The following is a 57,671-nucleotide window of genomic DNA, read 5'->3' on the forward strand; positions in this document are numbered from 1 at the left end:
TCCCGCCCATGGTATAAATGACGTTTTTGCTTTTTACACCAGATAGCTGAACAAGTCCCACGTTTTGAGAGTAGGTTGTGTATGGAAAAGCATTAAATAAAGCCCCGATTATACTCGCGAGACCTTCAGCACGGTAACCTCTTGATAAATCCTTTTCATTTATTCTTTTTCCTGTGATATCACTTAGAGCGAAATATACACCTGTTGATTCTACCATGCTCACAATTGCTACGAGAGTCATAGTTAGAATCGGGGTCCATTCAAAAGTAGGTGTACCAAAATAAAATGGCTTCACCATATGGAACCATGATGCATCAGCTACTGCTGAGAAATTTACTTTCCCCATAATAGAAGCCGCAAGAGTACCACCAATTAATCCTAATAGTATGGAAATGGAGCGAATAAAACCTTTCGTAAATCGATAGAGCAAGATGATAAATAGCAAAGTTCCGAATGCTAAACTGATATTTGATAGACTTCCAAAATCAGGGCTGCCTTGACCTCCGGCGATGTTATTCATTGCCACAGGGATAAGTGTAATCCCGATTATGGTTACAACCGAACCAGTCACAACAGGTGGGAAGAACTTAATTAATTTTCCAAAGAATTGAGAAATAATAATGACGATAAGTCCTGAGATAAGAATCGATCCATAAATAGCGGAAATACCATACTGTCCACCAATGGCAATCATTGGTCCAACTGCAGTAAACGTACAGCCAAGTACAATCGGTAAACCAATTCCGAAAAAGCGATTCTGCCAAACTTGTAATATTGTCGCAATTCCGCACATTAAGATATCGATCGATACCAAGTAGGTTAATTGTTCTCCGGTAAATTTAAGTGCTCCACCGACGATAAGTGGGACGATTACCGCTCCGGCGTACATGGCTAATACATGTTGAATTCCTAATGAGGCTATTTTAAACGGATGTTGTTTCATTTGATTAATTCCTCCACGTTCTCATTAATAAATGACACTTTTCCGTTTGAAAGCGAGGCAATCCGTGCTAAAGATTCAACCCTTAAACCAAGATCTTTTAATTTTTGAGCGCCATGTTGAAAGGACTTCTCGATGACAATGCCAATTCCAACAACTGTTGCACGGCTTTTTTGAACAATATCTACTAAACCAAGTGCAGCTTCCCCATTTGCAAGGAAGTCATCAATGATTAGGACTCTATCATTTTCATTTACATATTTCTTTGAAATGGAAATTTCGTTTGTTTCATTTTTAGTAAACGAATGAACTGAAGCAGTTAATAAATCATCGACTAGTGTCAAGGATTTTCTTTTCCTTGCGAAGATTACAGGAACATTCATATATAAACCAGCCATAACTGCAGGGGCAATTCCTGAAGATTCAATGGTTACGATCTTAGTAATACCTTCACCTGCAAAAATCCTTGCAAACTCTTTTCCTATTTCAAGCATTAATTGCGGGTCTATTTGGTGGTTCAAAAATGAATCAACCTTTAAAACATTTTCCGAAAGAACCTTTCCGTCGGTGTTGATTTTCTCCTCTAGTAATCTCATGTTAGATTCTCCTTATAAAATAATAAAAAGCCCAAAGGTCATTACCTCACATCAAAAAATTGAGTGAGATAATGATCTTTGGGCTCCATGTCCGAAAGAATATGGAATTAGTGCACTCAAATAGAAGAGCGACTTTCCCATTACTCACTCATAGTCGGATTGTTAATGGCAATCCGGTAGAAACTTGCGGGCCATATCCCCGCGATTATATGAGTGAAACCATATGAATTTATTCACATTATAAAGCACAGGAGAAGAGTAAATCAATCATTTTTCGCAAAAAACGAACATTTTATCAATTTAATTAAAAATCGTTCGTGGATGGTAAGCGTTTTAATAGGCAGAAATAAATGGTTCATGTAATGATTGAATACTCATTCATTTTCAGGTACTATGAAAGTGAATCATTTATTCTGAAAATTCTAAAATAAAGGGTGAGCAAAATGAAGAAATCTATTCCTGAATCATGGTGGAACCAATTAAAATTACCGGTCATTTCGGCCCCGATGTTTTTGGTGTCAGGCACCGAACTCGTGAAAAATTGTTGTTTGAATGGCGTGATAGGTTCTTTTCCTGCTCCTAATGCAAGACCAATTGAGGTTCTTGATCAGTGGATGGGGCAATTAAATGAAGAGATAGAAGAGGCTCGTGCGCTCGATCCTAGCCGAAAAATTGCTCCTTGGGCGATGAATATGGTCGTACATAGCTCTTACAGCCGCCTGCAGGAAGAACTTGCATTGCTTAAAAAGCATCAGCCGCAATTGGTAATTACCTCCTTAGGAAGTCCGAAACAAGTAGTCGATATTGTGCATGAATATGGCGGGCTCGTATTCTCTGATGTGAGTGATTTGAAGTTTGCTCAAAAAGCAGCTGAATCTGGTGTCGATGGACTTATTTTGGTGGCAAGCGGGGCGGGTGGTCACGCGGGTCAAATCAACAGCTTTGCCTTCGTGGATATGGTCCGTAATTTCTGGGATGGTATCATTGTCCTTGCTGGTTCCATTTCAACAGGGAAGGGAATTTTAGCTGCACAGGCAGCTGGCGCTGACCTTGCTTATATGGGAACCCGCTTTATTGTTGCGACAGAAAGTATGGCCAATGATGAATACAGGGAAATGCTGGTTGAAGCCACACAAGAGGATATCATTTTAACGGATGCTTTCTCCGGCATCATGTGCAATATGCTGGTACCTAGTATTAAAAAGGCAGGTTTGGACCCAGAAACACTTGTTAAAAAAGACAAGGTAAACTTTGATAATATGCAAAGGGAGACGAATGCGAAAGCATGGAAGGATATTTGGTCAGCAGGACATGGCGTCGGGGCAATAAATAAAATAGAATCGGCTTCTGAAATAATTAGTAGTTTAGAAAAAGAATACAAGGAGGCATTACAAAATATCAATCAAAATGTAGGGAAATTGAGTTCGGTGTCTGTAAAATAAGAAAAGCATTCGATTGAGAAAAGGGACTCTCACAGTGAAGCAAACAAATGTCCTTGACGAGGAAAATTAAATAGATGAAAAAAAACCGGGAATTCCCGGTTTTTCTTTTGGAGTAAAAGAACTTATCCCCGAATTTTGCTTATTTTTTGTTTTTCTCCTTTGATACCATATTGACTACTTTATAACCTGGTTTCATCTTAATCTTCTTAATACCGCTATTCATTGTGACTTGGTACATGGTAAATTTTCGAGGCTGATGTTCCAGTCTATCAATTTTTTTAATGGTTTCTTTTTGAAAATATTTATGTATTTTCTTCGTTTGCTTTTCGGGTTTTTCACCGTAAAGAAAATCGTAAGCAATAATAAATAGAAAAATAAATACCGCCCCAATAACTAGTGTGTATAAGGTTGAAAACAAAAATGACAAAGTTGACATCCTTTCTATGTAGTATAGCGTCGGAATGACTCAGTACGATTAAAAAACCATTATAACTTAAAACCATGCCATTATAAAATAATTCATTGATAGCAGTTTGGTTATCTTAAGAAATAACTTTATTTTTGATTGGGTACACTAAAAGAATATAAAAATATTTTTGTTTATTTGTCCGCTAGATATGCACAATTATAAAAATTTATGATAAAGTATAGCATAGGAATCCTTTAATACCAGTGTTTAACAAAGGTATGGATGTCCGCCTGAAACGGACGATTGTTTTTCCATAAACAACAAAGCACGTTCAAATGAATAAAGGGGGAATTGAATATGTCCAGTACTATTTTGGAGCAATTTTTAAACGAAAATCTTGATAATTTAAAGGGAAAAGGTTTGTACAATGTCATCGATCCGCTCGAAAGCCCAAATGGACCAGTTATAACAATTAATGGCAAAGAGCTAGTCAATCTATCTTCCAACAACTATTTAGGCTTAGCCACGGATGAGCGTTTGAAAAAAGCCGCTACTGAGGCGATTGAACAATACGGAGTAGGGGCAGGGGCCGTTCGAGCCATCAACGGAACGCTTAAACTCCATGTTGAACTGGAAGAAAAATTAGCTGAATTCAAACATACAGAAGCAGCGATTGCTTATCAATCTGGTTTTAATTGTAACATGGCGGCTATTTCCGCAGTAATGGATAAAAATGATGCGATTCTTTCGGATGAATTAAACCATGCGTCGATTATCGACGGCTGCAGGCTTTCCAAAGCAAAAATTATCCGTGTGAACCACTCCGATATGGAAGATTTACGTTCAAAAGCAAAAGCAGCAAAAGAGTCAGGCCTTTACAATAAAATTATGGTGATTACAGACGGCGTGTTCTCGATGGACGGAGATATTGCTTTACTACCTGAAATTGTCAAGATTGCTGAGGAATTTGATCTGATTACATATGTAGACGATGCTCATGGATCAGGTGTGCTTGGAGATGGGGCAGGGACCGTTAAGCATTTTGGTCTTTCTGATAAAATTGATTTTCAAATCGGAACATTATCTAAGGCAATAGGTGTGGTTGGCGGTTATGTCGCGGGTAAGAAAAATCTTATTGATTGGTTAAAAGTTCGAAGCCGTCCATTCCTATTTTCGACCTCATTAACTCCTGCTGATGTGGCAGCAAGTAAGAAGTCAATTGAAATCTTAATGGAGAGCACGGAACTGAACAAAAAGCTCTGGGGAAATGGAAATTATCTAAAAAAAGGCTTGAAAGAGTTAGGTTTTAATATCGGCAACAGCGAAACTCCGATCACTCCTTGTATTATCGGGGACGAAGCACTCACTCAACAATTCAGTAAACGTTTGAATGATGAAGGGGTTTATGCCAAGGCGATTGTGTTCCCTACCGTTCCACAAGGGACTGGAAGAGTGCGTAACATGCCAACAGCTGCACATACAAAAGAAATGCTCGATCAAGCGATTGCTATATATGAAAAAGTCGGCAAGGAAATGGGCGTTATTTAGGTATCACCCTAACTGATTGAGTAACGTAAAAATAAAGTAAATCACTATTTTTAGTAAGAGTGAAGAGGACGGAGAAACGACGATGAAGCGTATTTTAATCACAGGTGCTTTAGGGCAGATTGGATCAGAATTAACTTTAAAGCTAAGAGACATCTATGGTGCGGATAACGTCATTGCAACAGATATTAAAAAGAATGACAGCGAAGCCGCTCAAAGTGGTCCTTTTGAGACCGTCGATGTAACGAATTTAAACCAAATGGTGGAAGTAGCTAAAAAATACAACGTTGATACTGTTATGCATTTAGCCGCTCTTTTATCAGCTACAGCAGAAGCCAAGCCTGTGTTTGCTTGGAATTTAAATATGGGCGGGCTATTGAATGGTTTGGAAACTGCAAGAGAGTTAAAGGCGCAATTTTTCACACCAAGTTCGATTGGTGCTTTTGGTCCATCCACCCCTAAGGACAGCACCCCACAAGATACGATAATGCGTCCAACAACGATGTACGGTGTCAATAAAGTGGCAGGGGAGTTATTGTCTGATTACTATTTCCAAAAGTTTGGTGTAGATACCCGCGGCTTGCGTTTTCCAGGGTTAATTTCCTATGTTGCACTTCCTGGCGGAGGGACTACGGATTATGCCGTTGAAATCTATTATGAAGCGATCAAGAATGGCCAATATACTTCATACATTGATAAAGGTACCTATATGGACATGATGTATATGCCCGATGCCCTAAATGCAATTGTTGACTTAATGGAGGCAGATTCATCAAAATTAATCCACCGTAATGCTTTCAACGTGACAGCGATGAGCTTTGATCCTGAAGAAATTGCGGCTTCTATCGCTAAGTATGTACCTGGATTTGAAATTTCTTATAATGTTGATCCAGATCGTCAAAAAATTGCGGAAAGTTGGCCAAATTCAATTGATGCTAGTGCGGCAAAAGAGGAATGGGGCTTTAAATACGCGTTTGATTTGAATAAAATGACCAAGGATATGGTAGAGAAGCTACGTCAGAAAATATAATAATTATAATAATCCTGGACCAAAATGGTTCAGGGCTTTTTTTGCATAAAAGAAACAGCGAAGCAACTAAGGCTTCGCTGTTATCTTGTTACATAGATATATTTGTCATTTTTCTCGGTAACTCTCCCAATAATCGCAGCATATGCTAGACCATTAGAATGTAGCTTGTCGACATATTGAGCCGCTTCCTGTTCACTAAGTGAAACAAACAGACCCCCAGATGTAATCGCATCACATAGGATCAGCTGCTCCTCCTGAAGGATATCCTCATAAACAACATCATCAGCTATCCATTTATGATTCGACTTAGAACCACCAGGCACCACACCATTTTTCGCTAATTCAAGAGCACCTTCTAAAACAGGGACTTGTGAGAGTGAGAATTCAAAACTAACATTACTACCACGTGCCATTTCACTGCCATGTCCAAGTAATCCGAATCCAGTTACATCAGTTACAGCGTGAGGATGAAATTCTGTTAAAACTTCAGCTGCCACCTTATTTAGCGTAGCCATTGTCTCTGTCACAATCTGTTCCTGCAGAGGAGTTACGACACTTCTTTTTATACCGGTCGTGATAATACCCACACCAATCGGCTTAGTTAACACGAGAACATCACCAGGCTTAGCGCCGACATTTTTCCAAACTTTATCGGGATGGACTATACCTGTAACGGAAAGTCCAAATTTAGGTTCCTGATCATCAATTGAATGGCCGCCAACGGTAATCGCACCGGCTTCTTTTACTTTATCTGCTGCACCACGAAGAATGTCAGCTAGCATTTCGGCACCCAACTTTTTAATCGGAAAGCCGACAATATTCATAACTGTTTTAGGTTCGCCGCCCATGGCATAAACATCGCTTAATGCATTTGCAGCCGTGATCTGACCAAACATATATGGATCGTCGACGATTGGGGTAAAGTAGTCAACTGTCTGTATCAAAGCGATGGAGTCGGTTATTTGGTACACTCCAGCATCATCAGAAGTATCAAGTCCCACTAATAATTCAGGAACAGGTTCTTGTTTCGGTAATTGACGCAACACTTGCGCCAGGTCCTCAGGACCAATTTTGCAGCCTCAACCGGCTTTTGTTGACAAAGAAGTTAGGCGAATTTTATCTTGTTCACTCAACATGTCCACCTCCATTTATTTAGTATAACTCTTTCAAAAAAATTGCGCACGAATAGACAAAAAAATTGCTGAAGGAAAAGGAATAGGTTAAAATATTAACACTATCCTGATGTAGGAAACACTTTTTGGAGGGTATTTTTATGAAGAACTATCATGTTATTGTTGAATTTTGCATGCAATGAAATTACGCACCAAAAGCCGCGAGTTTCGCGGAAGAGCTATTTAATCATTTTTTTAGAGATATTCAAAAGTTAGAACTGATTCCAAGTTCAGGCGGCGCTTTCGAAGTGATCGTGAATGGAGAGAAGATCTATTCAAAACTCGAAACAGGTGTTTTCCCTGATACCGATGAAATGATAGAGATCATTACTAAAAAATAGGCTATGTTAAAGGTCATTATTGATTTTTATAGCTTACGTTGATTGGAGCGGAAGGCGCGAAGACTCCTGCGGGAGGACGGGGCAGGGGAGACCCCGCAGGCGCTAAGCGCCGAGGAGGCTCCCCGGACCGCCCGCGGAAAGCGAAGCGCCTGGAGCGGAAATCAACAGACCAGTTTAACAGTGCCAATAAAAAACACCCCTCAAATCCGGTTGGAAAAGAGGGGTATTTTTTTACAGATAAAATTATTATGTTAACTGAAGCATAAAAAATAATGCCACAAGTTTTCTTAAGGCAGGGTAATGAATCTATTTTTTCCTACTCCTCTATCTATTTTTGAAATAATTACCTCTAGAGTTCCATTTGTAAATGTAGCAAATACTTTCTGATTAATGACTAGAAACGGAAAATTAATGGAACGGACTCTTTTTTGTTTATTCATGAAAGGGGGGTATTTGGATGCAGTAATCATTAATTTATTTCTTTCTATATAAACCTTTATTTCCGAAGCCTCGAATTCGCTTAAAATGGCCTCAACAATCCATTCCTTTTCTGTTTCATAAAGATCGATTGGAAATTGTGTTTCATCATAATAAGAAGTAAGTGGATCTAGAAAATAGTTTTCCAGCCATTTCTCCACTAAGTCAAAATCAAAGGTTTGATTTTTAAGTTGTTTCTTTTTTGACATATCTAATCCCCCTTGCTCGTTTCATTTTATTCAATGTGACTTAAAACGTGAAACTGATGTGATATAATTGGGAAAGTTAAAGCGCCCGTTTGTGAATTCCACTCATTCATATAGGCTGAGACTAGTCAAATGTCAGAGAAAAAGAACATGTGATAAAGGAGTTTTTATGTTGAAAGAATGGCTACGCTCAATTCCACCGGTCCATGAACTTCAAAATCATGAGAGGTTTTTAACTCTCCTTCTAGAAAGTCAGCTTGATCATACGCATCTGACCAAACAGCTTAAAGAGGTCATTGACAACATTAGGGAGGCAATCCTAAATGATAATTGGCTAGGTGGCAGGCCAGGGACCAATCATTTTATTGAAGAACTATTTTTTATTCTCGAAACAAAAATACAGAAACAGTATTCTTATACCTTAGAAAAGGTCATCAATGCGACAGGAACTATTTTACATACAAACCTAGGAAGGGCTAGATTAAGCGAAAATGCAATCAACCATGTGATTGACACTGCAAGGAACTATTCAAATCTTGAATATAAGCTAACGGAAGGTGAAAGAGGTTCAAGACATAGTCATGTTGAAGCATTAATTAAAGATATCACCGGTGCAGAGGCGGCTATGGTGGTTAATAATAATGCTTCTGCTGTCTATCTGGTTTTAAGAGCTCTAGCCGCTAACAAAGAAGTCATTGTTTCAAGGGGACAGCTTGTTGAAATCGGTGGCTCTTTTCGAATCTCATCTATAATGGAAGAAAGTGGGGCAAAGCTTGTAGAAGTTGGCACCACTAATAAAACACATCTTTATGATTACGAAAAAGCTGTCAGTTCAGAAACTGCAATCGTCATGAAGGTACATACGAGCAACTTTAAGGTCATCGGATTTACCAAATCTGTTGATACCGAAGATCTTGTTGGGCTTACGAAACGATTAGATGGTGTCATTTTTTATGAAGATCTCGGAAGTGGTGCTCTATATGACTTTAGAAAGCACGGAATTGGTGAAGAACCGGTAGTAAAAGAGGTCATTGAATTAGGGGCAGATGTTGTAACCTTTAGTGGTGACAAGCTTCTTGGCGGTCCACAGGCCGGTATAATTGCTGGAAAAAAAGAAATCATTAGTCGTTTAAAAAAACACCAGTTGGCACGCGTTGTCCGGGTTGATAAGATGACGTTGGCTGCGCTTGAGGGGACATTAATCGATTATGCCCGTGGAGAAAATGGCTTAGTAAATATTCCAACCGTTCGTGATTTATTAGTTTCCTCTGAAGAATTAGACGTACGATCGCAGTCGTTTGTTACAAATTTATTACAAAATACTGGAAAATATGTTACAAAAATTACAGAAGGAAGAAGCCAAGTGGGTGGGGGCACCATGCCGGATGTTGAACTTCCAACCATGGTCGTGTCCTTAAAACATCGTGAATTGACGGCAGAACAGCTGGGAAGAAAGCTTCGATCCGAAGTGAAACCAGCAATTGTTGGAAGGATTCAAAAAGATGAATTTATCATTGATTTACGAACAGTGACTCCAGAAGAAGAAGAGGACCTGCTTCGGGCATTAATCAATGTATAGAAAAGCTTAGTAATCGACGGATGCCCCAGCACTTAAACAAAGTGCTGGGCATTTTTTTGACTTGCGCCTATCTTATAGGTTTCTACATATCGTGATGTGTATTATGTTTGGCTCTAGTATGGTTGCGATTCTTGACTTTGTGGGAACCGCTTAACGGTTCAGGCTGCCCCGATTGTTTTGGTGCATTTTTTCGCATGTCTTTGCCATCATTTTTGTTCATATTGCATCCCTCCTATATGTTAGGATGCAGTGATAAAGTCCTTTTATACCGTATATTTTTTGTTGTTCTGTGCAATTTAACGGTAAACAAAATGAAGGAGTGAATGAAGAAAGATGGATAAATTCCCATACAATAAAGATAAACAACAAGCGTTTCAAGCAGCACAGCAGGGGTATGAGAATGCACAAGGACTATTCGAAACAATTGTAAGTGATAGTGCAGGTTATGGTCATCAACTAAAGCATCTAAAAGATGAAGTCAATGAAGCCTACCAACAAATTGAAAATGCACTAGAAGTGGCATCGGAACATCAACGATCGCAGCTAGAGCGTTTCCAGCAGGATCTGCAAAGCATGGTGACAGAAGTAAACCAAACAGAATAGGAAAAGCAGGCGGAGGAGGCCGCCTGCTTTTTGTTATTATTGATTTTTCTTTCGTTTTTTGTTATTCATTCTTTCTTTTGCAGTTAATTCTGGTTCACTCGCCATTTCCTCATTAAAACCTGCACCTTTACCTTGCCCCTTGGCTGCATTCATCCCTGGAATTACATGATTAGACTTTCGTTTCACCATTCTAATCACCTCCTACACTTTTACTATTTCCTCCATAGCAAAAAACATGACAATGAAAAAGTTTTTTGAGATAATAAATAATGAAAAATTTGTTTTCCCTTGTCTTAAATCACATAAGCACAAATAGTGTTTTTGGAATTTTCAGAACAAAATACATAAAAAACATAAGTGAAACTTATCAATCGCAATAACTTTCTTGTTATTTACTTATGTAATCGCTTGTATTAAGATAAGAATTGTGAGAAAAGTTAAGCAGGATGGGAAAATTCAAATTTTTCAACTTTTCGTTAATTTTCGATTTATAAATGACGAATTAGGGGGTTTTTTACATGGTAAAAAATGATGTATTTAACGCACGCACTTCCTTTGAAGTGAATGGTAAACGTTACAACTATTACCGTTTAAGTGCACTGGAAGAGGCAGGAATTGGAAAAGTTTCTAAATTGCCCTACTCTATAAAAGTACTTCTTGAATCTGTATTACGCCAATTAGATGGCCGAGCAATTTCAAAAGAGCATGTTGAAAACTTAGCAAAATGGGGCACAAATGAGCTAAAAGAAGTGGACGTACCATTTAAGCCTGCTCGTGTTATCCTTCAAGACTTTACAGGTGTTCCAGCAGTCGTTGACCTTGCTTCTTTAAGAAAAGCAATGGCAGACCTAGGCGGAAACCCTGACAAAATCAACCCTGAAAAAACGGTTGATCTTGTAATCGACCACTCCGTACAGGTTGATGCATATGGAGCTGCTGATTCCTTAAAAATTAACATGGATTATGAATTCGAACGTAATGCTGAGCGCTACCAATTCTTAAGTTGGGCGCAAAAATCATTTAATAACTATCGCGCCGTTCCACCTGCAACAGGTATCGTACACCAAGTAAACCTTGAATACTTGGCTGATGTTGTCCACGTTGCAGAAACAGACGGTGAATTAGAAGCTTATCCAGATACTTTGGTTGGTACGGACTCCCATACAACAATGATCAATGGTCTTGGTGTTCTTGGATGGGGCGTTGGCGGTATTGAAGCTGAAGCAGGAATGCTAGGTCAGCCTTCTTACTTCCCTGTACCAGAAGTAGTAGGTGTTAAATTAACAGGTGAGCTTCCAAACGGTGCTACAGCAACTGATCTTGCTTTAAAAGTAACTCAAGTTCTTCGCAGCCATGGGGTTGTAGGGAAATTCGTTGAGTTCTTCGGACCAGGAGTATCAGTACTGCCACTTGCAGACCGTGCAACAATTGCAAACATGGCCCCTGAATACGGTGCAACTTGCGGATTCTTCCCAATTGATGATGAATCACTTGCATACATGCGCTTAACAGGCCGTGAAGAAGAGCAAATCAATGTAGTAGAACAATACTGCAAAGCAAACGGTTTGTTCTTCGATCCAGCGATCGAGCCAGTTTACACAGATGTAGTTGAAATCGATCTTTCCGTCATTGAAGCAAATCTATCTGGTCCAAAGCGTCCTCAAGATTTGATTCCACTTTCTAAAATGAAAGAGGAATTCGTGAAAGCTGTTTCTGCTCCACAAGGAAACCAAGGCTTCGGCTTACAAGCAAATGAGCTTGAAAAGTCTGCAACTGTTAATTTCCTAAACGGTGACGAAACTACTATTAAAACTGGTGCCGTTGCGATTGCATCGATTACAAGCTGTACAAACACATCTAACCCTTATGTTCTAGTGGGTGCTGGACTTGTTGCGAAGAAAGCTGTTGAATTAGGAATGGAAGTTCCTAAATTCGTTAAGACTTCTTTAGCACCAGGATCTAAAGTTGTAACTGGATATCTTCGTGATTCGGGGTTACTTCCTTACCTAGAGCAAATCGGCTTCAACCTCGTTGGTTATGGCTGTACAACATGTATCGGTAACTCCGGTCCTTTAAAAGAAGAAATCGAAAAAACAATCGCGGAAAACGATCTTTTAGTTACATCTGTACTTTCAGGTAACCGTAACTTTGAAGGACGTATTCACCCGCTTGTAAAAGCTAACTACCTTGCTTCACCACCATTAGTTGTTGCATATGCTCTTGCTGGTACTGTAAATATTGATTTTGCAAATGAAGCAATTGGTAAAGATAAAGATGGAAATGATGTCTTCTTCAAGGATATCTGGCCATCAACTGCTGAAGTAAATGATGTTGTTAAACGTACAGTAACTCCTGAACTATTCCGCCGGGAATATGCAAACGTGTTCGGTGACAACGAGCGTTGGAATGATATCAAAACAAGCAATGAGCCTTTATATACTTTTGATGAGAATTCTACTTACATCGCAAACCCGCCGTTCTTTGAAGGCTTATCACCAGAACCAGGTATCGTCGAGCCATTAGCAGGACTACGTGTTGTTGGTAAATTTGGTGATTCAGTTACAACTGACCACATTTCACCTGCAGGAGCAATTGGTAAAAATACTCCAGCTGGTAAATATCTGCTAGAAAAAGGCGTTGCAATCCGCGACTTTAACTCTTACGGATCCCGTCGTGGTAACCATGAAGTGATGATGCGCGGAACATTCGCAAATATTCGTATTCGTAACCAAATCGCACCAGGAACAGAAGGTGGGGTAACTACTTACTGGCCAACTGGCGAAGTGACATCTATTTACGATGCTTGCATGAAGTACAAAGAAAACGGTACTGGGTTAATCGTTCTTGCTGGTAAAGATTACGGAATGGGTTCTTCACGTGACTGGGCTGCTAAAGGTACAAACCTTTTAGGTATTAAAACAGTTCTTGCTGAAAGCTTTGAACGTATTCACCGTTCAAACCTTGTGTTAATGGGTGTGCTTCCACTTCAATTTAAAGATGGCGAAAGCGCTGAAACACTTGGCCTGACAGGTAAAGAAACCATTGATGTTCAAGTAGACGAAAATGTAAAACCACGTGACCTTCTAAAAGTCACTGCAACCGACGAAGCTGGTAACAAGAAAGAATTTGAAGTTCTTGTTCGTTTTGACTCTGAAGTTGAAATAGATTACTACCGCCACGGCGGAATTCTTCCAATGGTTCTACGTGAAAAATTACAAGCTTAATATTGGAAAACACCATGCCAGCTGGTATGGTGTTTTTTCGGAAGAAATGTTTGACAAATTTAATGATCGTCTAATAAAATAAAACTAACAAACGAAAAGGAATGATTAAGGTACGATGAAATTATAATCTTATTTTTCAAACATGATTCGAATAACGAAAAATGTTGAACCTGAAGAATAGGATTAGACTGTCCTTTTTTATGTCCTGATCGTATATACCAATAAAACCTTTAAAAGGTTTATTTGTTGTTCATTTTAACGGCAAATTGTGATCATTTCTAAGACATAATCTCTCTTCAGGTTCAATTGAAGGGAGTTTTTTTATGCATTCAAATCAAAAAACAGTCATTAAAGTAATCGGCTTAGAAAAAAGTTTTCATTTAAGAAAGGTATTCGAAAATATCCAATTCGATATAAAGAACGGGGAAAGGATTGGTCTTGTCGGGTACAATGGTACAGGAAAGACAACACTAGCCAATATTCTTTTTGGAAAAATAACACCCGATAAAGGGATCATCGAAAAATCAAGCGAGTTAACAATAGGCTATCTATCGCAGTTGATTGATTATGAGATAAGTGATTTTCATCAGTCATTATCAGGAAGCACAACGAAAGAATTATTCCAGCATGCTAGTGAATTAGGTCTTCAAAAGGTCTATGACTGGGAGGATGACCGATTAAATCATTTAAGCGGAGGGGAAAAATTAAAACTGGCACTCTCGACAGTTTGGGCATCAAAACCTGACTTCTTAATTTTGGATGAACCGACAAATCACTTGGATTTTAATGGGATTGAGTGGCTGGTAACCGAACTAGAAAAATTTCAAGGACCTGTCTTAATTATCTCTCATGACCGTCATTTTTTAGATAAAACAGTGCATCGTATTTTCGAAATTGAACATGGCAAACTCCACTTTTACAATGGTAACTATAGTGACTATCGTGTTGAAAAACAACATCGGGCGGAGAACCAGCGCCATCAATATAGCGCCCAGCAACGGCAAATAGAAATGGTTGAATCACAAATGGAACAATTAAAGTCATGGTCGGAAAAAGCCCATCGTGATTCAACCAAAAAGGGATCAGGACCCAGTAAAAGACAAAATGGTATTAAGGAATACCATCGGGCTAAGGCTAAAAAAACAGACAATCAAGTGAAATCAAAAATGAAACGTCTGCAAAATGAGCTTGCAAAAAATAAAATTGATAAGCCTTTAGATGAAGTCCAAGTGAGGTTCCAGTTTGACACTCAAGGGAAGAGAGGCAAACGGATTGTCGAGGCCAAACGTCTAAATAAATCGTACGAGGATCGAATACTCTTTCATAGCTCTAACTTCTACATTAATCATGGAGAGCGAATAGGACTATTAGGGGAAAATGGCTGCGGGAAAACGACATTAATTAAGATGATCCTAGATCAAGAGACGTATACAGATGGTAATCTATGGAAGAGCGACTCGATAAACGTTGCTTATTTAAGTCAGGATGTTGATGATTTACCTGACGATAATTCGGTGATGGAGGCTTTAGGTTTCACAGATAGGGAAGATGTGTTAAAAGCGCGGACCTTGCTCGCCAATTTAGGCTTAAAAGACGAGTTCTTTACTAAACCTATTAGGACATTGAGTTTGGGCGAACGAACAAGAGTAAAGCTAGTCGATATATTAATGAAAGAATACGATGTTCTTATCCTAGACGAACCGACGAATCATTTGGATTTGCCGAGCAGGGAGCAGCTGGAAAAGACATTAGCAGAATTTAAAGGGACGATCATAACGGTTTCCCATGATTATTATTTCTTAAATAAATTATGCAACCGGCTGCTAGTATTTGAAAACCAGCAAATTAAACGGGTAGAAATGACACCAGAGGAATATTTTAATAAAAAAGTAAAGAAAGAGGATAATCAAGAAGAAGCATTATTAATCATTGAAAATAAGATCGCAGTGATTTTGGGAGAAATATCATTAATCGATCAAAAAGATCCTAAATATCTTGTATTAGACCAAGAATTTAAAGAACTTCTTAAGCAAAAACGGGATTTAAGCAATTAACAACGGAAGAGAGCAGGGATATCTGCTCTCTCTTTTGTTGTTTTCCCTCGATAATTGATGGTTTATTTGCGAATCCACAAGTTAATTATTTTTCATCTAAGATGGTAAGCAGTTCTTTCTCTTTTTCCGCTCGCATCCCCGATTTCCACTCATATTCCGTCAAATGGCGAGTTTTCTCCCACTCATAAATATCAGCGATACTTTCCTCAAGCTTTCTAAAAGAAAGTCCACTCTGAATCGCTTTATCCACGTTGATGGAGAAAGCACCTTTCCAAGGCTCTTTAGTCTCAGGTGATAAAGGATAATTCTCTGGTACCCAGAGAGGCATCTCTGTCCAAGGGGCCACTTTTTGATCCAAAAGGAATTTCTCATCTGCCCAAACCACTTCTGCATTTGAATCAGTCACTTTGATACATGCGTCGATAAACTCTTTCATCGTTAGAGAATAATCAGGCCCTGTTGCATTAAAGGTTCCTGTGGAATCCTGCTCTTCCATATCGAGGATCCAATTCGAAAGGTCTTTATTGTCAATAACCTGCACACGTCGATGAGGGCTCCCGGGCACCATAACCTTGCCGCCTTTTGCTATTCTGTTAATCCAATAGGGAACACGGTCGGTATAATCATTCGGCCCAATTAATTGACCTGCCCGCACGTTTAACACTCGTCCAGGCAAATTTTTTTCAGCAATCTGCTCACATAACGCTTTAAAATGTCCATAATATTCATAAACTGGCTCGTCTGAATCCATTGAAAGTTTATTAGCTTCCTCAAGTGACATTTCTAAAACAGAGTAGCCTTCATCTAAATTTTCTGGAACCCAGTCTTGGTAAACGGATATACTCGAGATGAATGTATAATGTTTTACACGATCCTTCAATAAGTTGGTTGTATTTTGGACCGTATATGGAATAAATCCGCTTGTATCCAAAACAGCATCCCAGTGGCGGTTTTGAAGCGCTTTCAAATTACCAAACCGATTCCCAGTAAGGACTTCAACGTCTTTTATTCCTGGATTTTGAATTCCGCGATTAAAAATCGTCACTTCATGGTTTCGCCTCAAAGCCTCTTCCACAAATGTTCTCCCCAAAAAGCGACTTCCACCTAAAACAAGAATCTTCATAAGAATCCCCTCCAGTCTTGTTTTTATTTTAACAAATTTTCGCGCAATTTAGTTAATATTTAAGAATTCCATCTTACAAAAATGAAAGTATTGCATATGTCATGGATATTGTTAAAATTACATAGGTAGAAGTTGAAATTTAATACATAATAGAAGTTATTTAAGCAGAAGGGATGTTTCTCCATGGAAAACACATACTTACAATCCGTTTCTTATGAAAACGGAGTCCTTAAAATACTTGATCAAACCAAAATTCCAAATATAACAGAATTTCTTGAAACGACTAAAATTGAAGACGCCTGGGATGCAATAAAACAATTAAAAGTCCGCGGGGCCCCAGCGATTGGAATCGCGGCAGCCTATGGTTTAGTGCTTGGTATAAAAGATGCACCTGAAAATTCCTTTGAAGATTTTTATACTCATTTTAAAAAGCAATCCGATTATTTGGCCACTTCACGACCTACCGCAGTTAACCTATTTTGGGCACTAAAACGAATGAATGACAGAGCCATAAAAGAAAAAGAATTACCGATCCATCAAATCAAAGAAGCACTAGAAAATGAAGCACATACTATTCGCAATGAAGATGAAGAAGTTTGCCGTACGATCGGGGAGCATGCATTAAACCTTTTAAAGGATGGGATGGGAGTTCTCACACACTGCAATGCGGGAGGCATCGCAACAGCAAGATATGGAACAGCCCTTTCTCCGCTTTATTTAGCAAAAGAAAAGGGCTGGGATATAAAGGTGTTTGCGGATGAAACAAGACCGCTTTTACAAGGTGCTCGTTTGACAGCTTGGGAGCTTATGCAAGCTGGCATTGATGTCACCCTAATCACAGACAATATGGCAGCAATGGTCATGCAAAAAGGCTGGGTTGACGCTGTTATCGTCGGTTGTGATCGCGTAGCGGCAAATGGTGATGTCGCCAACAAGATTGGTACATACGGTGTGGCATTATTAGCAAAGGCCCATAATATTCCGTTTTACGTAGCGGCACCGCTCTCTACCATTGATTTAGAAACTAAGACAGGTGCTGATATCCCAATCGAGGAAAGAGATGCCTCCGAAATAACTGAAGGATTTGGAAAAAGGACAGCCCCTGAAGGTGTGAAAGTATTTAACCCAGCATTTGATGTCACTCCTAATGTCTTAGTTACAGCAATAATAACCGAAAAAGGTATATTAAAAGGAAATTATCAGGAAGAGCTTCACAGACTTTTTATATCCTAAAGAAAAGAAAGCAGTTAACCAAATCGTTGAAATTGTCACGAAAAATATTTTAGCTGAATTGAAAAAACATCTATAAAAACATGTATCTTTGTGAATTGTCACAGTTTCGGCATATCCATGTTTTGTTTCACCTAGGTTTATAGTGTAAAATCGAAGTAGCAGAGTATGAAGTAAAGGAGGATTCGGGGATGATTAAAAAAGTAATTGCTGCCGTAATATTAGTTACATTACTCACTGTAGCGATTGTTCAGGCAATGGATAAAAAAACAGAAACTCCCGAAACTACAAGTCAAACAACAGCTAGTCAAGAAGGACTCGCTATTGGAGCAAAGGCACCTGATTTTGAACTTAAAACATTAACAGGTGAGACCGTGAAACTCTCCAATTTAAAAGGAAAAAAAGTTATGCTTAACTTTTGGGCAACATGGTGTCCGCCTTGTAAAGCAGAAATGCCAGCTATGGAGCAATTTTCCAAGAAAATGGAAAAGGATATCGTTATTTTAGCGATTAACATTGATCCACAATTAGATGTCCAAGGATTTGTTGATGAAAATAAAATTACTTTTCCAATCCCTCTTGATGCCGATGATAAAGTAAATGAAACCTATCAAGTACTTTCCATTCCAACTACATATTTTATTGATAGTAAAGGGGTTATCCAGAATAAATATGTCGGTGGAATGAAACTTGAAGATATGAAAGATTTTACAAATAAACTAAAATAAACAAAAGACGTTGGATTACTCCAGCGTTTTTTTCTTTTATAATAAATATTTAAAAAACGATATAATTTTCAAAAAGTTGTAATAATTGCAACCGTTTCCGGGCATAATAACTGTTACAATAGGAAATAAGGACGGTGATACCGATGAGAAAACCTAGAAAACGCTCGTTTGCAGAGCTTGTATCTGAAAATAAATCACAACTTTTAAAAGATCGTGCTGCAATTGAAAAAATCGAACAACGCTTGGAAGAAAAACGTCTCGGTAAAGCAGAATAACTAAAAAAGATTACCAATTATGTTTTCCGGCCATATGGACAAAATGTACATAAGGAGGGATCAGCACATGGGTAATCCAAAAAAAGACCACAAACATTTTACTCCAAGCCATGTAGGTACCCAGCCACGAGGGTTCAGTGGGAATAAGGGTAAGAAAATGAATGATACATCAGGGCAGCATGCACAAGTAATTCAAACAAAAGGTGAATAGGAATGGATGATAAGACTCAATAGGCGAAAGCCTGTGAGTCTTTTTTGTCATTAAAAAATTTTTTTTAGTTTAATTTTTGAAGTCAGTAACAAACTATATCTGTACCAATTACACCATAGGAGGAATTATGATGGCCTATAATAACAAACCGAATCCAGATGATCGCAGCGATAACGTTGAAAAGCTTCAAGCAATGATTCAAAATACGGAAAATAATATCGAAGCAGCTGAAGAATCGTTAGCATTAACAGACAGTGAGACACAACGTCAGGAAATTGAAGCAAAGAATGAACGCCGACGTGAAAGCATCGACTCCTTCCGTTCAGAAATTAAGGATGAGGCGCATAATCAAGAAAGCTAAAAAAGTGGGAGACCTGTTCATTATGGACAGGTCTTTTTGTTTAGGTATGGAGCGACTAGTATGGTAAGATAGAAAGGAAATTTTGAAGAAGAAGTGATAACCTTGAGAATACTTGTAAATCAAAATACAATAAACGAAGACCTATTAAAGCAATGGGAAATTGAATTAAATGAAATTGGGTTTATTTCAAATGAAAGTGCATTAATTACCGCTCTTACTTCCGAAGCCAATCCTGTCATATTATCAAAGCTGTTGACACTTGCCGCTTTGTCACGGATTGGTCGAAATAAACAGGATAAAATGGCAGCGGTATGGCTTGAAAGAGCGCTTAAACTATTTCCTGATAATCAAGCCGCAAAAGAATATATGATGCAATCGGATTGGAAAAAGATGGAGGGGTTACTTTCGCAGCTTACCTTTCCTGCAATGAGAGAAACGGATAATCGAACAGCCAAAAAGAAAACAGCGGAACAATACATAGAAGTGTGTCAGAACTTTTTAAAGGATGCCGATGAGATTCACCAGGTTTTAGAAACGAAAAGAGAGCTTTCCTCAACATTAGAAAATAAGGATTTATTCCAAAAATATCAGCTTCTTTCCGGGTTGTTGTCATCCGCTATAGACGAAACAGGAAGTTTATTAAAGGCAGCTGAGGAGTACGACCAATCTATTACAGGTGTTTTCCATACTTCCACCTATTATGATGACTTGAAATTGCATTTATCTAATTTAGAAGAAATTAAAGTTACTTGGCAAAGGGAATTTATTGAAGAAGAAACTGAGAGTCTTCCTGATCGAATCAACGCCTTGGATCAACTGAATGAAATGATTGGAATGGAGTTTGTTAAAAATCGGATCAATGATTTTTACCGATTTTTAAAGTACCAAAAGCAGCGGAAGGAGCTCGGTTTTCAAATAAAGGACGAACTGAGCTTGAACATGATCTTAACCGGTAATCCGGGTACAGGAAAAACAACACTTGCCCGCTTACTTGCGAAAATTTATCACGAATTAGGTGTCTTGCCTCGTGAGGAAGTGATTGAGACGGATCGTTCGCAGCTTGTTGGTTCATTTGTCGGCCAAACAGAAGAAAATGTTCGAGCGGTTGTTGAACGCTCTATTGGCGGGGTGTTATTTATTGATGAGGCCTATAGTCTAAAACGTGAGGGGCAAACAGGCAACGATTATGGTCAAGCGGCTATTGATACACTGGTTTCGCTTATGACAGGAAATGAATATGGCGGGAAATTCGCGGTCATTATGGCAGGCTATCCTGAGGAAATGCGTTCCTTTCTAGAGGCTAATCCAGGTTTACGAAGCCGTTTTCCTCAGTCCAATCTCATTCATTTGCCAAATTATTCGAATGAAGAGTTAATAAGCATTGCAGAACATGTGGCATCAGATAATGATTACTTCGTTAGCGAAGAAGCCAAAATCGAAATCAATCATCGTCTCGATCGTGAACGGGTGGATGATTCCTTTGGAAATGCAAGAACAGTCCGCAATATTGTCTTAGATGCGATTTTTAAAAAGGGCTCTGACAAGGAAGTAAATGATGATAACATCTTAGATTATATGTTACTGAATAAAGAGGACTTTCTTTTAGACAAAGAGGAAAGTGTTGAGTCTCCTTATGAAAAATTGGACCGTCTAATCGGTTTAGAAGCCTTAAAGGTGGAGATGAGATCACTTATCTCATTTGTAAAAATGCAGCAGTACCGGATGAAAAAAGGCCTGCCGCCCGTACCTATTCAGCTTCATGCTGTTTTCACCGGAAATCCTGGTACAGGGAAAACAACCGTAGCTAAGATTTATGCGGAGCTTTTAAAGGAATGTGGCATTTTAAAACGAGGGCATCTTATCGTAGCAAGCAGGGCAGATTTTGTAGCCGGATATGTGGGTCAAACGGCAGGGAAAACAAAGAAAAAAATTAGGGAAGCGCTCGGTGGTGTCTTATTTATTGACGAAGCTTATTCCCTTTTCAGTTCGACAACAGGTGATTTTGGTAAAGAGGTCATAGATACACTTGTTGATGAAATGACCAAGCATAATGAAAACCTAGTCGTTGTCTTGGCAGGTTACCCACATGAAATGGACTTGCTCCTAGAAAGCAATCCTGGTCTTCGCTCCCGATTTAAAAAGTTCTTTTTATTTCCTGATTATTCACCAGAAGAACTGCTTGAAATCATGGCGGTCTATGCTAATAGTTTTCAATACCACCTAACAGGGGAAGCAAAAGTGCTGTTACTACAAAAGATGGAGGAAGAATCCTTCAAAGGGAATGGCCGTTTTGCAACAAACATGGTGGATGAAATGATTCAAGCACAGGCCTCAAGATTAATGGATGTTGCAGAAGATGAAGATCTTTTTGAAAAGTCCCTGCTGCTTGAAGTAGCTGATGTAATAAAGGCAATCAATAAAATGTAAAATATGATCACGAAAGGGTCGTGACCCGTGGAAAATTTATTTATTTCGACTAGAGAAATTCAGCTCTATTATGCTGATACAGATATGATGGGTGTTATTTACCATGCTAATTATCTAAAGTTTTTTGAACTTGGCAGAACCGGATTTATTGAGGATCTCGGCTATAGTTATCTTGCAATGGAGGAGTCAGGTTATTTTGCTCCTGTTTATGACGTTCAAGTAACCTACAGAAAACCGTTACGCTATGGTGATAAAGGGTTTGTAAAAACATGGGTAGAATTAAATGATGGCATCAAAACTGTTTATGGATATACGATTGTAAATGGCGATGATGAAATTTGTGCAGAAGGAAAAACAACCCATATTATTGTTAAAAAAGATAATTTTAGACCGACTTCATTCAAAAGGGCATTTCCTGAATGGTATTTAAAATATGAGGAAATTAAGAAAAAGGACTAAAATTCTTACTTTTATCAGCGTAATAATCTATACATAGAGGTGTCTTGATTGGCCTTTGGAATTAAAAAACAGCAAATAAGCGAATGGAAAAGAAAAATTGACAACGGAGAAATTGCGTTTTTAACCCATTATTGGCTTGATGATCGCTTTCCAGGTTCAAATACAGTCACTAAGGTGGGCTGCAATGACCTTTCAAAATTAGCAGTTTGGGGCCAAAAATATGGGTTAAGGAAAGAATGGATCCATCATCGGAAGGATGGTTATTCGCATTTCGATTTAATAGGTGAGCGACAAAGAGAAATTTTACAAAAAGAAGGTTTGTTTGAACATATATGGCAAAAAGAAATCCGTACACTTGAAGAGTAACCAATCAAGAGTGCGGATTTCTTTTTAGATTAGGAATTTCGGCAAATTTACACGGGAATCATACCACATCCGGATACTATTAATAAGATCGTGATCAAAGTATGAACAATGAAAGCTGGAATGATACTTTTAGATGTTAACGTAAATAATCCAAATATTAATCCTAGAAAAATATAAAGAATGGATATTAAGATTGAAAATCCAAACATGGTCGTATGTAAGCCAAAAGCAATGCTGGTGACGATCAAACCTAATCGTTGATTGGTTATCGTAATTAGTTTAGAAAGAAGTATTCCGCGCCACAAAACCTCTTCTAGCAATGCATTGATGATTGAAAACAATAAAATGAATAGCAAAGGATGCCATTGCACTTCATCCTTTTTTATCAAAAGTATCCCAATAATAGCTAGTATTGAAAGAAGGCAAAGGATAAGAAAAAACTTTCTTAACGAAAAAGCGATGTTAAAAGGGAGTTGAATTTCTCCTGATAGCATAGGTTTTTTTAAAAATGGAATAATATCTAGTTTAAATTTCTTAATAACATAGCTAATGATAATGATTGGAATTAATAATAACAATTGACTAGACAGGACAAGCGAATAAGCAGATAAACGAAAACTTTCTATGAAGTTATCCATATACACTAGCAATAGATTACCTAGAAAAAATGATATGACCATCCAGGCAAATAAGCGTTTCTCTTCCTTAAAAAAAGCAACTAATAATAATAAAGCAATCAGAAAAACAAAAAAAGGAGTGTAGTAACCTCTTACAAAAAAATAGGTCATGGTTAAAAATAACAGACTTAACAAGATACCTTGTCGATTAATACCTTCCATCCGCTTTGTTCCTCCCACCTTTCTTTTATGAGTAAAAAGGCCCCGCTTTACTGGAGCCATTGTTGCATATGCGTTTGAATTTCTTTAAATTTCGCATTAGCATTTCGAAGACCAAATGATCCTGCTTTCTCTAATGGAACCACACGGAAATTATGATTCTTTTTACTTGCTACATAGGTTGGATAAAAAGCCGGGTTAGACAATACAATCGTGTTTCCTTTTTCTGAGACATGTTTCGTAATATCAATGGTGGTTAAACCGCCTATATCTTTATAGTCACCATGTTGGGCGGAAATAAAATTCCCTAATGAATAAACGACGAATGTTTGTTTGCCTTTCGCTGATTTTATCCATTCCATTGGCTGCAGGACATGGGGGTGAGAGCCAAAGATGATGTCGACTCCTTCATTAGCAAGAAATTTTGCAAGGTCTTTTTGTTCTTTTGTCGGAATTCGCTTGTACTCATTACCCCAATGGATGCTCATGACAACTACATCAGATTGCTTTTTGGCGCGATGAATTTCTTCTTTCATCGATTCGCGGTTAATAAGGTTGACGAGAAAATCTTTTCCGTCTGGAACTGGGATTCCGTTCGTTCCGTAGGTATAGGAGAGAAATGCAAGCTTAATCCCATTTTTATTTAGTATCCTCAAATTTTGGCGGTCCTTTTCATCAATGAAGCTTCCCACACGTGGCAGGCCAATACTGTCTAAATAAGCGGCTTCCGACTTAATCCCTTTTTCGCCTTTATCTAACGTATGATTATTGGCTGTGGAAACTATATCGACCCCTGAATGGACGAGCGCATCTGCTAGCTCGTATGGGCTATTAAACCTCGGATAACCTGAAAGACCCAGTGCATTTCCCCCTAACATACTTTCTTGATTGGCAGTTAAAACATCTGGCTTTTCTAATAGAGGTTTTACATTTTCAAACATTGGGTCAAAATTATATCTCGCCCCATTAAAGGCATCTTTATAAACTTTGTCGTGAATCAGTATATCCCCAATGGCACCAAGTGTTATTTTTTCTGTCATCTCGCGATTGATCAATAGGGATGATCGAGGCTTATGCTCTTTTGAAGGATAAACTTTTTCGTCTTCATCTGAATGTTGACTTTGTTGAATTAAAAGGTAAGTAGCTAAACCGATACATGCAAAAATAATTAAAACTGAAGGTATAATAGCATTCCGTTTCATAATTACTCCTTATTAGGCGCTGGTTTTTTATGTAATCTCTTTTTTAGACTGTTAGTTATACTATATTATATTCTTGTATAATTTTAAAACTATTTAAAAAACAAAAAGGAACCAGTATCGGTTCCTTTTCATTATAACCATTTAATCTTTGGTTCCGTTTTATTAATAATTCTTTTAATATTGGCTCGGTGCCGATATATTACAAACGAAGCTAGCAGAAATACTACGATGAGCAAAGGGATGTCCCAATCACGAATAATACCAGTAACAATGGCAAACAAAACAGCTGTAATTCCTGCGATCATCGAGGATAAGGAAACATATTTTGATATGTATAAACTGATAAAAAAGATAACAAGGACCGTGATAAACATATAGGGTGCATAGAACAATACGACACCACCTGAAGTAGCAACGGCTTTTCCGCCACGAAAACCGGCAAAAATCGGATAGGTATGACCGATAACAGCCAATACTCCAGCCAGTAGTGGATTCACATCGAGATGAAAAAGATAGGGCAGGGATGCTGCTAATGTCCCTTTCAGTATATCAGCAAGTGTCACCGCCATTCCCGCCTTAACACCGAGTGTCCGAAACGTATTTGTTCCGCCTAAATTTCCGCTCCCATGCTGGCGAATATCTGTTTTATAAAATACTTTTCCGATAATTAAACCAGAGGGGATTGAACCTAGTAAATACGCAAGAACCAAAACTAAAATAATTTGAACCATTAACAAATTCTCCTTCAACAAAAAGATCCAGTCCTTCTATTTTACCATGTAATATAGAAAAAACACCACGCTTTTCCTTTTCTGTCCAAAGTAAGTACAAATAGAGTCAATTTTATTACGAAAAAATGGAGAATTTTCAAACCCTTGGTTAATCCATTGAAAGCAAAGTATAGAGACAATATAATTTAGATAAAATCATATAAAACATATAAAACCGGCCGACGATACAAGTGAATTGGTCGGTTTTCACATATCCAATCATCCTGAAATTATAAGAGAGGTGAAAAACCAATGGCAACAAATCTTCAGCAATACCTAAATGATCAATACCATGATGTTAAAGTGTTATATGTTGAAGAAGAAAAGTTTTCTAGGGAAAAACTAGTGCGAGTTCTAAAGCGTCGTTTTGCCAATGTTTATGCGGCAATTGACGATGTGGAAGGATTTCAGCTTTACCAGCTTTACCAACCGGATTTAATTATTTGTGATATTAAAATGAACCAAGAGAGCGGGTTAGAACTGATTAATAAGATACGAGCCTTGAACGAACAAGTCCAGGTGATTGCAATAAGTGCTTATGAAGAACATGATTTCTTTATCCAGTCCGATGCAAATAAAATTAATCATTTTATCTTCAAACCGATTGACTTAGGTCAGCTTTTGCACGCCATTCAAAAATCAGTCTACCAAATGCAACTAGAGAAAGAGCTTTCCAAACAAAAGAAGTTAACAAGAGCCATCTTAGATTTTCAGGATAACCTTATTTTTGTCCTTGAAAACGATGAAATCATTGAATTCAATCAGGCCTTTACCAACTTTACTGGAATTAGCAAGATTCAAACTCATCTACATAAAAGTAAATTACTTTCTAGTTATTTTGTTGAAGGTAGCAATTATTTTTATCCAAAAGACAAGAGCAGGTGGTATGAGGAAATTTTGGAAACTGGAAATAACCCTGTGAAGGTGCACTGGAAAGACACCCATGCAAGGGATAATATCTTTTTAATAAAGGTCGAGGCCATTCCAGGAACGAACCAGTATATATTTGTTTGTAAGGATATCACTGCTTTAGAGGATGAGAATAGAAAGAATCGGCAATTAGTCCTGATGGATTCCTTAACTAACAGTATAAACCGAATGGAAATTGATGATATCTTGGAAATGGAAATTAGACGTGCCGAACGATTAGGCCAGCCTTTTTCGATTATTTTGATGGATATTGATTTCTTTAATCATGTGAATGAACGCTTTGGGCAACAGGCTGGGGATACAGTCCTTCATACGATCTCTACCATTGTTCAGCAACGGATTAGAGAATCAGATATTTTTGCCCGTTGTGGTGGCGAAGAGTTTATCCTGCTCACTACTGCTACGGATAGTAATGGAGCACAGGAGTTAGCAGAATCTATCCGTTCCATTATCGAAGACTTTAAATTTAATAATATTGATAAGATAACATGCAGCTTTGGGATCGCCGAGTTTTCTAAAGGCAAAACGAAAAATAATTTAATTTCTGAGGCAAATCAAGCACTTACTCAGTCTAAAAATAAAGGACGAAACTGTGTAACACTATACAGCCAAGAATGTTTTGAGGGTGGTTAGAGTGATAATGTGGTATTTTATCCTATCCTTTGTTAGTGGAACCTTTATTTATGTCATTTTCCAATCTTTTTATAAGCGCCGTGAGTTGTTGAAAAAGCTAAAGGAAAGTGAAAAGAGCTATCAGGACTTAGCAAAAATATATGAATCTGTAGAGACAGTGAAACAAGATTTAGAACAAAGAATTCAGGAAGAAGTAGCAAAAAACCGTGAAAAGGATTATGTCTTAATCCAGCAATCAAGACTTGCTGCAATGGGGGAAATGATTGCAAGTATTGGGCATCAATGGCGTCAACCGTTAAATAGTTTATCACTATTAATCCAGGATGTAAGAGAAGCACGAGAGTTCGGAGAAATTGATGATCAATATATTGACCGTTTTACCCGAGAAGGCTTGCTCCAAATTAAGCATATGTCAAGGACGATTAATGATTTTCGCAAATTTTATAAACCGAACAAGAAAAAAGTCCCATTCTCCGTGGGGGATTCCATTGAAGATGCTCTTTCTATTTTTTCATCAAGTTTAATAAACCATGAAATACAGGTTGAATTTGAATACAGAGGTCGGTATATGGCATATGGATGTCCGAATGAATATAGCCAAGTTGTCCTTAATCTTTTCACAAATACTAGGGATGCATTTGTTCAAAACGCGATAAATAATCGAAAAATATACATCAAAATAGATGAAACGGATAAAGAAATATCGGCTGAATTTATCGATAATGCTGGTGGAATTGAACCCTCACTGCTTGAGAAAATCTTCGAACCTTATTTTACTACAAGACATCATGGCACCGGTTTAGGACTTTATATGGCCAATAAAATATTAGAGAACATGGACGGAAGTGTCTTAGCAGAAAATACTGGTGATGGAGCTCGATTCTGCCTTACCATTCCAAAGGTAGCAGCCGCGGTCAAACCGAAACTTTTATCCAGTTAAAGAATATTTTATGCAGCCTCTTCTACCAGGGGTTTTTTCTGTTAAGAACTTTTTATTATGTATTTTTTGAAAATATAGGTAAAATAAAGAGAAAAGGGAGTGAGACATATGAGCATTGAAAATCCAAGTCGTAATGAAATTGGGATAATTTTAAAAGAGGCAAAAAGAATCGCTGTTGTTGGTTTGAGTGATAATCCTGAACGAACATCCTATCAAGTTTCTGCTGCTATGCAAAAAGCGGGTTATGACATTATACCAGTGAATCCTACTGTCGATCAGGTTCTTGGTGTCAAGGCAGTTGCCTCTCTGAAAGATATTGAAGGACATGTAGACATTGTTAATGTTTTTCGTAGGTCAGAACAATTGTTCGATGTAGCCAAAGAATTTGATGAGATCGATGCCGATGTATATTGGGCGCAGCTTGGACTAGAAAATGATGAGGCATATGAGTTTTTAAAAAACAAGGGCTATACCGTTATTATGAACCGCTGCATCAAAGTCGAACATGCGTTAACAAAAGCATAATGTTTACCAAAAAACTGCTAATTATTAGCAGTTTTTTTCTTTCAAACCCCCAAAAAACGCTAGATAATATTATTACAAAAATATGTTGTTTCAAATTACGTATTTGCCAAATTAAAATAAATCGCTACAATATAGCATAGACGCCGCAAGATTTATGATAAAATAAGAAGCGGCAAACATTGGTTCTATTTTAAAATATAAAAAGATAATAAAAAGATGACTAATCAATTAGTTCATGAAGCAATTAGAAGGATACTTCTTTTTGTAGGGAATGAAAGGGGTATTTTAGTGGCAAGGAATCAGCAAGCTTTTGATTATAATGATGATGCCATACAGGTACTAGAAGGTCTAGAGGCGGTTCGAAAGCGTCCAGGAATGTACATTGGCAGCACCGATTCACGCGGTCTTCATCACCTCGTTTATGAGATTGTCGACAATTCTGTCGATGAAGCACTTGGAGGATTTGGTGATCAAATCATTGTAAAAATACACAAAGATAATTCAATTAGTGTTAATGACCGCGGGCGCGGCATGCCTACAGGTATGCACAAAATGGGGAAACCGACACCAGAGGTTATATTAACAGTGCTACATGCCGGCGGAAAGTTCGGCCAAGGCGGATATAAAACAAGCGGCGGTTTGCATGGTGTTGGTGCATCGGTAGTTAATGCATTATCTGAATGGTTAACTGTCACGATTAAAAGGGACGGTTTCGTATATGAGCAGCGCTTTGAAAATGGCGGAAAGCCAGCAACCACTCTCGAAAAAATCGGCAAAACCAATCAAACGGGAACAACGATTCATTTTAAGCCAGATCCGACCATTTTTTCGACGACTACTTACAATTTCGAAACATTATGTGAGAGGTTACGAGAGTCAGCCTTCTTGCTAAAAGGATTGAAAATCGATATTATCGATGATCGTAATGATTTCCATGAAGTCTTTCATTATGAGAATGGGATTGAAGCCTTCGTTGCTTATTTAAACGAAGAAAAGGATGTCCTTCATCCGGTTATCAGCTTAGAAGGATCTCAGCATGGAATAGAAGTGGATTTTGCGTTTCAATTTAATGATGGCTATTCCGAAAATGTCCTCTCCTTTGTCAATAATGTCCGCACAAGAGATGGCGGTACCCATGAAGCAGGGGCAAAAACAGCAATGACAAGGGTATTTAACGATTATGCCCGCAAGGTTTCATTCTTAAAAGATAAAGACAAAAACCTTGATGGTGCAGATATCCGTGAAGGTTTATCGGCAATAATCTCCGTTCGAATCCCGGAAGAACTACTTCAGTTCGAAGGACAAACAAAGGGGAAATTAGGAACTAGTGAGGCTAGGTCAGCAGTCGATGCTGTTGTTTCTGAACATCTCTCCTACTTTCTTGAAGAGAACCCTGATATTAGCTCCCTTCTTATCAAAAAATCGATTAAAGCCTATCAAGCTCGAGAAGCTGCTAGAAAAGCGCGTGAAGATGCAAGGAGCGGTAAAAAACGGAAACGTTCGGATGCCGTTTTGTCTGGTAAACTAACACCTGCCCAATCACGTAATCCGCAAAGAAATGAACTATATCTGGTGGAGGGCGATTCCGCGGGAGGTTCCGCAAAACAAGGGCGTGACCGCCGCTTTCAAGCCGTACTTCCACTTAGAGGTAAAGTAATCAATACGGAAAAAGCAAAACTCTCTGACATTTTTAAAAATGAAGAAATCAATACGATCATCCATGCAATTGGCGGTGGGGTCGGTACCGATTTTAATGTAGAAGATATCAACTATGATAAAATTGTCATTATGACGGATGCTGATACCGATGGAGCACATATTCAGGTCTTATTACTTACCTTCTTTTATCGATATATGAAGCCGCTGCTAGAAGCAGGCAAAGTGTTTATTGCCCTCCCGCCGCTTTATAAAGTGAGTAAAGGGACAGGCAAAAAGGAAATTATCGAATATGCTTGGAGTGATGATGATCTCCAGGGTGCCCTGAAAAAAGTTGGCAGAGGCTATATTATTCAGCGTTATAAAGGACTTGGCGAAATGAATGCCGACCAGCTATGGGATACAACAATGGATCCAGAAACACGGACATTGATTCGTGTAAAAATCGATGATGTTGCACGAGCAGAACGCCGCGTTACAACCCTTATGGGCGACAAGGTTGAACCGCGCCGTAAGTGGATTGAAAGTAATGTAGCATTTGGTTTAGAAGAAGATGACACCATTTTAGAAAATGAAAATATTACGGTCTCCGAGGAGGGTTCTGAAGGATGAGTACAAATGAAAAATTCCGTGACTTGCCTCTAGAAGATGTAATTGGTGATCGTTTTGGCAGATATAGTAAGTACATCATTCAAGAACGTGCCCTTCCGGATGCCCGTGACGGCCTAAAGCCTGTTCAGCGAAGAATTCTTTATGCGATGCATGTGGAAGGAAATACGTACGATAAAGGCTTTCGAAAATCAGCAAAAACCGTTGGTAATGTCATCGGTAACTACCACCCACACGGTGATACCTCTGTTTATGAGGCAATGGTGCGGATGAGTCAGGACTGGAAGGTTCGAAACGTTCTCGTTCAAATGCACGGAAACAACGGTAGCGTTGATGGTGATCCGCCGGCAGCAATGCGTTATACTGAAGCAAGGCTTTCAGCGATTGCTGCTGAATTAATGCGCGACATCGAAAAAAATACCGTTGAATTTATTCCAAACTTTGATGATACATCGAAAGAACCAACGGTCTTGCCAGCGATGTTCCCGAACCTTCTTGTCAATGGTTCGACAGGAATTTCAGCAGGTTACGCAACGGATATTCCCCCGCATCACCTTGGAGAAATCATTGACGGGGTAATCAAGAGAATGGATCAACCGGATGTATCTGTAGACGAACTGATGAACATCATTAAAGGGCCAGATTTCCCTACAGGCGGTATCATTCAAGGGATTGATGGGATTAGAAAAGCCTATGAAACTGGTAAAGGGAAAATTATCGTCCGGAGCAAAGCAGAAATAGAAGAGGTACGCGGCGGTAAGCAGCAAATTGTCATTACCGAAATACCCTATGAAGTCAATAAAGCCAATCTTGTTAAAAAAATGGATGAATTTCGTCTCGATCGAAAAGTAGAAGGAATTTCAGAAATCCGCGATGAAACAGACCGAACAGGCTTAAGAATAGTCATTGATTTAAAGAAAGATGCCGATGCAGAAGGTGTCTTGAACTATTTATATAAAAATAGTGATCTTCAAGTAACCTACAATTTTAATATGGTTGCCATCTATAAAAAGCGTCCAAAATTAATGGGACTAAGAGACATGCTGGATGCCTATATCGAGCATCAAAAGGAAGTTGTTACAAGAAGGTCGCAATATGACCTTAATAAAGCGAAAGAGCGTCAGCATATCGTTGAAGGATTAATGAAAGCTTTATCCATCCTTGATGAAGTAATTGCCACCATCCGTGCATCCAAGGATAAACGCGATGCAAAAGATAATTTGATGGCAAAGTATGGTTTCACAGAAATGCAAGCTGAAGCGATCGTTTCCTTACAGCTTTATCGCTTAACAAACACCGATATCACTGCACTGAGGCAGGAAGCGGAAGAATTAGCGAAGAAAATTGACGAGCTTACTAGTATTTTAGCAAGTGAGAAAACGCTTTTCTCTGTTATAAAAAAAGAATTAAAAGATGTGAAGAAACGTTTTGCAGATGCGCGTCGTTCTAAGATTGAAGCTGAAATCGAAGAATTGAAAATCAATCTTGAAGTTACCGTTCCTAGCGAAGACGTGATTGTAACGATCACAAAACAAGGGTATGTAAAACGGACGAGCCCACGTTCATATGCAGCTTCCAATGGTCAGGATTTAGCGATGAAAGATTCAGACCGTTTGTTATCTCAGCTTGAAATGAATACAAAGGATGTCCTTCTCCTCTTCACGAATAAAGGAAATTATTTATTCTGCCCTGTTCATGAGCTTCCGGATATCCGTTGGAAAGACCTTGGACAGCATGTCGCGAATATTATTCCAATTGAACGTGATGAAGAGATTATCCAAGCGATTCCGGTGAAAGACTTTGAGGCAAATCTATTCCTTGTCTTTGTCACGAAAAATGGCATGGTTAAGAAAACAGAGCTTAAACAATATAAAGCACAGCGATATTCCAAACCGCTTGTTGGCATCAATCTTAAGGATGATGATCAAGTTACTGATGTTCATTTAACAGATGGAACGAAAGAATTATTCTTAATCACCCACTTAGGTTATTCCTTATGGTTTCATGAAGAAGAAATCAGTATTGTCGGTGCACGTGCTGCAGGAGTTAAAGGGATGAATTTAAAGGATGACGATTTTGTCATTGGCGGAAAAATCATTCATCCAGATAGTAACGAAACGATCGTTATTGCGACGCAGCGTGGAGCTGTGAAGAGAATGAAAATGAAAGAGTTTGAAAAAGCAACTCGAGCCAAGCGCGGGGTTGTCATTTTAAGAGAGCTTAAATCAAACCCACACCGAATCACCGGATTTGTTATTGCTAATGAGCTGGATGTTATTTATCTCCAAACGGAAAAAGGACATATCGAAACACTTCATACAGTAGATATTCACTTCAGTGACCGTTATTCGAATGGCTCGTTTATACTTGATGAGGATGATAACGGCAAGATAACCACTGTTTGGAAAGTAGCAGCACCTGAAAAACCAAATGAATAATTTTTTGGGGACTCTCTAAAAATAAGAGAGTCCCTTTTTCATCTTTTTTCCAAAACTGGACATACTAACTAATAACAGAGTTGGGAGGGTTCATGGATGAAAAAAGAGATGCTTCTGGTGATTGCTTCGTTTTTTCTCATGTCACTTACTGCGATTACTGGGGTTTATGCAATTGAAGAAACTACAAAAACGGTCACCATTACAAAAGAGCAAGCAGATATTACAGGAGACGAAAAGGAGGAACAAATCCTTTTAAAGGGTGTTCCTTATCAGAAAGAAGATACATTTTTAGAGAAAATCTATATTGAAATTGCCGCCTCCAATGGAAAGACCTTTTCCTTCCCTTTGGAAAGTGGTGCAAAAGCGTCACTCCTGCTAGTGGACTTAAACCATGATGGGGTGAAGGACTTGTTTGCAAGTGTGTTAACCGGAGAAAATAAGCGAATTGTTCATAACTACTCTTATTCTATGAAGGATTTTGTCCATACGAATTTAGCCCTGCCTGAGCCGCTTGAAATGAATAGCCATTTTTTAAATGGGTTTAAAGCTGAAATCAAACTTGCTAAAACAGGAAAATCCTATCGGTTTGATTTAAATGACCGTCAAAAGTATTATAAAAAGCTCGGTCTTTATTATAAAGGAAAATTAAATGAGCCTACAGAACTAACCGTTAACCCTTTTAGCAGTCTCCAACCGATACAATTAGAGGGCAATAAAGTTGGATTACTTGGGGAGCAGAAGGTAACCGGAATCGCAAATGCGGACCTTATTTCATTGGTTAAATCTACTTGGTCGTTTGAAAAAGGGCATTGGAAGCTCATCGGCACGGTGGTTAATAAAGAAATAAATAATTGATCGCTAAACACAGGATTCCCTGTGTTTTTTTTTGCAAAAATTTGACGGAATTTCCAGTCGGGAATATACATATGTTTGCTTAACAAGCCAAATGATCTTCTTAATAAACTAAATAAATATATTTGTTCATATTTAGTTCATAAAAATAGGATAAAGTTACTTATCAATTATTAAAATGGAGTTGAGAGATGTTGATCAAATTAGCCAGATTTCTAAAACCATTTCAATTACCCATCTATTTGGTGTTAGGCCTAGTGCTTTTACAGTCATTGTCAGAACTTTATTTGCCAACGTTAATGGCTGACATTGTTGACAAGGGTGTCGTGACTGGTGATACCAACTACATATGGAAAATTGGTGGTTTCATGCTGCTCGTCGCGGCAGGAGGGATGATTTGTTCCATTGCTGCGAGTTTCTACTCAGCTAAAGCAGCATCAGGGTTTGGAAAACTATTGCGGAGCAAAATTTTCTCCCACGTAGGAAACTTTTCACTGCACGAGTTTGATAAACTTGGAACTGCTTCATTGATTACAAGAACTACCAACGATATTACGCAAATCCAGCAAGTCTTAGTAATGATGTTACGAATGATGGCGATGGCACCTATGATGTGTATTGGCGGTATCATTATGGCCTATTCGAAGGATGCCAAGCTAACGTTAGTTCTTGCTGTCGCTTTACCTATTCTCGTACTGGCGATCGTCATAATCGCAAGAAAAGGAATTCCACTATTTAAAGCAATGCAGGTAAAATTGGATAATCTCAATCGCGTTTTACGAGAAAACTTAACTGGTATTCGTGTTATTCGCTCATTTAATCGAGTCGAGCATGAGAAGAAGCGTTTTGATGAAGCCAATTGGGATTTAACGCAAACAGCTATAAAAGTAAATAAAATCATGGCTGCCATGATGCCGATTATGATGATTGTTCTAAACCTCTCCACGGTAGCCATTGTCTGGTTTGGCGGACTCCGGATTAGCAATGGGCATATGCAGGTCGGTGATATGATGGCATTTATCCAATATGCCATGCAAATTATGTTCTCCTTCATCATGCTATCAATGATGTTTGTGATGATACCAAGGGCATCGGTATCTGCTGTCCGAGTCAACGAAGTGCTGGAGACGGTAGCCGATATTAAGGATCCATCTTCGACGTTATCAGGAGAAGGCACAAAAGGGCACGTAGAATTTCAGGATGTTACCTTCAGTTATCCTGGAGCAGAAATGCCTGCAATTTCAAATATTTCTTTCTCGATGAAGCCTGGTGAAATAACAGCTATTATAGGGGGAACAGGCTCTGGAAAATCGACACTGATTAACTTAATTCCTCGTTTTTATGATGTCGATAGTGGTAAGGTTCTTGTCGATGGAATTGATGTAAGAGATATGACCCAAGAACAGCTTAGAGAAAAGATTGGGTTTGTCCCACAGCAATCAGTGCTATTTACAGGCACAATCACAGAGAATATTCGTTATGGGAAAGAAAATGCAACGGCAGAAGAGGTCGATCATGCTGCCGAAATTGCCCAGGCGAAAGAATTCATTTCAAACATGCCAGAAGGTTTTGATGCGGTAATCTCCCAAGGGGGAACAAATGTTTCCGGCGGACAGAAACAGCGGTTATCCATCGCTCGAGCCCTCGTTCGGAAGCCTGAGATTTATATATTTGATGACAGCTTCTCCGCATTGGACTTTAAAACAGATGCCAAGCTGCGCGCTGCACTAAAAGGGGAAACTGGCAATTCAACGGTATTAATCGTAGCACAAAGAGTGAGTACAATTATTGACGCAGACCAGATTATTGTCCTAGATAATGGAGAGCTAACCGGAATCGGCACGCATAAAGATTTGATGGAGTCGAGTGCGGTTTATCGAGAGATTGTGATGTCGCAGCTGTCAGAGGAGGAAATCGCATGAGCAAGCATCAAACACCAGAACAAGAGTCTGGGCCGCGCAAACCTGGTCCTGGCCCCGGCGGTGGATTTGGCCCGATGGGTATGGGCATGCCTGTCCAAAAGGCAAAGAATTTTAAGGGAACGCTAAACAGATTAATCAGCTATTTGAAGCCTTATAAATTACAGCTTCTTTCCGTATTAATTACTGCTATTATCAGTACGATTTTTGCAATTGTCAGCCCTAAAATCATGGGGAAGGCAACCACAAAATTATTTGAAGGCTTGATGATGAAGCTCAGCGGAGTTCCCGGGGCTAAAATAGATTTTGAGTATATCGGTCAAATTATTATTTTACTAATAGGTCTTTATATATTGAGTGCGATTTTTGCTTATATACAACAATATATCATGGCTGGTGTCGCACAAAAGACAGTTTATAATCTCCGTAAAGAAGTGGAAGAAAAGCTTAACAGGCTGCCGTTAAAATACTTTGATTCACGTACCCATGGGGAAATTCTCAGCCGTGCGGTCAATGATGTCGATAATATCAGCACAACCTTACAGCAAAGCTTAACCCAGTTGATTACCTCAGTAGTTACAATTATTGGAGTAATCATCATGATGCTATCAATCAGTCCTTTGATGACATTGATCGTGATTGTGACACTGCCACTAAGCGGTGTAGCGATTGCAAAAATCGCCAAAAAATCACAACTGTATTTTAAAGGCCAGCAAAAATCACTTGGCCAGCTAAATGGTCATGTAGAAGAAATGTATACAGGCCATAAGGTAGTCAAAGTATTTGGCCATGAGCAGAAATCGATTGACAAATTTGAAGGAATTAATGAAACACTCTACCAATCAGCCTGGAAGGCACAGTTTGTTTCTGGAATGATTATGCCGCTTATGTCATTTATCAATAATATTGGCTATGTCCTTGTATCAGTCGTTGGTGGAATCTTAGTCACTAAAAAAGCGATTGAAATTGGTGATATTCAGGCCTTTATCCAATATGCGCGACAATTTTCTCAACCAATTGCACAAACAGCATCGATTGCCAACGTGATTCAATCAACTATCGCAAGTGCCGAACGTGTGTTTGAAATATTGGATGAAACTGAAGAGGTCCCAGAAGCGGTTGCTGCAAAAGTGATTTCTACTCCGAGGGGTGAAGTAACATTTGAACATGTTACTTTTGGCTACGAGGAAAATGAAATCTTAATCGAAGACATGCAAATTGATGTGAAATCTGGCCAGACGGTTGCAATTGTCGGACCAACAGGGGCAGGGAAGACAACACTTATTAATTTGTTAATGCGTTTCTACGAGATTAATTCCGGTCGAATTTTGATTGATGGCATTGACACGAGAGATTTAAAAAGGGAGCACTTAAGGAGTTTATTCGGTATGGTGCTTCAGGATACCTGGCTGTTTAACAGTACGATTTTTGATAATATTGCATACGGAAGGGAAGGGGCAACAAAAGAGGAAGTGGTGGCAGCGGCTCGAGCAGCCAATGCGGACCATTTTATCCGAACTCTTCCAGACGGTTATGATACGATATTGAACGAGGAAGCATCCAATATTTCTCAGGGCCAAAAGCAACTGTTAACCATTGCCAGAGCGATACTCGCGAATCCAGCGATTCTAATACTCGATGAAGCAACAAGTAGTGTAGATACGCGCACAGAGGTACAAATTCAAAAGGCGATGAACCATTTAATGAAAGGACGCACAAGCTTTGTTATTGCACACAGATTGTCGACGATTCGTGATGCAGATTTAATCCTTGTGATGAATAATGGCAGTGTGATTGAAAAAGGAAATCACGTCGAATTACTTGAAAAAGGCGGATTTTATGCAGATTTGTATAATAGTCAGTTTACTGGCAGTAATTCGATGAAAAATGTAGGATAAGAAAATGCGTTTGGAGAGCATATGAGCTTTCTAAACGCATTTTTAATTTTGCAAAGTGAAAATTATTAAAAAATTTATTCCGTCTCATTTTCTTAAGTATACTTTGGAATTGAGATTATTTCATTTTTTTGTTACATAATAATATTATGTAAACTGATAAAATAAAAAAATTAACTGCCTTTTTTACAGACAGTCATTATTAATCCAGTTGTTCTTTTGGCATATCCATTTTATCAACAGCAATTTTAAGATCATCATTCTTAATATGTGTGTAAATCATTGTGGTTTGGATCGATGAATGACCTAATTGACGTCTTAATTTTGGTACATCATTGATTTCAGCATGGTATCTGGTCGCAAACGAATGCCGCAGCTTATGTACGGATAATGCTGGTTTACCAAATGCGGTGGCATATTTTTCAATTAATTTTTCAACGGATCTTCCCGTTAATCTTCGTGATTTTCCTTTTGGTCCTATAGGTGCAGAAATAAACAACGCCGTATTGGCCTTATCAACCTGGTACTTAGCAGTTCGAATCGACAGATATTCTTTCAGGTCAGCCATTGCCACTTGGCTAAAAAAAACAAATTGTTCTTTATTACCTTTTCGAATGACTCGTACACAATACTTACTAAAATCGATATCGTCTAATTCAATTCCAACTAACTCCGAAAGACGAAGACCGGATCCTAAGATTAATGACACAATCGCTGTATCACGCTCCTTATTTAATTGATAAAAGTTAGAGATTTTTTTGTTATCTTTGTTCATTTCGCCATAATCTTTAGCAACAAAGAGGCGAAACTTCTCATATTCATCGCCAAGAAGGATTTTACCTTCCATTTTATTTGCTTTTGTTTCCATGCTGTCTTTTACTTCATTAAATTCAATTTTGGCCATGACATTACGATTAATGTATGGTTTTAAATCTGGTGTTTCAGCAATGTTTTGCATGTAATTAAATAGTGATTTTAATGCAGATAATTTCCGATTTACGGTGAGTTCTTTATTATTTAATTGATAATGGAGATAGTTTAAAAAGCTTTCAACTTCTAAAACTGTCATTTGCTCCAGACGTTCCAAAGGAATATCTTTGACGTTGCCAGGCACTAATTGCTCGCTGATCATCCAGTTGAAGAAGATTTTATAATCATGACAGTAATTATATAAGGAAGCCGTCGAAAGTTTTCTGAGTTTGTGGTTTATGTATTCATCAACATACCACGGTAATTCGTTAAGAATGGTTTGCAATTTTTTATAATTTGTTAGTTTATCCTGATTTACCATAAAATCACCTCACTTCTATATTTTACATAATTGAGTTTATTACGTCAAATTTATATTTTACGTAATAATATAAAATAGTTCAATTGCCTTTTAATGGTCCATCCTTATTTGTTGTCCAGCGACACAAATGTGCCTACAATAACGGCACAAACTCACCTACTTATGACACAAATATGCCTACATTTTGTTTGTTTCGACGATAAAAATAAGACCTGGATTTAAATCTAGGTCTTATTTTTATGCCTTTCGGATTTCTTTTATTTGGCGGATTTTATGAAGTGTTTTCAGGAGGTTTCATTTGAATTTCATTAAAAATAATTTTACTCATTGTATGTCCTCCGCTCACATCATTGAGTTTGATTATAAACGGGTTTTTGTGAAATGGACACAGAAAAACCCGAATAAGGGACTTTTTATAAAGTGTCCATTATTCGGGTTATAGTTCAATGGAAAATCAGTTTTTTCTATTTATTAATTTCAGATTATAATTTATTGTACCATTCATCATCAACAGGTTCTAACCAGTCCGTTTGCCCAGGTGTCATTGCTAAGTGTACAAACCAACTGTCTTTTGTGGCACCATGCCAATGTTTCACATTCGGCGGAATATTCACCACATCTCCCATTTTAAGTAGTTGAGCTGGTTTTCCCTCTTCCTGATACCAACCATCACCACCAGTAACTAATAAAACTTGCCCAACTTTATGAGAGTGCCAGTTATTGCGAGCTCCTGGAGCAAAGGTTACATTCCCGATTGATGTATTGAGTGGCGTTGGATCAGTATACACCATTTGTAAGTATGCATCACCGATAAAGTTTGCTTCAACTTTTTGTCCCAGCGGAAAGATTGTGCTATTGCTCAATTGTTCATTTACCATTTTTTAAATCCTACTTTCTTTTAACTTTGTCTAGTTGGGAGATGATTTTAGGCTTTTTAATTTCATTCCTTATTGTAGTAAAGCCGCCGTTTGATTAATTACAAAGCTTCACAAGCTTAGAATTCAATCTCCATTTTAATTGTATTAATGTCTTAGATACCAAATAAGCAGCCCCCAAAAAAGTAACTATTCTTTTCGATTTTAATCTTCGATCTTAAACCATGGACCTGAAGCTTGAATTATCCCCCAAAGTTTTTCTGGAAGCTCAAGATCGCTCACTTGTGAAGTATTAATTGCTGTCTTAATTTCAGTTTCTTTTCCATTTTGAACCTTTTCTACCCAGTCAGGATTCATGATTAACGTATGACCAACTGCTGCTAGGGATAGACCCTTATCTAATGCAGATGCAATATCATCTGCAGTTACCATAGAACCTGCAGCCATTACAGGAACTCTGCCGTTTATTTGTTCAAGAATTAATTCAAGCCGTGTTTTTATATCTTTAATGCCTCGTGGTGTTGAAGATACATCATCAAGCGATACATGGATGTAATCCAAATCCTGTTCAACCAGACGGTCAATTAATTCATAGGCATCTTCAATCCCATAACCGCCTTGTTCTTCAGGTGATATTCTGTATCCGAAAATAAACGGCTTTGTTGCATGGTTCTTAATCACTTTCTTGATTTCCTGAATGACTGCCAATGGGAAACGCAAGCGATTTTCTAGAGAGCCACCCCATTCATCCTCACGTCTATTGAAGAAAGGAGAGAAGAAGTTTTGAAGTAAAAATCCGTGTGCACCATGAACTTCAACACCATCAAAACCAGCTTCAATAGCCCGTCTGGTTGTTTCTCCAAACGCATGAATCACTTCCAGTATTTCATCATTTGATAGTTCTCTAGGTAATACAGAAGGAGCAAATGCAGTAGCTTCAGTCTCTACAGCACTGGAACTAACCACATCACCATTTGGAGTTAAAGATGGCAGTGCTTTGTTGCCTGCATGGAAAATTTGAAGTAACGCAGGAGCTCCTCCACTTTTCGCCGCATCCGCCAATTTCCGTAGACTTGGAATAAATTTATCGTCATAAGCTGCGAATTCGTGTGTAAAACCTATACCGTTGGGTTGCACATGAGTACAGCCAGTAATAACAAGTCCTACTCCATGGACTCTTCTTTTATAATAGTTCACTTCTTGATCTGAAACAGTGTAATCATCATTGCTGGACCAAGTAGTCATTGGTGCCATAACAACTCTATTTTTAATGGTGATTCCATTTTTAAATGTCAATGATTCAAATAAGTTACTATATTTTGTGTTCATTTTCTAACCTCTTTCTGTATGTTCGTTTATATGTTCTAATTAGTTTTACACTATTTTATTAAGGTGTATCATAGGGTGCATGAATAGATTAATCCTTAGAGTTCACTCTAAAGCAAGTGCTTTTTTAAATTAATATTTTTTCCGAAAAAACATGATTTCGAAAGCTGTCTGTACGGTTTAATCAAAAAGGAGGCAAATGTGAAAACCGTTTGGCTGCTAATTTGTAGAGAAACAGTCTCCTAATTCATTTTCATAAAAATTAATTTTATTATCCAGATGCTCTAAACTTTGACGAAGCTTCTCAAATTCTTCCACTACTTTTTTTCGATGATTTTTAAGTAAAGCTAACCGTTCTTCCATTGTTTCATCTCCGAGATGACCCCACATGGCAAATTTCTTCATGTCTTTTAGTGACATCCCCGTATTTTTTAGGTGGAGCAAAGATTCAATCCACAATTTATTTTCATCCGAGTAGATCCTGACATTGTTATCGTCTCTGTTTACTTTTATTAATCCTTCCTTTTCATAAAACCTCAATGTATGTTCGCTTAACCCAACGATTTTAGAAAATTTTCCAATAGAATATGTCAATTTAACCGCCTCCATTAAATCTGATATGTCTATATCTTCCTTCATTTTTAATTTGTGACACAAAGTAAGAGTAATACTTAGAGTGTACTCTAAGTCAAGGGATTATATTTTGTCTCTCATTGACGCACTAACATTTTTTAGATTAATATGTTTGTCAGGCAATAAAAAAAGAAAACTCGCCAACACTACGAATTTTCCTTTTTTAAAGTTATCCCATTCCTTATTCTAGACTGACCCGTTAATACAATAAGTTCAGCTGGATAACTGTGTATAAATATAACCAACTATACAGTTTTGTATCAGAAACGATAAAAAAGGCTAGGAAATGAGATACCTAGCCTTTCTCTAATACTTTTCACTTACACTAAGAGCAATTACACTAATTCATTTCCTCAGAAGTAGACACATTTTTACGGTTTTTAATTAATATGGCATTAAACAAAACAGCTAATTTGTCATTTTCAAAAGCTCCTTTCATTCATTTCTACGGCTTCTATGGGCCAACGGAATAAGCAGCTTCTCAAATAGATGGAAATTACTTGATTTAGCTGTTTACCCTGTGTAATAAATTCACACCAATAAATTAATTTTCTTTTTTATTCTTTTATGAATTCCTTTGTACTTCTCACTGTATCAATTGGACGAACTAATTTTTCTATTTCTGTACGTTTAGGCTCTAAGAATGGGGGTAAAGATAATTTTTCCCCAAGTGTTTCATAAGGTTCGTCTCCCATAAAACCAGGACCATCTGTAGCAAACTCAAATAAAATTTGCGGTGCCACTCTTGCGTATAATGATTCAAAAAAGTGACGATTTACATAACCGGATGTATGGAAACCAAAACTATTCATTCGTTCAATCCATTCTTCTAAAACAGAGCGATCTTCTACACGGAATGCCGCATGGTGAACCGTCCCAAAACCTTGTTGGGATTCAGGAAGAACGGCATTATATTCTACAATGACCGAGGCACCATTTCCGCCTTCCCCCACTTCAAATAAATGGAATGATCCTTCTTTATCTGTCTCTTTAAATAATAGAACTTTTTCCATCATTTCTTTAAAGTAATCAAAGTTCGCAGTACGGATAAAAACAGGTCCTAAACCAGTAATTGCATATTCCAGTGGAATTGGACCTTTTTGCCATGGTGTGCCAGATTCCACCCCTTTATTGAATTCATCTGAAATCAATAGATATTGCTGATCGTCAAAATCAATGAAAGAGAGAGTTCTCTTGCCAAATTGCTCTTTGATTCCAGTATGTTTCACTTCTAAACGATCAAAACGTTTTACCCAATAGTCTAATGATTCATCACTCGGTACACGGAAAGATGTCTTTGAAATCTCGTTTGTCCCATGTACGCCTTTAGGAATGCCGGGGAAATCAAAGAAAGTCATGTCTGTGCCTGCGCTGCCTTTATCATCTGCAAAGAATAGATGATAGGTTTGAATATCATCTTGATTTACCGTTTTTTTAACTAAACGCATACCTAAAACATACGTGAAAAATTCATAGTTCTTTTCTGCACTGCTTGTAATAGCAGTTACATGGTGTATTCCTTTTAGATGGTTCATTATATATTCCTCCAAGATTTAATTTAAGATCAATGGTCGTAATTTTTCTTCGATCTCTTTTCGATTTGGTTCCAAAAATGGTGGAAGGGCTAATTTTTCCCCCATTGTTTCCATTGGTTCATCTGTCGCAAATCCTGGTACATCTGTTGATAATTCAAATAATATACCATTGGGTTCCCTGAAATATAATGCCTTGAAGTAATACCGTTCCACTTTCCCTGAATTCGGTAACCGGTATTCTTTCAAACGCACTGCCCATTGATTATATTCTTCCTCATTTGGAACACGAAAGGCAACATGGTGAACACCTCCACGACCTAAGCGGACTCTTGGTAAATCGGGTCTTGTTTCAATATGAACTTCCGCACCGCTGCCGCCTTCTCCAGTAACATAAATCAATATATCTGGATAGCCCCCTTCAAGTGAAGGATAAGAACCAGCAAATCGAAAACCTATAACTTCTGTTAAAACACCGATAGTTGGTTCTGCGATTGCGACTGTGAGGGTGACAGGTCCTAAACCAATAATGGCATTTTCCAGAGGAATGTCATCCTTTTGCCAAGGAACCCCAGCTCTCACACCTTTTTCACCGTTATCGGCTACGAGGACTAAACGAGTCCCCTCGAAATCTCTGAAAGCCAATGTATCACGATTTGCTCTTTTTTGAATATCATCATGTTCAACCCCAAATTGTTTAAAACGTTCTTTCCAAAATAACAATGAATCCGAATTTCTAACTCTTAGTGATACAGTTGAAATATCTGAAGTTCCCCTATATGTTTGCCCAAGATGAGGAATGTCAAAGAACGTGACTTCAGTTCCTGGGGTTCCTTCCGCGTCAGCATAGAAAAGATGATAGGATTCTGTATTATCTTGGTTAACAGTTTTCTTTACCAATCTCATTCCTAAAATTTTTGTATAAAATTCATAATTTTTTTCCGCTTTTCCTGTTAATATTGATACATGATGTAGTCCTAAGAGTTCCATCTCAAATCACTCCTGTCACAATATTAATTTAATTCTTTTGTTCGAAATTAAAGACCGCCTGTAATAGGAAAAAGTCTCATAAAATACCGATATATTTAGAATAAAAATGAATCTAAAGCATATTGACCGGGACCGATCAAAGCTATACCAATAGCTACTGAAAGCAAAGTTAAGTTGTATTCATATCCATTAGCTGTTGCCCATAATCCATTTGGAGCATGCACTTTTACGATAGCCATTAACATAGTTCCTGCAATCATAATTCCTGCAAGTGGTGTTAATAGTCCTAAAGCAAACAATAATCCGCCAATAAGTTCTGCTAAACCTGCGAAAAGAGCCATGGTCACTCCTGGTTTCATGCCAATGGATTCAAACCATCCACCGGTTCCTTTCAATCCATAGCCACCAAACCAACCAAACAATTTTTGAGCACCGTGACCCACAAATAGTAAACCAATTACCAAACGAATTATTAATAAACCAATGTTTATCATCTTAAAATCCTCCTAATTTTTATCTCGAATTCGAGATATTATTTTAAAAAAAATGCACATTTAAACTTTATTCCTTACTTTTTTCAAAAGATTCACCAATGTCTCTGCCTCATCAGAATTTAATGAATCAAACATATCATCAACTAGCTCATGATATTTCGGCATGATTTCATTCATTAATTCATTTCCATCATCAGTTAATCTAACATGTATCATACGGCGGTCTTCTGGACAGGCATTTCGGCTTAATAAACCTCTTTGTTCTAGCTTATCTAAACAATAGGTCATCGAACCACTTGAGACCAATATGCAATTTCCAATTTGTTGAATCGTTTGTTTCCCTTTTTGATAAAGTACCTCTAAAACAGAAAATTCCGTTATACCAAGCTTGTTTTTTGCCATTTCCTCCTTTATTCGATCATGAATTGCTTTAGATGTTTGCATTAATATCAGAAAGGGCAAATTATTGCATTTCCTCTCCATTAATTTCACCCCCCTTAAAAAATCTTGAATTAAACTATCTTGAATCTGAGATAATAATAATACTTATAATTTTTTTTGTCAATAACCTTTTTTTTTAAGTTAGATATAAATTTTGTTTTTCTTGTTGAACTAAACTGCTACGTTAGTCGAAGAACACACAATCCGGCTACATAGCCGGATTTTGAACTCTTGCACCCGTTAATTCAATAACATTTTTATGTAAATTATCATTCATCAAGGGAAAATTTAGTTTCGTATAAGCATTTCTCATAACTCTCATCATTTGATCGACTAACTCAGATCTTCCGTAGGCTGTATTCTCATTATCCCTTGTATGCTTTCTGCAATTTCACAAGATCAAATTTCTTCATTTTTAGAAATGCTTCCGTTAGGCGAGCAAGTTGCTCCGGTGTGCCCTTGCTCATCATCTCGTCCATCTCACTTGGCACAATCTGCCAGGATAAGCCATTCTTATCTTTTAGCCAGCCGCATTGCTCGGCTTCAGGAACTGCAGAGAGCCTTTCCCAGTAATAATCAATCTCTTCTTGTGTGTCGCAGTACACCATAAATGAGATTGCCTCGTTAAAACTGAATTTGTGTTCGTGCGCGCTATCCATTGCGGTAAACCACTGATTTTCAAGCATGAATTCAGAGAACATGATTGTTCCTTCTTTGTCAGGTTCCATACCTTTAGGGTAGCGGGCGATAAGTCCCTGCTTTGCGTTCTTAAAGACTGATAAATAAAAATTAATAGCCTCTTCCGCTTTGCCGCATTTATCGCCGACAAACAAAAGTGTCGGCACTAATGCAGGCCGCTCTTCGCCTTCTGGATTGGTAAGGATTAACTGCCAAGACAAACCATACTTATCCTGAATCCAGCCATACTTCTCACTGAACGGATACTTATCAAGTGGCATTAACGCTGTGCCCCCTTCGGACAATTTGTTCCAAACCTCATTTATTTTTTCTCTCGCGTCTTTTTCTCGCGATGGGTCAAAATTAACTATGAAAGACACCGACGGATTGAACTTGAACAACGGTCCTGCGCTGATTGCCATGAACTTCTGCCCCCAAAGCTCAAAAGAGACTATATCGGAGTCGCCTGATGGTGTGTCGTGGATTGTTGTTACATCCGTAATTTTTGAGTCCGGGAATACGGAAGCGTAAAACTCGGCTGCTTCTTTTGCCTCCTTGTCATACCATAAATGCGGAACGATTTTTTGATTTGTTTTTGACATAGTTATTCCTCCATAATTTTTATTCGACAAGAATGTGACCAAAATTCCAGTGTAAAGAAATTAGTTATCATTCCAATTTATTTTACCATTTTCATTCTGATCTGGTATTTGAAGTAGAAGCACATTATTTGTTAGAAAAGGTAATTTTTCAAAACATTTTTTCATTTGTTTAAAGTTTGTTATTAACTTTAACAACTACAGTTCCAAATAGTTTATCCCAAAAATAAGCATCTAACTTCCATATTCCACTCTTTGGTAGTGACATACTTGATGGAGTGTGTCGATCTGGCTCCAAAAAGTACTTTAATTAAATCTGGTGGTTACACAATGATTGGTGAAAAGCGCAATCGATGTGAATGAAAAAAACAAACACAAAATTGGACAGAACTTTCGTATAATGAAAATGGATGGAATACCAATCAAAAATAAGATGGTGAAGCTGGTATGAGAATAAATTTATCAGAGAAACAAATTGCAGAAATAAAACGACTAGTTCAAAAAGAACTTTTGATAAAAGGAATAGAACCAACAGATGAATATCTATTTATCCACTGTTTTTCGAAAATACAGAAAGAAACCGTATATTATCATCTGTTTAAAGAAAATAATACGTTGATAATCCGCTGCTATGCACGCGTGTTTGACAACCTAGGTCTGAGCGCGATGATCAGAAGCACAGCGAAAAATGTATTTGAATATCTGGTAAACCAAACCGGATTACAAAACACAATCTATATAGAAAACGGGATAGAATTTAAATTTTAAAAAAGAAGGACCCTAAATTTAAATATATACATGGACAATTAAATTCCGATTGATACAGGCTGTTTTTTAATATTTCTTATTGAACTAACGCACCTGTTAGCTAAAGTACAATATTTCACAGTCTTGCATTCTTGGATAAAAACTATTACTAAAAGTTTTATTTTGTGTAAATATTCTAAATATGTAAAAAAGCTTACTCAAAGAGTAAGCTTAACCGCTATAAACAGTATCACATGTTCCAGGTTTTGGTTCATAAAAACAATGTTCTTTAAATTGACCAGATTTAGGTTGTCCGTACCATGTTGGAGGGCATGGAGCATGTGGATTAAAATACCAAAGAGCATATTTCGCTGGGTGGTCTCTCCAATAATCCAAATTCTGTTTTGCTAATCTTCTTTCAGATGTTCTTGATCTTTGATAAAATACATTCCCTTTTTGAACTGCTTCAAAGGAATAATTTCCTCCTTGTACTTGAAAAATAACCTGGCGAATTAATCTTATATCTTTAAAGTCTAAACAATTTGCTACAAGACGATTAACAATTACATTTCCAACATATAACATTCCCTGTTGTCCTTCACCTTCAGCTTCTGCTCTCATCATCCTTGCCATTAAGTCGACGTCCGAACTTCGGTAATTTACTCTTGGCATTTTTCCACCCCCAAAATATAGTATGAAAAAAAGCCTACAATCATGTCATTGTTTATATAATAAGAATGCTTAGTTTTTAAAACTTACAGTTTTTTAGTAAAATGAAAACTATTGTATTCTTTTTATCCCTTTAATTTACTTTGATAATTTCCTTCAATGATTCTATTACTTTCGTTAATGAGGAAATTGATGTTAGTGTGTCAAACTCTACATCATCTAAAGAATGATTTGCCCCAAGGATTACCTCAATGCTAAAATCGGTGTGCTTTTTTATTTGTTCAACTTGCTCTAAATTATAATGAGGGTCTTTGTCTCCGATAACTAACAAGCCTTCGTGATTACTGCTTAAAATATCTAAGTATATTCTTTCAAGTTTCAGCAAAGGTGTAAGTAATATCATTTTTGACTTATTAAATGCTTCTCTCCTTATAATTTCACATACAACAGGAATTGTTCCAAGAGATTTCGCAAGGAATATCGTAGGTATATCCAGTACCTGATAACATAAAACAGATGCTTTTATAACCTGTTTGAATATGCGTATACTCGATTTCTTTATGACTATCATTGGTACGTATAGCAATCTTATTAACCTTCAAAGGTATCCCCCTTTATTCTTTCAACTCAACTCTAACTATGATATGAGTATATACTTTGTCGGTAGCCTTTTATTTTCCTTCTTGATCAATAAAAAAAAGACATCCCTAATTATAGGAATGCCTCCATTTGTATTAAAAAAGTTTATTTATTCATATGCCATCACGATTTCATTAGATGTACGCATATTAACATTAAAAATGAAATACCTATCATACTCGACACCCATAACCAAGCCAATTCCATATTGCCTGAATCAATGGCTACATATATAGCTGTTGGAATGGTTTGAGTTTTTCCTGGGATGTTTCCTGCGAACATTAAAGTGGCTCCAAACTCCCCTAATGCTCTCGCAAAACTCAATATTGCACCCGAAATGATGGCTTTAAGTGCAAGTGGAATGGAAATAAACATAAATAATTTGAACTCATTTGCCCCGTCCACTCGAGCTGCATTCTCAATTTCCTCATCAATGGATTCAAACCCTGTCTTAGCAGATTGATACATAAGAGGGAAAGCTACAACAGAAGAGGCAATAACAGCAGCCCACCACGTAAACATAACAGTTTGTTTAAACAATTCTTCTAACATTTGTCCTATGGGACTATTACTTCCAAATAAAACAATTAACAAGAAACCTATGACAGAAGGTGGCAATACCAATGGTAAAAGGAAAACAGTTTCAACTAAGGTCTTCCCTTTAAATTTCGTATTAGCCATCACCTTCCCAAAAAATAATCCTAAAATTAATACCCATACTCCAGAAACAGTTGCTATCTCGATGGATAGTCTGACTGGTGACCAAAAGTCAATTGCCATTGTATATTAATTTATTCCTTTAAAACCATACTTCTCTAAAGTTTTCATCGATGTTTCATTTTGAAGATAATCGTAGAATAGATGGGCTTCTTTAGGATGGCTGCTGTTCTTAATCACACCTAGAGGATAAATAATAGGAGCGTGAGTATTTTCCTCTGCGGTTGCTACAATTTTCACCTTTTGAGAAATCAAAGCATCTGTTTTATAAACAATTCCTGCTTCCACATTGTTCGTCTCTACATATGTAAGCACCTGCCGAACATCTTTGGCAAAGACCACTTTCCCTTCAATCGCTTTCCAAACATTTAATTTTTCTAATGTTTCCTTCGCATATTGTCCTGCTGGTACAGCCTCTGGGGTACCAATGGAAATTTTATCTGTTTTGGTAAGGTCCTCGAATGATTTAATCTTCTTTTTTGAATCGTTTGGTACCACTAATACTAGTTCATTTCCAACTAAATCTATTCCTTTTGACTTGACGATTAGTCCGTCTTGCACCAGTTTATCGAATTTGTCCTCAGCGGCAGAGAAGAAAAGATCGACAGGTGCTCCCTGAGAAATTTGTTGTTGAAGTGCTCCTGAAGATCCAAAGTTATAGTTTACTTTCACATAAGAATGTTCCTTCTCAAAGGTTGCTTTAATCTCATTTAAGGCATCTTGTAAACTAGCAGCAGCTGAAATCGTCAACTCTACCTTCTTTTCAGAAGCTTCTTGATTCTGCTCTTCTGGCTTTTTCGTTTGTTCATTGGCTGAACACCCAGACACGACCAGTAATAATAGCATCATCGAGTAAATTATAAGATTTCGTTTTTTCATAATCCCTCTCCCTTTCTAACTAATTATAATTAGTTAGAACTTATTATAATTAGTTAGAACTAAAATGAATAGAAGAAAAATCACTTTTGTTCATTTTTTTATCTGGAATATACTTTTTAACAGATAGTAAGTTAAAATAAAAGATGGAGGGATGTAAATGTCAAAGGAACTTTCCTATACGATTGAAGAGGTGTCGCAGCTTTTAAAGGTATCGAAATTAACCCTTTATGACCTGGTTAAAAAAGGGGAACTACCTGTATTCCGTGTAGGTAGACAGATGAGAATTGATTCAAAAGACTTGGACAATTATATAAAAAATCATAAAACGAATCAGAATACTACATTCCCATCCTCTGTTAGCGATCCTCACAGGAACGAAACAAAGGATTCCCAAAACATTATTATTAGTGGACAAGACCTAGTTTTAGATATTCTAGGTAAACACATCGAGAAAAATTCAGCCTATAAACCATTAAGATCTTTTACAGGAAGTTTAAACAGCTTAATCTCTATGTACAATGGAGAGGGTGACATCGTTAGCTTACATCTGTTTGACGGAGATACAGGCGAGTATAATCTACCATATATAAAAAAAATTTTAGTGGGATACCCTTTTATTTTAATAAACCTCCTTTCAAGAAAAGCAGGTTTTTACGTTAAAAAGGGGAACCCTTTAAACCTCACCTCTTGGACTGATTTAAAGCGAAAAGATGTGAAAGTCATTAATCGAGAGAAAGGATCAGGAGCACGAATCCTTCTTGATGAACAACTCAGAATTAACGAGATTCCTTCTAGGAACATTCAGGGTTATGAGCACGAAGTGAACAACCATTTAAGCGTGGCTTCAGCTGTCTCTGCTGGATTAGTAGATGTAGGGGTCGGAATTGAGAAAGCTGCAAAAATAGTGGGCATTGATTTTGTTCCATTAATAACAGAACAGTATGACCTGGTTATTCTTAAAACCCCGAAAACGGAACGACTAATAAACATTGTAAAGGGAATTTTATCATCAAATCAGTTTCAGTCTGAAGTTAACTCTTTAGGAGATTATGATACATCCCAGACAGGAAAAATTATTTATGAAACATATTAAAAAGAAGGCTGCTGAGATTTCAGTAGTCTTCTTTTTTATCTCCATAAAAGGTGATTCATTGTATACGAAAAGGATTTATGGAATAATTGAGGTTGAATGTCGTAACTAAAGAAATTTTAATTGATGGAGGTAAATTAGGAATGTCGGACAATACCGCAAGTAAAGCTACTGCTAAAATGCACTTTATGCTAAAGTCTACTCCGCCTAGAACAACTTTTCATCAGGATATGACTGGAGAAGAACGGGACATTATGTTAAAACATATTACCTATTGGACGGACAAGCAAAACCAGGGGATTGCTCTGGTCTTCGGTCCTGTTTTAAATCCTTCAGCTCCGCACGGACTTGCCATAATTGAAGTTGAAAATGAAGCTCAAGTTCCAAAACTTATAGAAGAAGACCCAGCCGTAATTGCTGGTATAATGAAAACTGAATTTTATCCGATGAAAGCAATGCTACCGAAACAACACGCTTAACGCTGTAGGCGGTGTTAAATAAAACTTGAATAGACAAAAGTAAATGGCTCAGTATTGGACTGAGCCATTTGCTATTTCAGTACAAATATTGATACAAAACACAATATGTTCGAAGACACCAGGATGGCAGATAACTCATGAATCCTTGCTCCCGTTCGTAGAAATATGGTGAAGAAATCGAATCCATTATGTCTCAAATATTAATTAATCTTCAGTTCCTAACACGTCTGTACTTGGGGGGACATACCCCATCTGACGAATCATAGCTACAATTTGTCCCTTGTGATGAAATTCGTGAGTAATGGTATGCATAAGCAATTTACCTGGAGTAATGGTTATTGTTTCTGGTGCTTCTCTCCAAGGGATCTTCCTCTGAATCGGCTCATTTAATTGATTTCCGTGTAATTTAAATACCTCATTTACAAAAGAATCCACCAGTTCAAAGCGGACCATTATTTCGTCCAATTTGAAATTTTGCAGGTCTTCCTTTGGAGTAAGTGGCTTCTTTGTTTCTAATAACACAAATGAACCAAGCCAAGCAATATAACAATCTGCTATGTGTACCAATGAGTCTCGCACACTTTGCAAACCGTATCCATTTTGGCGGGTAAAATCATTTGGTTCTAGTTCCCTACAAAAGTCTAACAGCGTTCCTCGAGTCTGTCGGACCCATTCATATTCATTTTGATGGAACATTCTATCCACCCACTTTCTCGGAATAATAATACATATTCTAGATATGTAAAAAATAACCTTCATATGATATTGCACAAAAGTCCGTTAGCCTTGGTAAAGTCTTAATATTTGTAATGAAGATTTATTTAAATTATACCTTTACAGGAATATTCCTTTTTAGGTATATTCAGAAAGAATATTGATTAAAAGGAGCTGGGAAAATAAGAGATGGATTATACAACAATCTTAAGAACTCTTGCCGAGCTCAGTAGGTTTCAGATTGTTAAATTACTTCGTAAGGGCCCACTAACAGTGCGGGAAATAGCAGTCCATCTTCATATTTGCCAGCCTCAAGCATCTAAACATCTCCGTGTACTGCATGAAGCGGGTATGGTGGAGTTTGATGCAGGATCTGCGAAAGAGAGAAAATAAAGAGAATGAAAACTAAACTTATTGGAGGAGTCACAATGTCAACTCAAATCAAAATCACTCATACTTTCAATGCTCCACGTGAACTTGTGTTTAAGGCATTCACTGAATCAGAACACCTAAAGAACTGGTGGGGGCCAAAAGGATGGACGTTTGAGGTTTCTAAATCAGATTTCCGTCGGGGCGGTGTCTTTCATTACAGCCAGAAACCTGCTGACGGCAACGTAATGTGGGTTAAATTTGTATACAGTGAAATTATTGCACCAGAGAAAATCGTTTACACCAGTTTCTTTTCTGATGAAGAAGGTAACACTGTACGTGCACCCTTTAACGCAAATTGGCCTATGGAAACCCTGAATACCATTACGTTCATCGAGGACGAAGGAAAAACAACCCTTACAATGATTGTGGTTCCCGTATCCCCGACTGAGGAAGAGATCAAAACCTTCGAGGATTCAAAAGAGATGGCTCAGGCAGGATATTCCGGAACCTTTGATCAATTAGATGAATACCTAGCTAAGATATTAACCGTTTAAAATAGCCGCAGAAAAAAACACCGATCATCACCGGTGTTTTTTGTTATTTATGAGTATCCCCATATCTACAGCTAGGGTTTTACACTGCTTTTTGATAAATCAATGTATGTTATGAAATCCGGTTCCTGTTAATTCTATGACCCGAATTTTCCAAACTAGATGGTCATTTATAAAAATCTCTACAGTCTGAGAATATTGGTCAAGAATCACGCTATTTATACTCCATATTTTCCCCAATCCCTGTATACAGTACATATTTTCCAGTCCAGGTTTTCTGCCTTCTCTAAGAAAAATTCGAGCAGAACCAATTCCGTTTGCTGGATAATGTCCGAGTTCTTCTACTTCATCACATGGTGTGGGCAATTGACCAAGGAGTCTTACAGTTATTAAGCCGTCTTTTCTAAACGCATCAGCTTCGGTAAGCATAAAATTTTTCTCCTCGTATTAATTTAATATATTAACTGTAGTTTTATTATATGTATTCACCTATGGCATGGTACCTAAGTCTACACAGCCGCTAACCATTGTTCAACTCTAGCACCAATTCATTATTCTATAGTAAAGGAATACAAATCAATGGCACCATCACCTTGGTAGGTAAAATACAATGCATTCACTCCATCATTTATCTTCATAGGAGCCGTATACATTAGCCAGTCTTCCTCTGGAGAAATAGGAATCCGCGCAACCTCTTCACCGCTAGTTGTTGTGCTTACTTGAAGTTCTCCTTTTCCTGTTCCTCTTACTTTAACAGAAATCTTAGAAACCTCTTTAATATCAAAATACTTAAATCCTGCTATAGCTCCAGCCGTCATGTTTGCAATATATTGATTAGGATTATCCTCCCTGTCTCCACCCTGCTGAGTAAAGTACGGATGGGATTCATCAATTACATAACCAAACTCATAACGAACTGCACCTGATCTGCTCATAAGGTTGCAAGCGATATATGCCGGGTATTCCCCTTTTCCAATCAATGGACCACTATTCAGTCCGCAGCTTGTCATTTCTACTTGCTTGATACTTCCATCGCTTTCAATTTGAATTTCTTCTGCGCATGCCTGCCTTGAAAATTGATGCTTGTTAGTCTGTCTATGATAGAATACAAACCATTTACCGTTAATTTCAACGATGCTGCCATGATTGTTGCCAGTGTAGTTCAATGCTTCATCGTCCTTTCTGCCATCCAGATAAATATCCCCATTGGAGATAATTGTTCCTCCATATCGAAAACCGCCAATAGGGCTCTTAGAGGTTGCATAGCATAGTTCATGCCCGTTAAAAGAAGAATAAACAAAATAATAGGTATCTCCTATCTTCCTAATGGAAGATGCTTCAAAGAATTCATGGCCTTCGAAATCTGTCCCCAAACCACGACCCTTGTCTGGAAAGATATACTTAGGTCCTTCTTTTACCGTAATCATATCTGCTTCCAGTTCAATTACCATGCCACCTTTAATCGTTTGGTCTTCAAGTCCCAATTGATCCCACGGAAAATTCTGAGGACAGAATCCGGAGTATAGATATACTTTTCCATCATCGTCTACTAGTACACCAGGATCAAACTGGAATCCCTCATCTTCTTGAGCCCCGAGTAAAGTTCCGTCCTTGTAATGCACATGTCCGTAAAATTCATACTTACCTGCAGGTGAATCACAGACTGCTACAGACATGACTCCTAGAAAATCAAATGCATAATATAGATAGTATCTTCCGTCAGGGCCCGGTTGTACATCTGGTGCAAATAATAATCTGTTATCAGTTTTCCCCATTGGATCCTGAACTTTCTTATAAATTACCCCTTCGTATCTCCAGTTACTTAGATCATCCACCGGAGCCGACCAACACACATAATCATTTTCACAATAAAACATTCCATTAAACTTATCATGACTTCCGTACACATATAACCTGTCACCAAATACATATGGTTCTCCATCAGGAATATATTCATAACTTGGTAAATAGGGATTAAGTGCTTGCAGTTTCATAGCTACCTCCATTAATAAAAGTTTTTTATTTCAAATAATCAATCACTATTTGTATATAAGAATAATAGTAGAGAGATTGAGACACCATCCCCTCTATTTAGACGGATAAAGGATACGTGTACTTTGAGTTTATTTAATCTCTTATTATTAACATTTACCCTTTTACACTTTTGAAGTACACATCCATTATTTCCTTGAAGAATAATTGATAACGTTTTCCATCTTCACTATAATAGATATATTATTATATAAAACATGATTGCTAATGTACCTTGCCTTGTTTAGAAAACGTTTTCTGTTATTTGCTTATATTATAAAAGTAATTGACCTAAAAAGGCGATTGTATTATCAAGGTAAAATTTACCCAAATCAAAGGAGCTAACATGGATGGATATCTATGAAAATACCTATGAATCCACTAATGCAAAACGACTTCCGATTATTGATTGGAACATACGCTTTTTTGGTGCTCATATGCAAACTGTTTCCAAGGAATGGGTTGTAGCAAAGGAGTTTCACCACGCTTTCGAAATTTTGATTGTTTTGGAAGGTAAACAGGAAACAATAATTGAAAATCAAATTTATTTATTAAACAGTGGGGATATTATGCTTATTCCTCCAGGGGTCGAGCATATCAATAGATGTATTTCAAATAACAGTATGACCTATTTTTGCGCTCATTTTGATATAGACGAGCCTTCTTTACGCATAGAAATGTTGAAGAATTGCGAGTTAATTTATTCTCCTGCTTCTCCTTTTTATCAAAGAATAAAAAGTACTCTTGAAAAATGGTTTGATATGCTATCTATAACTGATATCAGACCTGTTAAAGATAAACTACAGATACAGGTAGTCCTATTTGAGCTATTAGAGATATTTGTAGACATTGTTTCACAAAATCAAAAAAAATTTTCAAACAGTTCGATGACGACAACAAAATATGCAAAAGAAATTGCAGACGCCATAAGATCAAATTTCAAACGAAATTACTTATATAATGAGGATGCTGATAAAACAATTCATATACAGCCAATCATTGCTTCCCTTGGTTTTAGTCCTAATTATGGATTAGAAATTTTTCAGAAAGTCTATCAAATGTCTCCGCGGAAATATTTATCTGAACTGAAATTGCAAGAAGCTAAAATATTAATACAGCAGCCAGATGTTTCTTTAAAAGAAATTTCCAATCTGTTAGGTTATAAAAACCTCTCTCATTTTAGTAGACAATTTAAAAGGTGGACAGGACTAAGTCCCACAGAATTCCGTAAAAATTCTATTAAATGAGTTTGTTAAGAAAACCATTTTTCGTCTAAACATATTAAATTACTTTAAAGAAAAATCCGTGTCCAAGCAATGGACACCAAATGAGTTCAACAGAAAAAGAAAAAACAGAGTTAGGTTAACACCTTAACTCTGTTTTGTTTTTAACCACTCAAATAGCTAATAAAAGAATAATAATTATATTAAGGGCAGCCAGTTTAAAATCACTTAACAGGTTAGTGTAATAAATTTAAAATAATTATTAACAAGATGGATATTGATAAGAAGCCAGCGATAAAATTCCCAAAATATTTTAATGGTTTTGGCAACTTTTTTACAGCACCCTTGCTAACATTTGCAGCATTTCCTTCTATCTTGTTAATGTGGTCTATAACATTATTAAATGGCTTATTTTCTTCTTTCATACAACCACCCCTTTACCACATTTTAACATATTTATTTATTTTAAAACTGTATTAAATGTAAATTCTTATTCAAATATCCAGCACAGTTAGTTCAAAATAAAAAGGCTGCCTCAGCAACCAACCTTCAAGTGACTAACAAAAGTCAGCTTTTTGAAAGCTCTTTTAACCAAGTATCATTCCATTGAAAATATAATTCATTATCGTCCGTTTGTGTATACAATGGAATAATATTTTTAGCTTTCATAGAACCCCTTACTTCTCAATAAACTTTAT

General features: G+C 37.5%; 56 protein-coding genes, 2 pseudogenes and 1 riboswitch. Of the genes and pseudogenes, 30 read left to right on the plus strand and 28 right to left on the minus strand.

The genetic code is table 11. The annotated features are described in order from the left end of the window. A partial coding sequence (locus tag AB7942_RS22790; protein WP_369448627.1) for a nucleobase:cation symporter-2 family protein occupies positions 1 to 943 on the minus strand: 943 nt, incomplete at its 3' end. Further along, complete coding sequence (locus AB7942_RS22795; protein WP_369448628.1) at positions 940 to 1,536, minus strand: xanthine phosphoribosyltransferase; 597 nt, start codon at positions 1,534 to 1,536, stop codon at positions 940 to 942. The genes AB7942_RS22790 and AB7942_RS22795, both read right to left, overlap by 4 nt. Before the next feature lie 131 nt (positions 1,537 to 1,667). Further along, a riboswitch (purine riboswitch) is annotated at positions 1,668 to 1,769 on the minus strand. A 210-nt stretch (positions 1,770 to 1,979) separates the two neighbouring features. Here AB7942_RS22795 and AB7942_RS22800 point away from each other — a divergent pair. Beyond that, a complete protein-coding gene (locus AB7942_RS22800; RefSeq protein ID WP_369448629.1) occupies positions 1,980 to 2,978 on the plus strand; it encodes an NAD(P)H-dependent flavin oxidoreductase in 999 nt (332 codons plus the stop codon). Positions 2,979 to 3,117: 139 nt separating this feature from the next. Here AB7942_RS22800 and AB7942_RS22805 read toward each other — a convergent pair whose 3' ends face one another. After that, positions 3,118 to 3,405, minus strand: coding sequence for a hypothetical protein (locus AB7942_RS22805; protein ID WP_214714926.1), 288 nt, complete (start codon positions 3,403 to 3,405; stop codon positions 3,118 to 3,120). Between the two features lie 339 nt (positions 3,406 to 3,744). Between AB7942_RS22805 and AB7942_RS22810 the strand changes: the two genes are divergently transcribed. Together AB7942_RS22810 and AB7942_RS22815 are read left to right on the plus strand one after the other, a co-directional pair. After that, positions 3,745 to 4,935, plus strand: coding sequence for a glycine C-acetyltransferase (locus AB7942_RS22810; RefSeq protein ID WP_369448630.1), 1,191 nt, complete (start codon positions 3,745 to 3,747; stop codon positions 4,933 to 4,935). Between the two features lie 82 nt (positions 4,936 to 5,017). Beyond that, positions 5,018 to 5,962 carry an L-threonine 3-dehydrogenase gene (locus AB7942_RS22815; RefSeq protein ID WP_335713353.1) on the plus strand — a complete coding sequence of 315 codons (945 nt, stop codon included), beginning with the start codon at positions 5,018 to 5,020 and terminating at the stop codon, positions 5,960 to 5,962. Between the two features lie 80 nt (positions 5,963 to 6,042). Here the strand turns inward: AB7942_RS22815 and selD are convergent, their stop codons facing one another. Then, complete coding sequence (gene selD, locus AB7942_RS22820) at positions 6,043 to 7,098, minus strand: selenide, water dikinase SelD (protein ID WP_483310899.1); 1,056 nt, start codon at positions 7,096 to 7,098, stop codon at positions 6,043 to 6,045. A 137-nt stretch (positions 7,099 to 7,235) separates the two neighbouring features. On the opposite strand from selD, the gene AB7942_RS22825 reads away from it, so the two are divergent. Next, complete coding sequence (locus tag AB7942_RS22825; RefSeq protein ID WP_369448631.1) at positions 7,236 to 7,475, plus strand: Rdx family protein; 240 nt, start codon at positions 7,236 to 7,238, stop codon at positions 7,473 to 7,475. 287 nt (positions 7,476 to 7,762) lie between these two features. On the opposite strand, the gene AB7942_RS22830 is transcribed toward AB7942_RS22825, so the two are convergent. Next, on the minus strand, positions 7,763 to 8,161 hold the full coding sequence (locus AB7942_RS22830) for an Hsp20/alpha crystallin family protein (RefSeq protein ID WP_369448632.1): 399 nt from the start codon (positions 8,159 to 8,161) through the stop codon (positions 7,763 to 7,765). Between the two features lie 169 nt (positions 8,162 to 8,330). Here AB7942_RS22830 and selA point away from each other — a divergent pair, with 169 nt between their 5' ends. Continuing rightward, positions 8,331 to 9,737, plus strand: a complete 1,407-nt coding sequence (gene selA / locus AB7942_RS22835) for an L-seryl-tRNA(Sec) selenium transferase (RefSeq protein WP_369448697.1) — start codon at positions 8,331 to 8,333, stop codon at positions 9,735 to 9,737. A gap of 82 nt (positions 9,738 to 9,819) precedes the next feature. Here the strand turns inward: selA and AB7942_RS22840 are convergent, their stop codons facing one another. After that, positions 9,820 to 9,957, minus strand: coding sequence for a small acid-soluble spore protein P (locus AB7942_RS22840; RefSeq protein WP_088087701.1), 138 nt, complete (start codon positions 9,955 to 9,957; stop codon positions 9,820 to 9,822). A 113-nt stretch (positions 9,958 to 10,070) separates the two neighbouring features. Here AB7942_RS22840 and AB7942_RS22845 point away from each other — a divergent pair, with 113 nt between their 5' ends. After that, positions 10,071 to 10,340, plus strand: a complete 270-nt coding sequence (locus AB7942_RS22845) for a hypothetical protein (RefSeq protein ID WP_369448633.1) — start codon at positions 10,071 to 10,073, stop codon at positions 10,338 to 10,340. 36 nt (positions 10,341 to 10,376) lie between these two features. On the opposite strand, the gene sspO is transcribed toward AB7942_RS22845, so the two are convergent. Then, positions 10,377 to 10,529 carry a small acid-soluble spore protein O gene (gene sspO / locus AB7942_RS22850; RefSeq protein WP_026567316.1) on the minus strand — a complete coding sequence of 51 codons (153 nt, stop codon included), beginning with the start codon at positions 10,527 to 10,529 and terminating at the stop codon, positions 10,377 to 10,379. Positions 10,530 to 10,858: 329 nt separating this feature from the next. Between sspO and acnA the strand changes: the two genes are divergently transcribed. Both acnA and abc-f read left to right on the plus strand, forming a co-directional pair. Further along, positions 10,859 to 13,564: an aconitate hydratase AcnA gene (acnA, locus tag AB7942_RS22855; protein ID WP_369448634.1), complete on the plus strand. Its 2,706-nt coding sequence runs from the start codon at positions 10,859 to 10,861 to the stop codon at positions 13,562 to 13,564. 323 nt (positions 13,565 to 13,887) lie between these two features. After that, positions 13,888 to 15,618, plus strand: a complete 1,731-nt coding sequence (abc-f, locus tag AB7942_RS22860) for a ribosomal protection-like ABC-F family protein (RefSeq protein ID WP_369448635.1) — start codon at positions 13,888 to 13,890, stop codon at positions 15,616 to 15,618. A gap of 85 nt (positions 15,619 to 15,703) precedes the next feature. On the opposite strand, the gene AB7942_RS22865 is transcribed toward abc-f, so the two are convergent. Further along, positions 15,704 to 16,741, minus strand: coding sequence for an NAD-dependent epimerase/dehydratase family protein (locus AB7942_RS22865; protein ID WP_369448636.1), 1,038 nt, complete (start codon positions 16,739 to 16,741; stop codon positions 15,704 to 15,706). A gap of 183 nt (positions 16,742 to 16,924) precedes the next feature. On the opposite strand from AB7942_RS22865, the gene mtnA reads away from it, so the two are divergent. The 8 genes from mtnA (at position 16,925) to AB7942_RS22905 (ending at position 22,798) form a co-directional block, all read left to right on the plus strand. Beyond that, positions 16,925 to 17,974: an S-methyl-5-thioribose-1-phosphate isomerase gene (mtnA, locus tag AB7942_RS22870; RefSeq protein WP_369448637.1), complete on the plus strand. Its 1,050-nt coding sequence runs from the start codon at positions 16,925 to 16,927 to the stop codon at positions 17,972 to 17,974. A 188-nt stretch (positions 17,975 to 18,162) separates the two neighbouring features. Further along, the gene (locus tag AB7942_RS22875; protein WP_369448638.1) at positions 18,163 to 18,699 is read left to right on the plus strand and encodes a redoxin domain-containing protein; all 537 of its coding nucleotides are present in this window, start codon (positions 18,163 to 18,165) and stop codon (positions 18,697 to 18,699) included. Between the two features lie 143 nt (positions 18,700 to 18,842). Continuing rightward, on the plus strand, positions 18,843 to 18,974 hold the full coding sequence (locus AB7942_RS22880) for an FbpB family small basic protein (protein WP_088087694.1): 132 nt from the start codon (positions 18,843 to 18,845) through the stop codon (positions 18,972 to 18,974). 67 nt (positions 18,975 to 19,041) lie between these two features. Further along, entirely contained in the window at positions 19,042 to 19,185 is a 144-nt protein-coding gene (locus AB7942_RS22885; protein WP_088087693.1) for an acid-soluble spore protein N, read from the plus strand. 127 nt (positions 19,186 to 19,312) lie between these two features. Continuing rightward, positions 19,313 to 19,546: a small acid-soluble spore protein Tlp gene (tlp, locus tag AB7942_RS22890; protein ID WP_373408494.1), complete on the plus strand. Its 234-nt coding sequence runs from the start codon at positions 19,313 to 19,315 to the stop codon at positions 19,544 to 19,546. Between the two features lie 102 nt (positions 19,547 to 19,648). Then, positions 19,649 to 21,973, plus strand: coding sequence for an AAA family ATPase (locus tag AB7942_RS22895; protein WP_369448639.1), 2,325 nt, complete (start codon positions 19,649 to 19,651; stop codon positions 21,971 to 21,973). Positions 21,974 to 22,000: 27 nt separating this feature from the next. Further along, on the plus strand, positions 22,001 to 22,432 hold the full coding sequence (locus tag AB7942_RS22900; RefSeq protein ID WP_369448640.1) for an acyl-CoA thioesterase: 432 nt from the start codon (positions 22,001 to 22,003) through the stop codon (positions 22,430 to 22,432). A gap of 48 nt (positions 22,433 to 22,480) precedes the next feature. Continuing rightward, complete coding sequence (locus tag AB7942_RS22905) at positions 22,481 to 22,798, plus strand: hypothetical protein (protein ID WP_369448641.1); 318 nt, start codon at positions 22,481 to 22,483, stop codon at positions 22,796 to 22,798. A gap of 47 nt (positions 22,799 to 22,845) precedes the next feature. Here the strand turns inward: AB7942_RS22905 and AB7942_RS22910 are convergent, their stop codons facing one another. The 3 genes from AB7942_RS22910 to plsY all read right to left on the minus strand — a co-directional run bounded on the left by AB7942_RS22910 (position 22,846) and on the right by plsY (position 25,567). Then, entirely contained in the window at positions 22,846 to 23,637 is a 792-nt protein-coding gene (locus AB7942_RS22910) for a CPBP family intramembrane glutamic endopeptidase (RefSeq protein WP_369448642.1), read from the minus strand. Between the two features lie 47 nt (positions 23,638 to 23,684). After that, complete coding sequence (locus AB7942_RS22915) at positions 23,685 to 24,836, minus strand: CapA family protein (RefSeq protein WP_369448643.1); 1,152 nt, start codon at positions 24,834 to 24,836, stop codon at positions 23,685 to 23,687. A gap of 131 nt (positions 24,837 to 24,967) precedes the next feature. After that, the gene (gene plsY / locus AB7942_RS22920; protein ID WP_369448644.1) at positions 24,968 to 25,567 is read right to left on the minus strand and encodes a glycerol-3-phosphate 1-O-acyltransferase PlsY; all 600 of its coding nucleotides are present in this window, start codon (positions 25,565 to 25,567) and stop codon (positions 24,968 to 24,970) included. A 291-nt stretch (positions 25,568 to 25,858) separates the two neighbouring features. Here plsY and AB7942_RS22925 point away from each other — a divergent pair, with 291 nt between their 5' ends. The 8 genes from AB7942_RS22925 (at position 25,859) to AB7942_RS22960 (ending at position 38,006) form a co-directional block, all read left to right on the plus strand. Next, positions 25,859 to 27,169 (plus strand): diguanylate cyclase domain-containing protein, encoded by a 1,311-nt coding sequence (locus tag AB7942_RS22925; RefSeq protein ID WP_369448645.1) that lies wholly within the window; start codon positions 25,859 to 25,861, stop codon positions 27,167 to 27,169. Positions 27,170 to 27,176: 7 nt separating this feature from the next. Continuing rightward, positions 27,177 to 28,109 (plus strand): sensor histidine kinase, encoded by a 933-nt coding sequence (locus tag AB7942_RS22930; protein ID WP_369448698.1) that lies wholly within the window; start codon positions 27,177 to 27,179, stop codon positions 28,107 to 28,109. A 108-nt stretch (positions 28,110 to 28,217) separates the two neighbouring features. Further along, positions 28,218 to 28,634: a CoA-binding protein gene (locus AB7942_RS22935; protein ID WP_088087682.1), complete on the plus strand. Its 417-nt coding sequence runs from the start codon at positions 28,218 to 28,220 to the stop codon at positions 28,632 to 28,634. A gap of 288 nt (positions 28,635 to 28,922) precedes the next feature. Then, positions 28,923 to 30,902: a DNA topoisomerase IV subunit B gene (parE, locus tag AB7942_RS22940; RefSeq protein ID WP_369448646.1), complete on the plus strand. Its 1,980-nt coding sequence runs from the start codon at positions 28,923 to 28,925 to the stop codon at positions 30,900 to 30,902. After that, positions 30,899 to 33,337, plus strand: a complete 2,439-nt coding sequence (gene parC, locus AB7942_RS22945) for a DNA topoisomerase IV subunit A (RefSeq protein WP_369448647.1) — start codon at positions 30,899 to 30,901, stop codon at positions 33,335 to 33,337. The genes parE and parC overlap by 4 nt, the downstream gene beginning before the upstream one ends. 96 nt (positions 33,338 to 33,433) lie before the next feature. Then, positions 33,434 to 34,192 (plus strand): hypothetical protein, encoded by a 759-nt coding sequence (locus tag AB7942_RS22950; protein ID WP_369448648.1) that lies wholly within the window; start codon positions 33,434 to 33,436, stop codon positions 34,190 to 34,192. 191 nt (positions 34,193 to 34,383) lie between these two features. Beyond that, positions 34,384 to 36,111: an ABC transporter ATP-binding protein gene (locus tag AB7942_RS22955; RefSeq protein WP_369448699.1), complete on the plus strand. Its 1,728-nt coding sequence runs from the start codon at positions 34,384 to 34,386 to the stop codon at positions 36,109 to 36,111. Beyond that, positions 36,108 to 38,006, plus strand: coding sequence for an ABC transporter ATP-binding protein (locus tag AB7942_RS22960; protein ID WP_369448649.1), 1,899 nt, complete (start codon positions 36,108 to 36,110; stop codon positions 38,004 to 38,006). The genes AB7942_RS22955 and AB7942_RS22960 overlap by 4 nt, the downstream gene beginning before the upstream one ends. A 199-nt stretch (positions 38,007 to 38,205) precedes the next feature. Here AB7942_RS22960 and xerS read toward each other — a convergent pair whose 3' ends face one another. From xerS to AB7942_RS23005, 9 genes are all read right to left on the minus strand, one after another. After that, the gene (gene xerS, locus AB7942_RS22965; RefSeq protein WP_369448650.1) at positions 38,206 to 39,294 is read right to left on the minus strand and encodes a tyrosine recombinase XerS; all 1,089 of its coding nucleotides are present in this window, start codon (positions 39,292 to 39,294) and stop codon (positions 38,206 to 38,208) included. 482 nt (positions 39,295 to 39,776) lie between these two features. After that, positions 39,777 to 40,172 (minus strand): cupin domain-containing protein, encoded by a 396-nt coding sequence (locus AB7942_RS22970; RefSeq protein ID WP_369448651.1) that lies wholly within the window; start codon positions 40,170 to 40,172, stop codon positions 39,777 to 39,779. Positions 40,173 to 40,373: 201 nt separating this feature from the next. Then, positions 40,374 to 41,498 carry an NADH-dependent flavin oxidoreductase gene (locus AB7942_RS22975; protein ID WP_369448652.1) on the minus strand — a complete coding sequence of 375 codons (1,125 nt, stop codon included), beginning with the start codon at positions 41,496 to 41,498 and terminating at the stop codon, positions 40,374 to 40,376. A 216-nt stretch (positions 41,499 to 41,714) separates the two neighbouring features. Continuing rightward, positions 41,715 to 42,089: a MerR family transcriptional regulator gene (locus tag AB7942_RS22980; RefSeq protein WP_369448653.1), complete on the minus strand. Its 375-nt coding sequence runs from the start codon at positions 42,087 to 42,089 to the stop codon at positions 41,715 to 41,717. 596 nt (positions 42,090 to 42,685) lie between these two features. Then, the gene (locus AB7942_RS22985) at positions 42,686 to 43,663 is read right to left on the minus strand and encodes a ring-cleaving dioxygenase (RefSeq protein ID WP_369448654.1); all 978 of its coding nucleotides are present in this window, start codon (positions 43,661 to 43,663) and stop codon (positions 42,686 to 42,688) included. A gap of 18 nt (positions 43,664 to 43,681) precedes the next feature. Then, a complete protein-coding gene (locus tag AB7942_RS22990) occupies positions 43,682 to 44,650 on the minus strand; it encodes a ring-cleaving dioxygenase (protein ID WP_369448655.1) in 969 nt (322 codons plus the stop codon). A gap of 95 nt (positions 44,651 to 44,745) precedes the next feature. Beyond that, positions 44,746 to 45,144: a DoxX family protein gene (locus tag AB7942_RS22995; RefSeq protein WP_369448656.1), complete on the minus strand. Its 399-nt coding sequence runs from the start codon at positions 45,142 to 45,144 to the stop codon at positions 44,746 to 44,748. 60 nt (positions 45,145 to 45,204) lie between these two features. Beyond that, positions 45,205 to 45,627, minus strand: coding sequence for a MarR family winged helix-turn-helix transcriptional regulator (locus AB7942_RS23000; protein ID WP_335712516.1), 423 nt, complete (start codon positions 45,625 to 45,627; stop codon positions 45,205 to 45,207). 323 nt (positions 45,628 to 45,950) lie between these two features. Continuing rightward, on the minus strand, positions 45,951 to 46,865 hold the full coding sequence (locus AB7942_RS23005; RefSeq protein ID WP_369448657.1) for a VOC family protein: 915 nt from the start codon (positions 46,863 to 46,865) through the stop codon (positions 45,951 to 45,953). A gap of 444 nt (positions 46,866 to 47,309) precedes the next feature. Between AB7942_RS23005 and AB7942_RS23010 the strand changes: the two genes are divergently transcribed. Then, a complete protein-coding gene (locus tag AB7942_RS23010) occupies positions 47,310 to 47,630 on the plus strand; it encodes a hypothetical protein (protein WP_369448658.1) in 321 nt (106 codons plus the stop codon). Between the two features lie 210 nt (positions 47,631 to 47,840). Here AB7942_RS23010 and AB7942_RS23015 read toward each other — a convergent pair whose 3' ends face one another. The 4 genes and pseudogenes from AB7942_RS23015 to modA form a co-directional block, all read right to left on the minus strand. Beyond that, entirely contained in the window at positions 47,841 to 48,281 is a 441-nt protein-coding gene (locus tag AB7942_RS23015) for a cell wall hydrolase (RefSeq protein WP_369448659.1), read from the minus strand. Positions 48,282 to 48,411: 130 nt separating this feature from the next. Further along, positions 48,412 to 48,880 (minus strand): annotated as a pseudogene (locus AB7942_RS23020) (alpha/beta hydrolase). A 160-nt stretch (positions 48,881 to 49,040) separates the two neighbouring features. Continuing rightward, the gene (gene modB, locus AB7942_RS23025; protein WP_369448660.1) at positions 49,041 to 49,697 is read right to left on the minus strand and encodes a molybdate ABC transporter permease subunit; all 657 of its coding nucleotides are present in this window, start codon (positions 49,695 to 49,697) and stop codon (positions 49,041 to 49,043) included. Positions 49,698 to 49,703: 6 nt separating this feature from the next. Beyond that, positions 49,704 to 50,513 (minus strand): molybdate ABC transporter substrate-binding protein, encoded by an 810-nt coding sequence (gene modA / locus AB7942_RS23030; RefSeq protein ID WP_369448661.1) that lies wholly within the window; start codon positions 50,511 to 50,513, stop codon positions 49,704 to 49,706. 157 nt (positions 50,514 to 50,670) lie between these two features. Here modA and AB7942_RS23035 point away from each other — a divergent pair, with 157 nt between their 5' ends. Continuing rightward, entirely contained in the window at positions 50,671 to 51,606 is a 936-nt protein-coding gene (locus AB7942_RS23035; RefSeq protein WP_369448662.1) for a substrate-binding domain-containing protein, read from the plus strand. A 92-nt stretch (positions 51,607 to 51,698) separates the two neighbouring features. Continuing rightward, complete coding sequence (locus AB7942_RS23040) at positions 51,699 to 52,082, plus strand: YciI family protein (RefSeq protein WP_369448663.1); 384 nt, start codon at positions 51,699 to 51,701, stop codon at positions 52,080 to 52,082. Between the two features lie 204 nt (positions 52,083 to 52,286). On the opposite strand, the gene AB7942_RS23045 is transcribed toward AB7942_RS23040, so the two are convergent. After that, positions 52,287 to 52,778, minus strand: coding sequence for a DinB family protein (locus AB7942_RS23045; RefSeq protein ID WP_369448664.1), 492 nt, complete (start codon positions 52,776 to 52,778; stop codon positions 52,287 to 52,289). A gap of 207 nt (positions 52,779 to 52,985) precedes the next feature. Between AB7942_RS23045 and AB7942_RS23050 the strand changes: the two are divergent. Further along, a pseudogene (locus AB7942_RS23050) lies at positions 52,986 to 53,165 on the plus strand (ArsR/SmtB family transcription factor); the annotation flags it as partial. A 59-nt stretch (positions 53,166 to 53,224) separates the two neighbouring features. Further along, a complete protein-coding gene (locus tag AB7942_RS23055) occupies positions 53,225 to 53,722 on the plus strand; it encodes an SRPBCC domain-containing protein (protein ID WP_369448666.1) in 498 nt (165 codons plus the stop codon). Positions 53,723 to 53,821: 99 nt separating this feature from the next. Here AB7942_RS23055 and AB7942_RS23060 read toward each other — a convergent pair whose 3' ends face one another. Continuing rightward, positions 53,822 to 54,148 (minus strand): hypothetical protein, encoded by a 327-nt coding sequence (locus tag AB7942_RS23060; RefSeq protein ID WP_369448667.1) that lies wholly within the window; start codon positions 54,146 to 54,148, stop codon positions 53,822 to 53,824. A 122-nt stretch (positions 54,149 to 54,270) separates the two neighbouring features. Further along, a complete protein-coding gene (locus AB7942_RS23065) occupies positions 54,271 to 55,713 on the minus strand; it encodes a family 43 glycosylhydrolase (RefSeq protein ID WP_369448668.1) in 1,443 nt (480 codons plus the stop codon). A 387-nt stretch (positions 55,714 to 56,100) separates the two neighbouring features. Between AB7942_RS23065 and AB7942_RS23070 the strand changes: the two genes are divergently transcribed. Next, complete coding sequence (locus tag AB7942_RS23070; protein WP_369448669.1) at positions 56,101 to 56,997, plus strand: AraC family transcriptional regulator; 897 nt, start codon at positions 56,101 to 56,103, stop codon at positions 56,995 to 56,997. Between the two features lie 212 nt (positions 56,998 to 57,209). Here AB7942_RS23070 and AB7942_RS23075 read toward each other — a convergent pair whose 3' ends face one another. Further along, positions 57,210 to 57,398 carry an amino acid transporter gene (locus AB7942_RS23075; protein WP_369448670.1) on the minus strand — a complete coding sequence of 63 codons (189 nt, stop codon included), beginning with the start codon at positions 57,396 to 57,398 and terminating at the stop codon, positions 57,210 to 57,212. Positions 57,399 to 57,671: the final 273 nt, after the last annotated feature.

It is taken from the genome of Neobacillus sp. BF23-41 (genome assembly GCF_041106275.1).

Excerpts from the sequence above, each read along its gene's own strand:
- AB7942_RS22795 (WP_369448628.1), bottom strand. The coding sequence starts at position 1,536 with ATGAGATTACTAGAGGAGAAAATCAACACCGACGGAAAGGTTCTTTCG.
- AB7942_RS22800 (WP_369448629.1), top strand. The coding sequence starts at position 1,980 with ATGAAGAAATCTATTCCTGAATCATGGTGGAACCAATTAAAATTACCG.
- AB7942_RS22810 (WP_369448630.1), top strand. The coding sequence starts at position 3,745 with ATGTCCAGTACTATTTTGGAGCAATTTTTAAACGAAAATCTTGATAAT.
- AB7942_RS22815 (WP_335713353.1), top strand. The coding sequence starts at position 5,018 with ATGAAGCGTATTTTAATCACAGGTGCTTTAGGGCAGATTGGATCAGAA.
- AB7942_RS22830 (WP_369448632.1), bottom strand. The coding sequence starts at position 8,161 with ATGTCAAAAAAGAAACAACTTAAAAATCAAACCTTTGATTTTGACTTA.
- AB7942_RS22840 (WP_088087701.1), bottom strand. The coding sequence starts at position 9,957 with ATGAACAAAAATGATGGCAAAGACATGCGAAAAAATGCACCAAAACAA.
- AB7942_RS22845 (WP_369448633.1), top strand. The coding sequence starts at position 10,071 with ATGGATAAATTCCCATACAATAAAGATAAACAACAAGCGTTTCAAGCA.
- sspO (WP_026567316.1), bottom strand. The coding sequence starts at position 10,529 with ATGGTGAAACGAAAGTCTAATCATGTAATTCCAGGGATGAATGCAGCC.
- acnA (WP_369448634.1), top strand. The coding sequence starts at position 10,859 with ATGGTAAAAAATGATGTATTTAACGCACGCACTTCCTTTGAAGTGAAT.
- abc-f (WP_369448635.1), top strand. The coding sequence starts at position 13,888 with ATGCATTCAAATCAAAAAACAGTCATTAAAGTAATCGGCTTAGAAAAA.
- AB7942_RS22865 (WP_369448636.1), bottom strand. The coding sequence starts at position 16,741 with ATGAAGATTCTTGTTTTAGGTGGAAGTCGCTTTTTGGGGAGAACATTT.
- mtnA (WP_369448637.1), top strand. The coding sequence starts at position 16,925 with ATGGAAAACACATACTTACAATCCGTTTCTTATGAAAACGGAGTCCTT.
- AB7942_RS22875 (WP_369448638.1), top strand. The coding sequence starts at position 18,163 with ATGATTAAAAAAGTAATTGCTGCCGTAATATTAGTTACATTACTCACT.
- AB7942_RS22880 (WP_088087694.1), top strand. The coding sequence starts at position 18,843 with ATGAGAAAACCTAGAAAACGCTCGTTTGCAGAGCTTGTATCTGAAAAT.
- AB7942_RS22885 (WP_088087693.1), top strand. The coding sequence starts at position 19,042 with ATGGGTAATCCAAAAAAAGACCACAAACATTTTACTCCAAGCCATGTA.
- tlp (WP_373408494.1), top strand. The coding sequence starts at position 19,313 with ATGATGGCCTATAATAACAAACCGAATCCAGATGATCGCAGCGATAAC.
- AB7942_RS22910 (WP_369448642.1), bottom strand. The coding sequence starts at position 23,637 with ATGGAAGGTATTAATCGACAAGGTATCTTGTTAAGTCTGTTATTTTTA.
- AB7942_RS22915 (WP_369448643.1), bottom strand. The coding sequence starts at position 24,836 with ATGAAACGGAATGCTATTATACCTTCAGTTTTAATTATTTTTGCATGT.
- plsY (WP_369448644.1), bottom strand. The coding sequence starts at position 25,567 with ATGGTTCAAATTATTTTAGTTTTGGTTCTTGCGTATTTACTAGGTTCA.
- AB7942_RS22925 (WP_369448645.1), top strand. The coding sequence starts at position 25,859 with ATGGCAACAAATCTTCAGCAATACCTAAATGATCAATACCATGATGTT.
- AB7942_RS22930 (WP_369448698.1), top strand. The coding sequence starts at position 27,177 with ATGTGGTATTTTATCCTATCCTTTGTTAGTGGAACCTTTATTTATGTC.
- AB7942_RS22935 (WP_088087682.1), top strand. The coding sequence starts at position 28,218 with ATGAGCATTGAAAATCCAAGTCGTAATGAAATTGGGATAATTTTAAAA.
- parC (WP_369448647.1), top strand. The coding sequence starts at position 30,899 with ATGAGTACAAATGAAAAATTCCGTGACTTGCCTCTAGAAGATGTAATT.
- AB7942_RS22950 (WP_369448648.1), top strand. The coding sequence starts at position 33,434 with ATGAAAAAAGAGATGCTTCTGGTGATTGCTTCGTTTTTTCTCATGTCA.
- AB7942_RS22960 (WP_369448649.1), top strand. The coding sequence starts at position 36,108 with ATGAGCAAGCATCAAACACCAGAACAAGAGTCTGGGCCGCGCAAACCT.
- xerS (WP_369448650.1), bottom strand. The coding sequence starts at position 39,294 with ATGGTAAATCAGGATAAACTAACAAATTATAAAAAATTGCAAACCATT.
- AB7942_RS22970 (WP_369448651.1), bottom strand. The coding sequence starts at position 40,172 with ATGGTAAATGAACAATTGAGCAATAGCACAATCTTTCCGCTGGGACAA.
- AB7942_RS22975 (WP_369448652.1), bottom strand. The coding sequence starts at position 41,498 with ATGAACACAAAATATAGTAACTTATTTGAATCATTGACATTTAAAAAT.
- AB7942_RS22985 (WP_369448654.1), bottom strand. The coding sequence starts at position 43,663 with ATGAACCATCTAAAAGGAATACACCATGTAACTGCTATTACAAGCAGT.
- AB7942_RS22990 (WP_369448655.1), bottom strand. The coding sequence starts at position 44,650 with ATGGAACTCTTAGGACTACATCATGTATCAATATTAACAGGAAAAGCG.
- AB7942_RS22995 (WP_369448656.1), bottom strand. The coding sequence starts at position 45,144 with ATGATAAACATTGGTTTATTAATAATTCGTTTGGTAATTGGTTTACTA.
- AB7942_RS23000 (WP_335712516.1), bottom strand. The coding sequence starts at position 45,627 with ATGGAGAGGAAATGCAATAATTTGCCCTTTCTGATATTAATGCAAACA.
- AB7942_RS23005 (WP_369448657.1), bottom strand. The coding sequence starts at position 46,865 with ATGTCAAAAACAAATCAAAAAATCGTTCCGCATTTATGGTATGACAAG.
- AB7942_RS23010 (WP_369448658.1), top strand. The coding sequence starts at position 47,310 with ATGAGAATAAATTTATCAGAGAAACAAATTGCAGAAATAAAACGACTA.
- AB7942_RS23015 (WP_369448659.1), bottom strand. The coding sequence starts at position 48,281 with ATGCCAAGAGTAAATTACCGAAGTTCGGACGTCGACTTAATGGCAAGG.
- modB (WP_369448660.1), bottom strand. The coding sequence starts at position 49,697 with ATGGCAATTGACTTTTGGTCACCAGTCAGACTATCCATCGAGATAGCA.
- modA (WP_369448661.1), bottom strand. The coding sequence starts at position 50,513 with ATGAAAAAACGAAATCTTATAATTTACTCGATGATGCTATTATTACTG.
- AB7942_RS23035 (WP_369448662.1), top strand. The coding sequence starts at position 50,671 with ATGTCAAAGGAACTTTCCTATACGATTGAAGAGGTGTCGCAGCTTTTA.
- AB7942_RS23045 (WP_369448664.1), bottom strand. The coding sequence starts at position 52,778 with ATGTTCCATCAAAATGAATATGAATGGGTCCGACAGACTCGAGGAACG.
- AB7942_RS23055 (WP_369448666.1), top strand. The coding sequence starts at position 53,225 with ATGTCAACTCAAATCAAAATCACTCATACTTTCAATGCTCCACGTGAA.
- AB7942_RS23060 (WP_369448667.1), bottom strand. The coding sequence starts at position 54,148 with ATGCTTACCGAAGCTGATGCGTTTAGAAAAGACGGCTTAATAACTGTA.
- AB7942_RS23065 (WP_369448668.1), bottom strand. The coding sequence starts at position 55,713 with ATGAAACTGCAAGCACTTAATCCCTATTTACCAAGTTATGAATATATT.
- AB7942_RS23070 (WP_369448669.1), top strand. The coding sequence starts at position 56,101 with ATGGATATCTATGAAAATACCTATGAATCCACTAATGCAAAACGACTT.
- AB7942_RS23075 (WP_369448670.1), bottom strand. The coding sequence starts at position 57,398 with ATGAAAGAAGAAAATAAGCCATTTAATAATGTTATAGACCACATTAAC.